Raw genomic sequence first — 57,671 nt, forward strand, 5'->3', positions numbered from 1 at the left:
TGGTCGACTGAGAAAACTTTTTCTCTCCCGACAATTAATCCACCCTGCTCCCCGCAAGCGGGGAGGGGAGACAAAGCGTAGCTTTGGCGGGGTGGGGTTCTTTCTTATTTTTGATTTATGCAAGAGGTCTATTGTAGAGACGGCGATTTATCGCGTCTTTGTGATGATTTATCGCATCTTTAGCAATCTAGAATTTTCATCAAAAAAGCTTAACCGAACCATATTGACAGTCGGCTGTGACGCTTGTGATGTTTGATAGCGAATAGGTACAGCTAAGGATTATGGAAATTTGATGCACACAAAAGTACTAATTGCATTAAATTTAACATCAGCAAAACTTATTGGTTGTATAAGCATAAATTATAAATATATAACTGAGAAGGTATTGCTTATTTGTAACGAACTTGTTATGTTTCTTTACATAAAGATACTAAAACAGCATCAATGCGTTAAAACACCGTTAATCAAGGCTTTTTAAATAACCATGCAGTTGAGGCTGCAATGTGCTTTGCCAAGTATCTAAACTCAGCGGCAACAGCATCACTATGCCTTTATTAGAATCTGTGTCTACAACAGGCTTTCTAGTGATGCCAAAACTACTGAGTGCCTTTATTAACAATTGAACGCATTTCTCTTCTGTCTTTGCACATTTTATTTTTCACATTTCGGTAGAACTGTAATTTTCTTTTTGGAATTTCTGCTATGTCTTTTACCATCCAGTCGGCTCAAAGTATTTTTCCCGGCACCCTAGTTGCTGACGTTGTTCCAACCGTCGTCGAATCATTCTCTAAGCTCAATGCTGAAGACCAACTAGCATTACTTTGGTTTGCTTATACCGAGATGGGTAGAAGTATTACAGTTGCGGCTCCTGGGGCAGCCAACATGATCCTTGCACAAGGCTTACTCGAACAAATTAAGCAGATGCCTTTTGAGGCTCAAACGCAAGTCATGTACGATTTGGCTAACCGTGCTGATACTCCTCTGTGCCGTTCTTATGCATCCTTCACCGTGAATATCAAGTTGGGCTTTTGGTATCAGTTAGGAGAATGGATGGCTCAGGGAATCGTTGCTCCAATCCCACCAGGTTACAAGCTTTCTTCTAAAGCTGCCGATGTGTTACAAGCCATCCGCAATGCCGATTCAGGTCAACAAATTACCATCCTACGCAATACCGTAATTAGCATGGGATTCGATCCGAATGCTCCTGGTAGTTATAAAAAAGTCTCAGAGCCGGTAGCTCCTCCCACTGCACCAGCATTTCGGACTAAAGTCACCATTGAAGGCATCAACAATCCTACGGTACTTGGCTATATCAACAACATGAATGCCAATGACTTTGATGCTGCGGTTTCTCTGTTTCGTTCCGAAGGTGCTTTGCAACCTCCCTTTGAAAGACCAATTGTTGGTCAAGACGCAATTCGCGCTTATATGCGTGAAGAATGCCAGGGATTGAAGATGCTCCCAGAGCGCGGCGTATCTGAACCTGTGGAAGATGGCTATACTCAAGTTAAAGTTACAGGCAAAGTCCAAACCCCTTGGTTCGGAGCCAGCGTGGGCATGAATATTGCATGGCGGTTTTTGATAGATCCCCAAGGCAAAATCTTCTTTGTAGCGATTGACTTGTTGGCTTCTCCTAAAGAACTGCTGAACTTAGTACGTAAATAGAGGGCTAGATTAGTTGCTGCTTAAGCGTGGATGAAGCGTAGCCCGTCGTAGACATCGCCACGCTTAAGCAAAAGACACTGATAACCTAATCAGCATTCAAGTTGCATAATCAGGGCGGGCAAGATGCCCACCCCACAAGATATTGAGAAAATTTTCATCTGCAAATTAGATGTGTTTTACGTTAGCGGCTTCTTTGATATCTTAATGTTGCGATCGCTATTGAAAACAACCGATTCCATCAGCGAGTTTTTAGGCTTTAAAGTCTTAAAATATACTAAACTAGAATCAGTAGCACTGACCTCTAGAATCTTTCTTGCTCAAGAGCATCTCAACTATTCCTTACTTGTTTATATTTAAATAACAATATATCTTTGGACAGAGTAATAATTTATTCATCTACCAAGAGTAATAGATTATCAATGACTTTTTTCAATTCCTCTGAGCCGCTCCTGCGTGAAAAACAGCAAGAGCTAGATTTTCAAGATATTCAAGGTCTAGTCTGTCTCAACTACCAAATTGGAAATTTCACTCTCTTTTCAAAGTTTTATACTCGCGTCGACCAAGCATTTATTCTCTGGGGACTAATTTCATCTGGAATTTTCGTAACTGCCCAGTTTCTACCCATTAGCTGGAGTAGCCAAGCGATTTTGTGGTCAGCGCTTACCTTATTGGGTGCAGTTGGCATGGTAAGTTTAACTTGGTTTTGGGCAACTGTAGAACAGCTACGCTGGGTTGTTTATAGCTGGGCGATTTTAATCTTAATGGGTTTAATCTTGACCGATCTGAGCATTTTTTTGGGATGGGGAGAGGTTTTGATCCGTTTGTGTCCACTGTGGTTAGGATTAAGTGCTATCGGCTATCTTTGCACCGGGATAGGAATGCGATCGCGCACATTTATTCTGATGGGGTTTATTCATTTGCTGGGAATTTTAGTTTTGCCATACTGCGGTGTCATGCAATTTCTCTCAACGGGGCTAATTATGACCGTTAGTTTACTGTTACTAGCAGAATTACAATGGGATATGCAATCTTCAAGTGATTACAACCAATTAACACCACAACAAAAGCAGTTTAACCAAGTACAGTCCCAACGGCGTCAAATGAGTAGCTAAAGTTATAAAGAATTAAAATCTTGCTTTAGACAAATTTGTATAAACAATATAGCTATATCTCTTGGCTAGGTAGTGTTTATACTTGAGAGAGAGAGTTTTTCACCCAACAGTTAGCTATTCTAGTTTGTGAGATCAAATAACACTGTATGGGTGTTATGCCGCTGTGACCCATCATCGGACATCCAAGGAGAGCGACCGCAGATGTTTGAACAGTGTAAATTAATCAAAACCTTGACGGTGTGGAGTTTTTGTCGCTTCCTCCACTTTATTATCACCTAGGGAAGGTTAAATTCTTCATCAGAGCGGTCTGAGGTGCTAAACGTCTTGTGTTTTTTACGTTACAAATTACTTTTGATACTCCAATATCCTTAATTCAAAATAAATTAGGGATATTGGAGTTTCACTGTTAATGTAACTATCTGTTAGTTGGCGTTTGTGTGTCAAAATATTCACGCCAACGACTAATTTGACTATCCCTAAAATCTACAACAATTACGTCATCAGCTTTATTACGACGACCTGTCGCCTTTTCTGTATCTTCGTAGTACCACTCTACTGCTGCCTGATTTGCTCCAATGATAATCCGTTGGATGTCTATTTTGACATCTGAATACTGTTGTTTAAAATTGGCAAGTCCTTCTCGAATTCTTTCTTGCCCCCGCCAGCATTGACCAGGTATGATTAGTTCTCCATCAACTGTAAACAATTGTGTAAGAGCATCGATATCTTGAGCAACCCATGCATCTTTAGCTTTTTCTATTAATATCTGGATATCTGGTTGGTTCATAGACTGACTGGCAAATAAAGGTGTGCTAAAAGTTAAGCTAACAAATATAGTTCCTAACACTAGCCATTGAGATAGCCAAAGCATCTAGATTTTTCTACCCTCTAAAGTATCAAGCTTATAGAGCATTAATAAAATTTAACCAGAAATTGTTTTGATTGCGATCGCTATCCATCATCTCATCATGCGATGTCTACGACGGGCTACGCCTACGCACCCCACACAGCACTACACTAGAAAGTAAGATGCTCACAATAGCCTATGAACGCCACAACGACCACTTTCCCTTCTACACTCAAATTGAAAATTGACTTGACTGATGAGCAATTTTTCCAAATGTGTCAAAAAAATAGTAATTATAGATTTGAGCGTACAGCATCAGGGGAAATATTAATTATGCCACCTACAGGTAGTGACACTGGCAGACGTAATGTTAAAATCACCACTCAATTAGATATTTGGAACTCTGAGACTAATTTAGGCGAAGTTTTTGACTCTTCAACTGGCTTCACCCTACCTAATGGTGCAGAACGTTCTCCCGATGCTTCTTGGGTGAAAATTGAGCGTTGGAATGCTTTAACCCCAGAACAACAAGAAAAATTTGCCCCAATTTGTCCTGATTTTGTCGTAGAGTTGCGTTCTCGTACTGATTCCTTGAAAGAATTGCAAGATAAAATGCAGGAGTATATCGAAAATGGCACTCAATTAGGCTGGTTAATTGATCGGAAAAATAAGCGAGTGGAAATTTATCGTCCAGGTAAAGATGTAGAAATATTAGACAATCCTGCTAGTTTATCAGGAGAAAATGTACTTCCTGGATTTGTGTTGTATTTACAGCCAATTATGTAATTTTATTGATTAGGATAGATATAGCGCATTTCAAAACGACTTTGTTCCCAAAGTGGGATTAAAGCTTGTTTAGCAGCACTTAACTGAGCTTGTGAAAAAGATATTCTACCCTTTTCCATAATCCAAATAAATATCCGAGTAATTAAATCTGCTTTGAAACTATTCTCGTATTCACTATTATTGATTCTTACTACTTGCCGATCTAAGCAATCTATAGCATATTTAAAAGTCAAGTTTTTCCAGTCTGTGGAATTGCTATAATTTTCTTCTGGGGAATTTTTCCACTCAACTCGCCGCAAATTTCCGAAAATATAGTCTATGCCTGTTATGGAAGAATCTGTGTTACGCACTAAATTTGTATAGGCTTGATAATATGGTTTCAATAGCGAAGCTGCAATATTTTCCACATAGATATGTAGCCAAGATTGGATGTCACGAAGATAAGGTACTAAATCTCTGATATTATCAATTTCTTTAATCAGCGCACGTTCATTTCTGTAATTTGTTATTTTTGCTAGCAATTCAGATTCAGATAATTGAGATTTTTGTGAGTAATAATTAATAACCTTGGGAATATATTTATCTAATAACCACTGTTTGGTATATCTAGCTGTCCAAGTTCCTCTTACTCCAATATCTTGCTGCCAGAAGCTAAATTTAGCAGTTTCTATAGATTGTAAATTAATATCATTTAGTTCGTAGAGTATGTTAACTTGAGTGCTAGGTAATAAAGATAAATCTCTGTCAAATTTTGGGAAGATAAATGTATGATCGCGAATTCCTCGACTCACTCGAATTGATATATTTTCTCTATGAAATAGATGCCATTCTGACTTACCTTTCTTATAATCAAATTCCTTAGCGAACTGCTGCATCAACTTCCATAATTCTTGTCTTACAGAAAAAAGAATAAAACCACGAACTTCTGAGAACTTTACGAATTCAAAATTCCATGTTTCTAAAGCATTCTCAAATTCAATTATTGAGTTTTTATATTTTTGGCAAACTTCATCGATACACAAACACAAGTCTGTTGCTTCTAATTTTGATAAAATAACTGTTGTTTGACCCAAATTTACTGTAAAATTATTTTTATCTAATTCTTTCAAAAAACGACGACAACCCCAATTTAGATGGGTATGTAATCCTGTCATTAATTGACCTAAAATATCTTGATGATTTAAGTGAATTTTTAAACCTTTAAAAAAGATACTACTAAATTCTATTTGACAATTACCTTCTCCAAAAGCTTTGGGTAAATTACAGGCGATCGCTACTTTTGGTTTAACAACAACTAAGTGGTAGCCTTCTAGTGTTATAGAAGGCTCAAAATCACATTTTTCTAAAAAATACTGTAAATCTGGATGGCGTATGATTAATTTTTCTATTAAGTTATATTTAGGATATGTCAAAATATCAGCTATGTTTTTATCGATATTTTTAACTACATCAAAATTGAGTTTATTATAAAAGTTTGAAGCGATATCGTTATTTTTTAAGGTATCTATATTTAGATCAAAAACTAATTCTTCTTTATTGTAATGTAGACGCTGAAAAACCTTGATTTCATATCCATTGGTGACAATAAAAAATAGTGTATTAAAATGATTACTATAAAATATACCTTGCTCAATAGCCTCAGTTAACTTAGTTTTTTGCGGTTCTATAGCTTCTACCAAAATCAGTGATGTATCTGTATTTTGTTTTTTAACATCATCTGTGGCAAAATAAACCTGAGCAATTTCTGGATTTTTGGTGCGTGTTTCTGATTGATATGTTTTCAAAGAGTATCCACGATGACATATCTCTGGATAGCAGAGATAGTGAAACATGGGCAAAATTAACTTTTCTTTTACGTCATCTTCATTATGTAAAACACGATGGTCAAAACCTTGTATCCATGTAATGAATTTTTTAATTGACTCTGGAATCGTCATCAGATAATCTACCTGCTTGTATAAATTTGCTATGCCTATTTTGTTCGTGTAATTAGCAATTTATCAAGTCAGTTTGGATTATGTCGTGATTGTAGATACTAGAATGGAAGCATTCGGCTGAAACTTAACCTTGGCAAAACCTACATCATTGAAGAAGAAGTCAGAATTCAGAAGTCAGGAGTCAGAATGAAGATGCTTGTATCTGGCTCCTGAATTTTGTTTTGATAAAAGTTACTGCCATTAGAATTAATGTATTCAAAACCTTTACCCTTTACCCTTTAACCGAACCGTATTGGTGTATAACAAGGATTTTGGGCAACGCATAATAAATTGCTGGAGATGTCTATTAGACAAGAAGGAGTTAGGAGCCAGAATATATAATTTTCCTGACTCTCTGAACTTCTGATGCCTAATATATTTATTTACTCTCTTTGGGTAGCGATCGCTAATTTAGCTCCCGGAACCTGACGTACCCGATCCATCACCGCCACCACCCGGCCATAATCAACTTTTTCATCAGCATTAATAATCACTAACACTTCTGGATTGGAACCAACTAAAGTCCGCACTTGCGCTGTCAAATCATCAACTGCAATTGGTTTACGGTTCAGGCTTACCTGTTCTTTTTCATCTACCGTAATGGTAATTTTAGTGGGAACTTGCTGTTGTTTCGCTGTGGCAGCCTTCGGTAAATTGACTGGCAAACCTTCCGAACGTGTTAAAAACAGAGTTGACATAATGAAAAATGTCAAAATTGCAAAAATCACGTCAATCATCGGCACGATGTTGATCTGTAATGGAAGTTCTGGTTCATCTGGTAGACGCATACGTTTTTTCTCCTCGTTCATAGCGACGGCGGTAAAGTAATTCTAGCTGTCCACCATACTCCTGAATTAGTGCAATTTGCCGTTGGTACAATCCCCGAAAGGTATTGGCAAACAGGAGTATGAATATAGCAACGATCAATCCTGATGCAGTTGATACCAGGGCTTCACTAATCCCAGATGTAACACTTGTCGTTTTACTACCTCCCACATCACCAAGATTTAGGGAAGCAAAAGAAGCTATCAATCCTAACACTGTACCGAGAAGACCTAACAGTGGAGCCAGACTAATAATTGTCTCGAAAATGTTTTGGAAACGTTTGAGTACAGGTATCTCAGCTTGCGATTCACTTTCTAAGGCCAAACGAAATTCCTCTGGATTTGGCTCTTCTAATTCTAAAGCCGCCAGAAAAATCCGAGCGAGTGGCAAATCTGCGTTTTTCTGAAGTTTATCCATTGCACCGACAATATTATCAAGACGGTAGAGATTCAAAACATCTCGCACTACCCGGTTTTGACGCTTATTAATCCGTACCCAAAACCTGATCCGCTCGAAGATCAGTGCCACACCCAATACTGAAAACGCCAACAGGGGCCACATGACCACACCGCCTGCTGCAAACAAATTCTGAATTCCCATGTAGTGCCTCTATAACTTCATCCACAATACAAAATCAGACTACCAGAATCTAGAGATAAGATGAAACTTATTCTCAACAGAATATAAAATATAATGATAATTTTTTCAAATGGAACGTTCATGATTTTTATTTACTCGTTCGTTTGTTTTACATAAATTAATTTAATTTAATTGCAATAAAAGTTAATTTTGTCCAAAAAACATGATATTGGTGGTCTAAAAAGATGTGTATCCTAGTCTAGGGTTCCGTAAAGCTATCCCAAATAATTTGAATTGTTTACTTGATATTTGTAACCTGGCATTCTAAGATAGCTAAATTAGTGAGAATAGGTAGCAATAGCTATGAGCTTTTCCGGCACTACTGTCGAGCAACGTTCCAAAGAAGTTGAGGCTCTCAAGTCTTTTCTGACTTACAGTCTAATAGGTTCACTGGCGCTGCATATCGGCGTACTGTCTTCTGGCATAAGTAATTATTTGACGAGAGTGCCCACACAACAAGATGATGCAATAGAGTTGGCGATCGTGGATGCTCCGACTGCGGAACCAGAAAAACCAATTGCAGAGATTCCAGAAGAAATAAAAAAAGAACCAGAAGTTGTCCAAAAACAGCCTATAGAAACTCCACCAGTAGAAAAATTTGAACAGATTACAGCAGTCCCTCAGAAGCCAGAGCCAATAAATACGCCGCCAAAAGCAATTCCTATCAAGCCAGAAGTTGCTGTGAAATCTGCACCTATTCCACGATCAGTACCAGAAGTACCTGTAAAATCTGCACCCATTCCACAATCAGCTGCGTCTGAAGATTCCAAAGCAAGTTCGGCAGGTGGCGGTGGTGGCGGTGGATCTGGTGTTGGTTTAGGCTCAGGTAGTGGTATTGCTGTAGGTACAAGCAGCGGTGCTGGCCTTGGCGGAGGTACTGGTACTGGTACTGGCGGTGGCATTGGCAGTGGCATCGGTGGTGGCATTGGTAGTGGAACTGGCACTGGCACTGGTAGCGGAATTGGTAGTGGAATTGGTAGCGGCACTGGTAGTGGTATAGGCAATGGAGTAGGAAACCGTCCGACAGTAGCAACAGCACCAACAACGCCAACACCTCCAAAAATTAACAGTTCAGGTAATGGTAATGGTCGTGCAGCTTGCCGCGAATGTAATGCCAAGTATCCAGAAGCCGCAAGACGGCGAGGAGTTGAGGGCAGAGTAGAAGTAGCTGTAGATACTGATGCAGAAGGCAATGTTACTAATGTGCGGATTGCTCGCTCTAGTGGAAACCGCGACTTGGATGAAGAAACCAAGAGACAAGCGCGTGACTGGAAATTAAAACCCGCAGAAGGTGGTAGACAAGGGGTATCTATAGCCACTGAATTTGCTCTACAAGGTTCACGGCGATATCGCCAAGTTCAAGAACGGAAAACACAAAGACAAGCACAAGAGAGAGAGAGAAGCCAGCAAACAACGGCTGCTAACTCTACAGAGGCAGCTCCAAAACGTAGGCGCAGAGAGTTGATACCTGCATCAAGACCAGCAATATCTGGCTTGAGTAGACGGTTGGAACCTCAAACAGGGGAAAATGCTGCGAGAAACTCATCATCTGAAGCTAGAACAACTCGTACTCAAGGAACTGCAAGAGAGTCCCTACGCCGCATCCGGCGCGAGCAAACGGCTACCGATTCATCACAAAAGCCACAAGCAACGACAAATCGGCGGCGGCGAAGAGATAACGCTAGCCAGAATAAATTGCGGGACTCTTTACGCCGTTTACGCCAACAACCTCAATCACAACCTGCTGCTCCCAGTCAGCAGTAGTTTGTCAAGTTGAAATTCATGGGTTAGTAATAAGCGCTTGAGCGCTTAACAAAGGACTAAAGTTCTGACTACAAACTTATTGACCCCGTGAAGTTGACTTGACATACTACTAGTAGAGGGATCAAACTTATTGGAATCATACTTTGATTAACAACGATCGCCGCCTCCTGTTTTTAGGAGGCGGTTGTTCTTTAGACAGAAATGGCTCCATTAAGCATTACCCATCTAGCATAAGGAAGAGGGGTTAGGAGTGCGGTAATTTTATGATGGGCTATTAGAGACACTGGCGATCGCTTGATTTGCCAATCAATAGTAGTGGAAGTAAATAATCCTGCACTTTCTCCTACCAACTTTTATGAGCGGGGCAATGTAAATCGCCTGCGCCTAAAGAATGGTAGTAGTGTTTGCTCATCACCACTTATATGCTGAGAGATATAGTCAATGGCTAACTCTCAAATTGCTCATCTGCACTTTATGTCTAGATGTGAAATTCACTGATTTGAATAAAACTTCTACATAAACACACACTGATGCGGTTTGATTTGCTTGAATAGCTATATTGATAGGACATTGATAACGTCGGCAATTCACAATTCCTGATTATGGCAAGTAAATTCATTGATGTTAGAGAATATACTGTCAGGGCGCACAAAAGACAGATTCATACTCGTGTTTTCCAGTTTGTCTGTAAAGAGTGTAACGATCTGACAAAACGCGAGACTTTCGGCCCTCGACCTTTATATTGTGAGAGATGTCGCCCTCCCCAACCGCCTAAGAAATCCCAGCCAGCATCTCACAAGGCAAAACCCAGAGCAATGTCTTATAAAAGTGACATCGATTTAAATTGATTAAACCCCTATGACTCAAAATGGACAATTAGAACCACCTCCGGGAACCTTTCTCTCACCACTGTTGGAATTACGAGACTATTATGCTCGCCTCACAGAAGAGTATGAACGCCTCTTTGTACAAGCGCGATCGCAGCTCGATCATGTAGAAGCATTGTTGTCCAACTGGTCTTTTTCTGATACCAACAAGCAGATATCAAGATTAACGGCGACTGATGAAACCTCAAATCTTTCTGGGGAAAGTTCTCTGCGGTTTTTATCACCTCTTGATGACATCGGCGAAATCAACTTGGTGGAATCTTTAGAGTCAGAACGAAAAGACTCAGGTCGAGTTGAGATAAATAATTCTTTTTCTGCTGCTGTTGATACAAAAGAGAGTCAACCTCAAACGACATCAACAGATCCAAAGATCGCCTTAGAGAACAACGATAGTTCAACGAAGGTAGTGGAAATTCCGATGCTACCTCAGTATCAGCACGCTATCTCGCGAATGGAAGCCATAAAACAGCTATTGCAAGAACAGATAGGTACTGTTTGTCATATCGATTTTATCGTGCGATCGCTTTATGGAGAGTTAGATTCCAATCTATTCAAAGTAGTTAAAGGTAGAGTGCAATCTTCCCTCACCCAAGGCAGAGAAAGGAATTACTGGGTAACTATTCCCGATGAGCCAGGTTGTTATACTCTGGATTTAAGTTTGGTAGCCCCAGGTAATCGCAATGGTGCCTCTAGGAGTATCAAAAACAAAAACAAGAAGCCTTTCGTTCCTCCGACAAAAACAGTACCGATGCTCAAAGCCTTTGAGGGTCAATTCTTAATTGATGCCCTCACCTCTCTGTTAAAACAAAATCCAGGTAAAGTTTTCAGTGTGGCTGAAGTCATCGCCGGAATTTATGGAGAACTAGATTCTCAGCAAACTAGAGAGATCAAAAATAAGGTGCTGAATGAACTATCTAGAGGCTATCGGACAGGTAGATTCGCTAGGGTTCCTAATCAAATCGGCTTCTATACTTGGGACTCAAATCTGATTTTGAAGGGGAGTTCTCGTTAAATTGGGCATTGGGATTAGGTGACAGGTAATAGGTGACAGGTGATAGGGAATAATCAGTAACCTGTACCCTGTAACCTGTAACCTGTAACCTGTAACCTGTACCCTGTACCCTATAACCTGTAACCTATTCCCTTCTTCACTACCCACTCCCCACCTATCCCAAAAACAGCTTGTATGCCGGATTCTTGTTTTCATCCCAATAGCGATAGCCCAGATGGTCGAGAAAGGCTTGCCAATCTTTCATCTCGTGGGGGGGAACCTGGATACCAACAACGATTCGTCCGTAGTCTGCACCATTGTTGCGGTAGTGAAAAAGACTAATATTCCAGTCGGGACTCATGGAAGTAACAAATTTCATCAATGCGCCGGGACGTTCGGGAAACTCAAAACGGTAGAGTAATTCGTTGTTAGCTAAGGGAGAGTGTCCACCCACCATGTGCCGCAGATGTAGTTTAGTTAGTTCGTCGTCTGTTAAATCAAGGGTTTCAAATCCATGAGCTTCAAAGGTTTCTACCATCTTGACAGCATCGGCACGATTTTGAATTTGCACGCCGACAAAAATATGGGCTGTTTTTTCATCGGCAATACGATAATTAAACTCGGTCAAGTTACGGTTGCCAATACATTCACAAAACTGGCGAATACTTCCCCGTTGCTCTGGAATTGTGACTGCAAAGATCGCTTCGCGGCGTTCGCCGAACTCTGCTCGTTCTGCCACAAAACGAAGGCGATCGAAATTCATGTTTGCACCACAGGCGACAGCAATTAAGGTTTGCCCCTCGATTTGTTCTCGTTCGGCGTAGGCTTTGGCAGCTGCGATCGCCAATGCACCAGCTGGTTCTAAAATGGATCGCGTATCCTCAAACACATCTTTAATCGCAGCGCAAGTATCGTCTGTATCCACCAAAATAATTTCATCTACATACTGCTGACATAAACGGAAGGTTTCTTCACCGACTTCCCGCACCGCCACGCCATCAGCAAATAACCCCACTTGTGACAAGCGCACCCGATGTCCGGCTTTAAGCGATTGAGACATGGCATCAGCATCAACTGGTTCAACACCAATAATCTTGATTTCGGGACGCAACCGTTTCACATAAGCCCCAATTCCAGAAATTAATCCGCCCCCTCCAATTGCCACAAAAATTGCATGGATGGGTTGCTGATGTTGCCGTAAAATTTCCATCCCAATTGTTCCCTGTCCAGCAATTACATGGGGATCGTCAAAGGGATGAATAAAAGTCAATCCTTTTTCTATTTCTAATTCACGCGCATAGCTATAAGCATCGTCATAAGTGTTTCCATGTAACACCACTGCTCCGCCCCTCATTCTCACCGCATCCACCTTGACTTGGGGTGTGGTTACTGGCATGACGATAATCGCTTTGGTTCCCAAACGATTGGCTGCTAGGGCGACTCCCTGAGCATGGTTCCCCGCAGACGCGGCAATTACACCCTGCGCCAATATATCTGGCGGCAGTTGCACCATCTTGTTATAAGCACCCCGCAGTTTAAAGGAAAATACTGACTGCATATCCTCACGTTTCAACAGGAGTTGATTATTCAGCCGCGCAGACAAATTTGGAGCATACTCCAGTGGTGTTTCCTGGGCAACATCATATACACGGGCAGTCAGAATTTGGATGAGGTAGTCGCAAAACATGGGCGTCAAGGTGTTAGCAAATGCTGGATGGAAACTAATTTTACGTTACAAGCGATCGCACTGGTTTTATTGATTTATTCTCTCTCGAAATTTTGATTGAACAAAATCTAAAAATTACCAATTAATATTCTTTGAAGATAAATTAAGTTCAGTTATGGAAACTTTTCGATCGCTGCAAATTTCATGCGATCGCTGGTAGGTTGATTTGAAACTAGTTTTGCCAACTATCTGAATACTTAGATCGACAGATTAAGTATAGTGTTACTTACGAACATAACTTCTCCATTTATGTTAAAGTATGCGTGGAAGATGAAATTCGGCTGTACAGTTTGTTTTTATATATACTTGTATTACAGACCTCTCCGGATCTAAATCTCTACACCCTCTGATTCTGGAGACATTCTATGTCAATTTACGTCGGCAATCTATCTTATGAGGTTAAAGAAGATGACCTCCGGCAAGTCTTTGCAGAATATGGAACTGTAAAAAATGTTCAATTGCCTGTCGACCGAGAAACAGGTCGGATGAGAGGTTTTGGGTTTGTGGAATTGGAATCAGACGCACAAGAACAAGCGGCGATTGATGCCCTTGATAACGCTGAATGGATGGGTCGAAGCTTAAAAGTTAATAAAGCCAAGCCCAAAACAGATGGCGGTTCCTCTGGTGGTAGACGAGGAGGCTATGGTGGCGGTGGCGGTGGTGGCGGCCGCTATTAAGGTCTAAAACCAAAAATTTAACTCTCAGGTCTTAAGGGCAGACAAGGAGTCTGCCTTTTTTGTGCTTCGGTTAAGGGATTTCAAAATAAAAAAATATTCAATTAACTCTTGTGGGGTGGGCATCTTGCCCGCCATATAAACTGGGCGGGCGAGACGCCCACCCCACAATACTGGATAATTTATTTCTTGGAGTTCCCTAAACGAAGAAAGCTAGAGAGCAGATGGTCACTGAGCGACTTGCCTTGACTTGTGCCGAGCGGAGCCGAGGTAGCGAAGTCGAAAGGAGTCGAAGTGATGCAGGAGGTTTTAGCGAAATAATTATTATGAAGCCATGCGTTAGGGTAGCTTACCGCAGGTATCGTTTTTGTAATAGGTATAGCAACCATGAACCCAGAAGCTAAACATATTGTTAACGAACTAAGGCATAAGTTCTACACTAACTTTGCTGCTGCGATGAGTATGCCGGTACTTGTAACTGGTACATCTTATAGTAGTAATTCACCGATCGCATCTTGGATGGATCGTAGGCAGAGACTAAACTATATAAATGTATACGCTTATACAGCACCCGATGAATTTGTCCCATTCCGCCCATTCATTCTGCGAGTGGCTATTAACAAGAGTGCTGGTAGAGTCACAGTGACCAGAAAAGGACAAGTCTGCCGAGGTCTGAATTTGTTGTGGGATTTCGAGTTAACTGTATTACCAAAAGAAATCTTAGACTTTCTTCCTTGGATAGTTAACTTAGTTGAGGCCCATGATAAAGGTTCACCCTTGTTGCTAGAATCACCACCCCATTCATTTGAATTAAATGTGTCAGAGGTGGGGTTATTTAATAACGCCTGGACTGAAAAAGCTTGGCTGTTGGCAAATCCAACCATATTCCCTAATAGTAGTCTGTCAAGTTGAAATTAATGAATCAAGACTACAGGGTGGTTATAACTATCTCAAATTTTCACGAATGATTTCGGACTGCTATATATGCCTGATAATTAATAAGGCAATCTACAAATAGCAAAGATGCAGACTCTCCAAAAACTCTCACTCCCAAGCATGGGCTGCGGTACTTGGGCTTGGGGCAACCAACTGCTTTGGGGATATGACGAAAGTATGGATGAGCAGTTGCAAGCCGTATTTAACCTTTGCGTAAGCAACGGTGTAACTTTATTTGATACAGGCGATTCTTACGGAACGGGGAGATTGAATGGTCGGAGTGAGTCACTTCTGGGACGATTCAACCGAGAATATGTAGGTTTAGGTAAAGAAAATATTTGTATTGCAACTAAGCTTGCTGCTTACCCGTGGAGATGGACGCGTCAATCAATGGTGAGAGCTTGTCAATCATCTGCCCAACGCCTGGGAAAAAATGTCGATTTGGTACAAATGCATTGGTCAACAGCAAACTATGCTCCTTGGCAAGAGGAAGGACTTTTAGATGGTCTTGCCGATTTGTATGAGCAAAGACTGGTCAAGGGCGTGGGATTATCCAATTATGGGCCGAAACGGCTGATGCGAGTGCAGAAAAAATTTGCCGAACGAGGCGTTCCGATTACAAGTTTGCAAGTTCAATATTCTCTGTTGTCTACATATCCTGTCACTCAACTCAAGCTCAAAGACCTTTGTGATGAGTTAGACATTAAATTGATTGCCTACAGCCCTCTAGCTTTGGGATTACTGACAGGAAAATACTCTGAGCAAGGCCCTTTGCCTAAAGGCATTCGAGGTCTGTTATTTAAGCAAATATTATCAGGAATGCGTAGAGGCGAGGCGGCTTCTGCTGGTAAATCGCTTTTGGAATGTTTGCAAGAGGTGGCACAGTTCAGAAACAAAACTATGTCACAGGTGGCAATTAATTGGTGCATCTGTAAAGGAACTATTCCCATCCCTGGAGCAAAGAGCGTAGAGCAAGCTAAGGAGAATCTTGGCGCGTTGGGTTGGCAATTAGACGCTGGTGAGATTGCAGAGTTGGATAAGGCGGCGGCAAATGCAGACAAAAAAATGGTACAAAATATCTTTCAAACTAAGTGATTCAAGGTTGCTGAATTAGAACAGTATTAAATGTAACGATAGACCCAGCAATATCAACTAAAATAACGATGTTTGTAACGAAAATCGTAGTGGTGGTAACTAAACTCGTTATTTTAGTAATTTAAAGCGTGATATTTAGTGGCGATGTTTAGTAACGGCAACTGGTTTCAATTTAAAAAACCGGCGTTGCTGAATCAAGGGATGATTCCTGTAGGGTGGGCGTCTCGCCCGCTCCGAAATACAAGGGACGGGCAAGATGCCCATCCCACAAAACTAGCAAAATCATCCCGCAAATATGCAACGCCGAACTTTTAATTGCAGGACTTGGAAGTGGAGAGACGATAGAAGTTAATGATGAATGGTGGCAGCAAAAACTGAGCGAGATGAAAGCATTGAATTTGTGCGAATTCTCTATGCAGGGCAAGATATAGAAAGGATTTTAGAACAGGAATGATATTGATTAGCGATCGCTTGTATGATTACTTTAGTGGAGCGATCGCTTAAATAAATCCCACAAATCATGGATCATTTTGAGTGTCTATCTCAGATACATTCAAACCTGTTAACTTCGCTACCTGTTCTACTGTCATCCCAGACTCAAATAAGTTGCGTGCAGTTTGTAATAACTGCAATTCTGCCTTGTCTGCCCTTTGACGTTCCTTTTCTTCAGGGGTTGGCAGCAATTCCCCTGCCACATTTGCCCAGCGTAACCAAGTAGCATCAATACCTTTATAAGTTCCCTGCCACAACTGCAATCCTAACCCTAAAGATTGACTCACTAACTGATTTTGAGCGTTCACTGTAATAGGTTGATAAGCTCCTTTTTCAATAGAAAAACCAGCCAAATCATTAGAGTTAAAAGGGTCATACCAGAAATATTCTGGCACACGCATTTGATTTTGATAAATCAGCTTTTTCTGATTTTTATCTGCTTGGGCTGTGCTGTCCGAAAGCAATTCAATAACTATATCTGGTGTTTTCCCCTCTTCCCAAACCACCCAACTGCGACGTTCTCCTTTTGGGACTCCCAACACAGCAAAAAAGTCTGGCCCTTTAAAGTCTTTGTTTCGCACCTGAGCCAGACTGTAGTAAACGAACATATTACCGCCGATAAACCCATCCTCTCGTTCTTCCAACCAAGGTATCAAAGCATCTATCAGCAAATCCATCTGGGCTTTGTGTCGTGCGCTTTCCATCGGAATACCGTCATCGTCTGGTAATTCTGCTTGGGTGGGTGGGAGTTGAATATCTGGTGCAGCTAGGGTAGTTTCTGACATAGCTTTTCACCTTTTGGGGAGGCGTGGCGGGTATTTTTATATTAAGCGATCGCAGAAACTTCAGTTAATTTGCTTTCGACAGTTTTGCAATTTGCCCAGTAAAGTATGCTTCTTCATGTTTGAGTTGTTGCGCCAGTTTTAACCCTTGTTGAAAAGCTGTTAATGCTTGAGGGAATTCTTTGCGTTCTAGATACAATTGCCCAATTTGGTCATAAGCTTGCATCATTCCGTAAAAGTTGGCAGCTTGCGCCTGTATCTGCACCAGAATTTCGCTAGCCTGCAAAGCCTCTTCTGTTTGTCCTTGGGAACGATACAGCGCAATTAACTTCTGCAAAGCATCACCAGCCCGAACATACTCCTTTAATTGCCAAGCAGTAGTATAAGCTTCTTGATAATTATTAAAAGCTTCTAGCAGTAAGTTAGGATCTTTCTTAGCTAGAGATTCGTAATCTGAAGCGATCGCTAGCTTTAATTCTGGTATTTCCGTAAGATTATTTTCATTGACGTAAATTTCTGCTAGTTTATTAAGTACATTCAATGACTGCTGTGGTTGGCTTGTCTGCTCGTAAATATAAGCCAGTTGTTGCAGATATGTTACCTCGTTTACACGATCGCCAAGAGATGTAGCGAAACTCAACAATTCCTCGTAGATTGGCGCAGCCTTGCGATAATCAAACCAACTCAAATGCAGTTCTCCAATTGTTTTGAGGGTTTCTAATAGCGCTGCTCGATCTTGTTGTTGTCGCACTACTAGCAAAACTTGGTTGTAAGCTTCTATAGCCAGTTTAGACGCTCGCACATTTTTGTAAGCTTCAGCTAGCGATCGCCACAATTCTAAATCTATTGGGACGTTTTTTTTCTGAGATTGGGCTTGCTTTTGAATCGCTTGCAATCGTTCCGTAATATATTGTACTTCTTGTCCGTCGTTTAGCTTCCAAGCGATCGCGCCAACTCGTGATAATGCTTGCACCTCTGCTAATGAACCTAAAAAGCGCCGCAAACGTAATTCTCGGTTCCAAATTTCAAACGCCGCAACCTGTTCACCTGCTTGCAGTTTCGCCGCTGCTTCTTGATTTAACGCATCCAACGCTGGTTCTAACTTTTGCCGTTCTTGGAGAGTTAACGGTTGTTTATCCTTGAGCGATCGCGGTAGCAGTGGATCGGGTGTGGTAATCTCTAAAGGGCTGGGAGGAAATTCATCCGGTGGTTTCGGCTGTTTACTCTTTGCCAGTGCGAAGGAATTGCTAAAGAGTATAGTGGCAGTAGCGATCGCAATTAAGTGCCTGAACATGGGTACTTTACTTTGCCTTGAGTGATTTGCATGAGATAATTAGCAATTATCCCCATGCCCTATTATTGACTAACTATTCTCCAGGTTTACAAGAAAAGCCTATCTGAGAGCTATGTGGCTTCAGCGTATAGATGAAAGGCAGTGTGCGCATTTTGCCAAAATAAATGCCTAACGAGTTCTTGTTATCAAGTACAAGATATAAGCAGTTTAGTTGTACTGAAGCAGCCAAATTTTCTCCAGTCAGAGCAGCTATCCTAGATATAATTTAAAAATTGCGATCGCAACCAGGATTTTTGAGTCAGGGGAGTGTCAAAATAATCCTAGATCATATTTAAGCAACTAGTCGATCGTTTTGTAATGACTCATTCTACTGATATCGCCACTTTAGCCCGCTGGATGGCAGCTGACTTTAGCAATCAAGAACAAGCTTTTGAAAATCCACCTTTTTATGCCCATATCCGCGTGTGTATCCGTCCCCTTCCTTTAGAGTTGTTCTCAGGGGTAAGTTTATTTCTCGAACAAGCTTATGATTTTATGCTCAATCAACCTTACCGAATGCGAGTAATGAAGTTGATTCCGGCAGAAAACCACATTGCGATTGAACACTACACCGTTAAAGAAGAACAAAAATTTTACGGTGCATCTCGTGAACCCGAACGCCTCAAAGAGTTGTCTGTTGACCAATTGGAAAAAATGTCAGGCTGCAACATGATTGTAGAGTGGACAGGTAAGAGCTTCAAAGGCAGAGTTGAACCTGGTAAAGGTTGCATAGTGATTCGTGACGGCAAAAATACTTATCTGGATAACGAATTTGAGATTGACGCTAAAGAATTTTTCAGCCTCGACAGGGGAAGAGATTTAGACACCGATGAACGTCTCTGGGGTTCTATCGCCGGCCCATTTCACTTTCTCCGCTGGGGTAGTTTTGCCGATGAAGTAAAGATATAACAAGCCAGGAGTGAAGAATTACAACTCTCTTTAATCAGCTAAGAGTTACTTGTCCTGCGATCAATCTGCAATCGAAATTTTCTAGCGATCGCCTAAAGACTACCAAAAACATCCAGTTAACCTACTATCTCTACCTCAGAATCCTATGCTATCATGGTTTAACTAGCGCCCGATGACTACTAAATGGCTACTAAGATACCTTAGCAACATTAAAGTAGTTCAGGGAATCCTGCTGTGGCGGCATAGCCAAGTGGTAAGGCAGAGGTCTGCAAAACCTCCACCCCCGGTTCAAATCCGGGTGCCGCCTTTAAAGAAATATAAGCACTACAGGGTTTTCAAGCCCTTTTTTATTGGGCGTTAAAGGCTTGCTTTCAAAGCCTTCAGAGATTTTTGGGGTTATTTTGGCTAGTTTGGGTAAAGAACTGGGGTAAAAATGGGGTAAAAATGTAAGGTAGAGGTTTTTACCCCAATAAGTATTTCTGGGGTAAAACTGGGGTAAAGTGGAAGGGTAAAGGTCTTTACCCCAGTTAATTACCCTTATGGAATCTCAAAAATCTCAAAGTATTGCCCGTCGGGGTTCAGTGCAGATTAAGAACTCTAACGGCAGTCTCCAATTGGTTTTTTCTCATCCTATTATTACGCCCACTGGAGAGCTAAAAACCAAGCGTTTCTATCTTTCAACAAGGCACGATGATACACCTTTTGGGAGACATCAAGCATCGGCTTTGGCGACAAAAATCCAGAGGGATATTGACTATGGAGAGTTTGATGCCAGTTTAGTTAAGTACAAACCAGCAGCGTCATTAAGCACCGTTACCCCAATTACCCCAACTACACCTTCACCTAAACCCCAACCAGACTTGGGAGAATTATGGGAAAAATACACTGAATTTAAAAAACCACAGGTTAGTCCTTCTACTTATGCAGTTGACTACCGCAAGTATCGCAATCACATTGCTAAGTTACCAACTAAAACTTTAGATGATGCGATCGCAATTCGAGATTATCTCATTGCAAATCTCAGTGCTAATGCCGCCAAACGTACTTTGACAAATATAAATGCTTGCTGTGATTGGGCACTTAAGAGTCAGCTGATTGAATCAAATCCATTCCAAAGTATGGCAAAAGATATTCAGATACCGAAGTCAGAATCGGCAGAATATGAAATTAATCCCTTCACTAAGGAAGAACGAGATAGCATAATTCAAGCATTTGAGGAGAGCAAACTCTACAACTACTATGCTCCTTTAGTAAAATTATTATTTTTTACTGGGTGCAGACCATCAGAAGCGATCGCTCTACAATGGAAGCATATCAGTGATAAATACATTACCTTTGAGCAAGCAATTACCATCAGTACTAAAGGGTTAGCTCTCAAAGATGGATTAAAAACTCAAAGCCAAAGGCGTTTTCCGATTAATAATCAGCAACGTGAAATTTTAGACTCTATCAAACCTGAGAACTGTAACCCAGATGATTTTATCTTTAGAAGCAAGAAAGGCGGCATAGTAGACTTTGGAGATTTTCTCAATCATGCCTGGAAAGGTTACAAAAATCACCGTGGTACACATATAGATGGAATCGTAACTCAACTTGTAAAACAGGGTGTAGTAAGCGAATATCGCAAACCTTACCAATGCAGACACACTTTTATTACTCTTTGCCTGGAAGCTGATATTGATGCGAAGGATGTAGGAAGGTGGGTTGGTAACTCTCCAGAAATTATTTACAAGCATTACGCAGGTAATAAACGTAACCTACAGGTGCCAGAACTATAAATTTGTTGAATCAAAATATAGGCGATCGCCTACAAAGCAATTGTGTTAATCAGAAAATACGGTAATCTGATAAAAGTAGCTTTTGCATCGAATGCTGCTACTTATGATCGCCTTGTCCATTAACTCTTAGCATTTGTGTAAATAACACAAAGACGCGATCGCGCTTTATTCGGTGTCTGCCTTTATACTGCCACCCAAATCAACGAAAGCTGCACTTTGCTCAAAAGAGATGTTATTGGCACTAGGGGTTCGTCCCAAGCTGATCATCAGGGCATACAACACTAAAGGTGGCAAAGATACCAGAGAAATTCAGGTTCACCCCAGGCTTATTGGTAACAAGTTAAGTAAGTGTTATATGTGATACAAAACCTATACCTGTGATGCTCCCAGAAGATTTAGATACCTACGTGCGTAGTCAGTCTAACCGTTCCGAGTGGTTGCGGCAGGTTATTGCTGAGGCTGTAGCTAAAGAAAAAGCTGAAGCTTCCCAGGAAGATTGATTGGGAATTTTACCAAGCGATCGCTGGTATATTTGTAATTGAGATAAAAGTAGCGATTAATGCCAGCTTGTCCACTTTTACCCCTAGTTAACCAATGGATCTGTATTTCCCTGACAAATCCATGCTCCCCAGTAAAAGGGATGTTCTAATGGTGTGTCTTTTTCTTGACAATCAATTCTAGTCTTGACTGATAACTCTTTGACCGCTAAAAGTTCCTTTAGCACTTCCAGACCCAAAGCTGATTCGCGCAATTGCTTAACTGTAATTGTACGTATATAATTCTGAGCAGAATGTAACGCCTCAGACCGACTCCTGCCAGACTGCAAGTGATCAAAAAAACGCTCCATCAGTAAGGCAGTTACTTTGTCAGGAACAGACCATAGGCTCATCACTAGAGTTTTTGTACCTGCCACTGCAAAAGCACGCCGCAACCCAAATACACCTTCGCCAATTTTAATATCACCTCTGGCAGTATCGCAGGCAGAAAGAACCGTCAATTCATTCGCCCACAAATCTAAACTGGCAATATCTTGGGCAAAAACAAAGCCTTTACCTGCTGCTTGAGGAAGTCTCCCACCAGCAAGCCAAGTATTAGCACCTGCTAACGCCAGCCCAGAACGCAACATAGGATTTTCTACCTTGGTTGTTCGCAGACCTTCCATGTTTAGTAGGTTGCGCCTGTTAGTGACTGGTTGCGCCTGGGAATCGCTTTGGAATAAGCCATGAGTTGCAATTAGCATGATACTAGGACACTCGCTACTTGTCAGGCGGGTTTCTAGTGCTTCTGCGCCTAAGTATAATTTGGCATCAGGCAGTTTTTTCGCCACACTTTCCCCCAAAAACCTTGTCCCTGGAGCGCGAAGGAAGCCTTTTTCTGTGAGATGATCGTTTAACTGAAGACTTCGGACATCGAGCATGAAATTTTTTTCCCAGTCCCCAGTTCCCGATCGCCAATCCCCAGTCCCCAATAAATCAAAATCAGGATCGGCAATGATTAATGGTGTCGAAATAAAACCTGTTGGTAGCTGAACTTTGCTACGGAGAATTTCTCGCCCGACACCCAGATAACTGATGGTATAGTCATCCATTAATAGACGTGAGCCTGTGGCATCAATCGGCAATATCTGAAACGGCACTAAGTTTAAATTCCCATCGGGTGCAATAATTAGATGGCTGCAATCTTTCACTAAGTCCCGGATGGGGTCGAACACTGCTTGACTCAGTTGCATCGCATCTGTGGGATTGTATGATTTGATGTGCAGCTTTGGTGCGTCACTACCTTTACCCCAAGCTAATGTCGGGTGGGTGTAGTCAGATGCTTGTAAGCGAAAGGCTTGAATCAGTTCATCGATGGATGCGCTTGCCCCTAAATCTACCATCTGTACGGCATCTAATTGTCCGGCTGTTAAAATAAATGCTAAATACCGAGCTGGATGCCATTGTGTTTCTCCATTGGCCGAAATTGCCTGAAAATCGAATACGTCAAAGCGGACAAACTCGACCAAAATAGAATCAGAAGGTAATGCTGCGACAATCGCCTGACGGTCGAAAGTTTGCTGTGATAGCTGAATTTCTGGAACTTGTGCTGCTAATTGTTTTTGTAAGTTGTTATGTCTGTTTTGCAGTTGTCTCAAATTATCTTGGTATGTAGCTAAGTCATCTGTTTTGGGAACTGCAAAAGTCAGATGGATAATTTGATTGCTCAAATCGCGCAGTTGACGGAATTTTTCTGTTAGATGCGGGTAACGGCCATTGTAAAATGCTTCATTTTGAGCCGCCAGCGCTGAGGCGGTTAAGGCTTTACGTTTGAGAACAAAATCTAAGGCTGCAAGTTTTGCTTTATCTGAGTCAGCAAGATGGTTGCAGACTAGGGAAAGAAATAAGTCAAAGTTATTGCGAATTTTCTGGAGGAAGGACAGGCGATCGCTTTCGGAACTAAAAGCGAATATATTACGAATAATCTTGTCATTGATGTTACTGGCTTCGATGCGATGAGATAAAGCTTCATCTGGGCGGTTAGTCGCAGCTAACACCGTTGCGAGATTATTTAAGCTAAATGCAACATCAGGATGTTCATCTCCCAACAGGCGTTTTCTCATTGCCAAAGTTTCTACATACTTCTGTTGTGCTTCTTCATAGCGCCCCAGAGAAAAGTATAACTCTCCCAGATTATTCAGACTATTAGCGATTTGTGGGTGTTCTTCTCCTAATAATGACTTTCTCAGTCTCAATGTTTCTAAATGGAGTTCTTCTGCTTCTTGATAACGCTCTTGAAAGTCATAAATAACCGCTAAGTTATTCATCGTACTTGCTACTTGTGGGTGTTCGTCACCAAAGGCACTTTTAACGATAGCTAAGGCTGACGAAAGTAATGATTCTGCTTCTTGATATTTAAATTGAGCATGATATAATGCTGCTAAATTATTAATAATTGCTGCTACGAATGGATGTCGTTCTCCTAAAATATTTTTGGTCATCGCCAAAGATTCTAGATGCAGTTGTTCAGATTCAGAATACCGTCCTTGTAACCGATAAATAACTGCTATTTGGTTGAAAGTCAAGGCAATATCAGGATGCTCGTTACCTAAGAGATTTTTTTGAATTTCTAGGGCTGATAAATATTTTTGTTCGGCTTGAGAATAATTTCCTTGTTCTTCATAAAGTCCTGCCAGATTGTTTAAAGCACCGGCAATTACGGGATGCTCTTTTCCTAATGAGCTTTCTAGTATTGGAAATACTTCTAAATATAGTTTTTCAGCTTCTAAGTATCGCCCTTGATATGTGTAAATTACTGCCAGGATTTTTAAGCTATCAACAATATCAAACTCCTCAGAACTGAACAGTTGTTTTCTCAAAGAATAAGCTTCCAGAGCCTTTTGTTCAGCTAATAAATAACGCCCTTGAATCAGATAAAGTTCTGCTAAATTATCCAAGCCGCTAGCAATATCAGGATGTTCAGCACCTAGCAAGCGTTTTCTCATCGCCAAGGCTTCTAGATATTTTTGCTCTGATTCTATATAACGCCCCTGTTCTTGATAAGTTCCACCCAGATTGCTGAAGGTAGATGCGATATATGGATGTTCTGAACCTAATATTTCTTTCCATCTGTCTAAAACATCTAAATGCAGTTGTTCTGCTTCGAGATAACGTCCTTGAACATCGTACAATCTGGCCAAATTATTCAGGCTAATAGTAATATCAGGATGTAACTCTTCAAACAAACGTTTTTTCATCGCCAAGGTTTCTAAGTGCATTTTTTCTGCTTCTTTATAGCGTCCAAGGGATGTGTAAATTGATGCTAGATTAGTCAAAGTTTGAGCAATATCTGGATGTTCATCGCCAAACAGACGTTTTCGCATTGCTAAAACTTCTAAATGTACTTGTTCAGCTTTGAGATATTTTCCTTGTTCTCGATAAATTTCTGCCAGATTATTTAAATTAGTCGCAATTTGAAAATGTTCGGCTCCAAAAATACTTTTCCAAAGTTCCAGGGATTCTAAAAAATATTTTTCGGCTTGTGAGTAATTACCTTGTGAATGATATAGTGCTGCCAGATTATTTAAAGATTGTGCAACATCAGGATGTTCTGAACCTAAGAGACTTTTTCTAATAGTTAACGCTTGTAAATACAAGGGATTGGCTTCTAAATAACATCCTTGTATCCGATATAATTCTGCTAAGTTATTCAAGCTATCACAATATTCTGAATGCTCTGTTAGCTGCTGGCTTGATCCTAAATTGACAGCTTGTTGGGCAATGATTATTGCTTGCTTTAAGTTTCCTTGTCCAGCAAGTTGCACAACCTGTAAGTTAAGTTGATTTAATTTTTTTAAGAGTTTTTTCATCTGCTAGTTCCAGATGTTTGTATATTTTTTAGTTTTGACTTTTCAATCAATCAATCAATTACTTATTTTACCTAAAATTGTTCATCATGAGTTTCCATCCCCGTGAGGGGTAAAGGAATTAAAACCCTACCCTTTTAGAAGCCTTGTCCAGAGAGGGTTACAGATACCCATTTTCGCGGGGGGTCTAATTTGCCTGTCAATAAGTATAGCTTATTGACAATTAGACACAGACTTAGGTATCTCAAACTCATACTCAGCAAGCTTTTCGCGGGGGTCAACGAAATCATAAGGGTTTCAGGGATCGCTCTACCCCCGCGAAAAACTTACGTATGAAAAGTAAAACTAAGCACTTTTACTTTTATTTTGAAACTTGATATTAAGTTTTCAAGGTTCTGTGGCTATGAGCAGTAGTATAACAAACTACTTGAAGTTTTGAACGCCTAAACTATTAACTTTTTTATCGTGCAATAACCATGTAATCTGTATACCAAAGTTGATAGTCTCCGCGTTCGGTCACATATTTTAGTAACTCTATAAGATGACTTGCTTCTAGTTTCAAAACCTCATCATTCTCTTGCCGTAACCAGTCTAATGCAGGTACTTCCTTGGTAAGGACTGCGATAATTTCCTCCTTACCTGGTTCGCCTTCTATTGGGAAAGACGTTATTGGCGAACCTTCTTGAGGCAGAGTTGTCTTACCTGTATTCAACTGCGGCTGGGGAGCAAAACACGAAGGACAAAAACACCAAAGTTGTCCAGATGTATCTTTTTGCAATAGTAGTAAATATCCAGGAGTCTCTAAGTTGACTTCAAAACGAATAAAACTACCTACCTGCACTGACTTTTCATAACGGCTCGGTAAATTCTTCCCCCAACCTAGTGTTTCCTCTTTTACTAAGACTAGCCCCATTTGTTCAGTAGGAGAGCTTAATAATTGAAGTTGTTGCCAAAGGTTATCAAGGGATGTGAGTTCTTGGGGTTCGGCTTCTTCACCAAATGCAGCAATATCTTGCCAGTCTAAGCCCAGAAAAACGCACATCTCTTGAAAATTTGTGCGATATATCGGTTTACTGTTGAGGAAATTATTAACAGTTGTGTAACCTAATCCTACCTCCATAGCAAAATCTGTTTGAGTTAAATTTCTGGCTTTTAAGGCTTTTCTTGCCAGCTTCACACCTTCATCTGATGCAACCAGAGTCCTGCTCATAATAAGTCAAAAGGTAAAAGAATTTTACATAAGTCATATACGAACTCATATACAAGAGTCAATAACTCATATATGGCACTGCAACAATTAAATCAAAGGTACTGCAAGGGATTCGACACTAAAACACATATTACATTTTTAGTCCGTTTTAACGGAGTTTCGCTACTCGCCCTTGGGATTTATCATCCCAAGTAGGTTGAAAGCGTGTCCATAATCTTTCTTTTACCTTTTACCTTTTTACTTTTTACTTTTGATTATGTTCACCAAAGAACACCTCAATTTCGCATGGCTACAAGTTCGTGCGGGAAGTAAAACTGCGGGGATTGATGGTATTTCTGTTGACTTATTCGAGTCAATGGCTACCGAACAATTACAGAAGCTCGAATATCAACTACACCACGAAACTTACACTCCAAGCCCTGCTAAAGGGTTTTACATACCCAAGAAAAACGGCAGTAAGCGCTTAATTGGTGTCCCTACCGTGCGGGATAGAATTATCCAGCGTTTACTACTCGATGAATTGTATTTTCCCTTAGAAGATACGTTTCTTGATTGCAGCTATGCCTATCGTCCTGGACACAGTATTCACCAAGCAGTACAACATTTATATGGATACTATCAGTATCAACCCAAATGGATTATCAAAGCCGATATTGCTGATTTTTTTGACAATCTTTCTTGGGCATTATTGTTAACTGCATTGGAGGAATTATCACTTGAACCAATAGTATTACAGTTACTAGAACAGCAGTTGAAGTCAGGAATTATCGTCGCTGGACAATATCGTAATTTTGGTAAAGGAGTATTACAAGGTGGGGGACTTTCTGGTGCTTTAGCAAATTTATACCTGACTAATTTTGATAGAAAATGTCTCAGTCAAGGTATTAATTTAGTGCGATACGGGGATGATTTTGTCATCGCCTGTAAGAGTTGGCAAGAAGCAAACCGTATCCTTGACAAAATTACTGCTTGGTTAGGAGAAGTTTATTTAACTCTACAACCAGAGAAGACACAGATTTTTACGCCCAATGATGAGTTTACTTTTTTAGGTTATCGCTTTGCTGGCGGTGAAGTTTATGCACCACCACCACCCAAACCTGTACTCCCTGGGGAATGGGTAATTAATGATTCAGGTACACCTTATTTTCGCAGGAAACCAAGACCAGCGAAACCAGTTTCTCATCCTCCTAAAGCTTGCAGTATTGACAAGCCGATCAATTTTCCGAGAGCATCAATTTCTCATTATTGGCAGGAAACCATGACTACTTTATATATAACCGACCAAGGTGCTTATTTGAGCGTAAAAAATCAACAATTTCAAGTTTATTATCAAGGTGAATTGCGGATTAAAGTTCCAGTTAGTCGAGTCAGTAATGTTGTGCTGTTTGGTTGTTGTAATGTATCACATGGTGCAGTGAGTATGGCGTTGCGGCGACGGATTTCAATGATGTATTTGTCGCAAAAAGGTCGGTATTTTGGCAGGTTGCAAACAGAAGGTGATGCTAAAGTTGAATATTTGATGTTACAGGTTGAGCGTTGTCAAAATCCAGAGTTTACCAGAAAGCAAGCTGAAGCGATAGTTCGGGCAAAGTTGCATAATTCACGTATATTATTGATGCGGTTAAACCGTCGTCAAAAATCTAAAAATGTAGATGAAACAATCATCAAAAAGGCATCTAATGAATTAGAAATTTTGATGAGCAAACTACCTTTTGCAGATAATCTGGATATGCTGCGGGGATATGAAGGAAGGGCGGCGACAATTTATTTTCAAGCACTGGGAAGTTTATTTTCTGGTTCGTTTACGTTTGAAAAGCGCACCAAGCGTCCACCCACTGACCCCATTAATAGTATGCTCAGTTTGGGGTACACTCTATTAAGCCAAAATGTTTATTCGTTCATCCAATCTGTAGGATTGCATACTCATTTTGGGAATTTACACGTTCCCCGTGACAATCATCCAGCACTAGTTTCTGATTTGATGGAAGAATGGAGGGCTGGTTTGGTCGATTCTTTAGCAGTTTATTTAGTCAATTCAGAAGTTTTTACAATTGATGATTTTACGTTACCCGACGAACGAGAAGGTGTGTATTTTCAAGCTCACGCACTCAAGAAGTTTCTGAAACATTGGGAAGAGAAATTGCAATCAGAAATGACGCACCCTCATACTGGACAAAAAGTAGCATACCGTCGCGCTCTTGAGTTGCAGGTACGGGAATATATCTCATGCTTGAAGGGTGAAGTGGAAGTTTACCGACCGATGATTTGGGAGAAATAAACTGTTCCACAAATAACCTTGCACAACCAGGGCGGTAGTAGAGAAAACTTATATTAAGTTCGTGTTTGATGCTGTGAAAAGTCAGAGTACTTTGTGATACTATCTGAAACAACAGACAGAACCTTGAAAACTTAATCTAACGTTTCCAAGTGAATCTCAAAGTACTTGTTTTTACTTTGTGTACGTAAATTTTTCGCGGGGGTCAGGCGATCGCCAAAAGCCTTATTCTTTCGTTGACCCCCGCGAAAAGCTTTCTGAGTAAGCTTTTGAGAAGGGTCTACTAGGACTAAATTCTCAATAAATGTAGCTTATTGACAAGTAAATTAGACCCCCCGCGAAAATGGGTATCTGTAACCCTGTCTGCATAAGGCTTCTAAATGGGCAGGGTTTTAATTCCTTTACCCCTCACGGGGATGGAAACTTTTAAAACAGCGCGAGAATTTATCGGATCGGGGTTTTAATTCCTTTACCCCTCACGGGGATGGAAACGAAGTATTACAGTTACAACGCGTTCGCCGTAAACTGGTTTTAATTCCTTTACCCCTCACGGGGATGGAAACGTTCCTAACTGTTTTAAGTCTAGCAGTTCTTTGATGGATTGATGTTTTAATTCCTTTACCCCTCACGGGGATGGAAACCTCTTTGTTTGAGAGGATGGAGTGCGATCGCATAATAGAAAGCAGGACAAGATGGTTATAATCTAAGCTAGAAGCAAACGAGGTCAGGTAATAATGGCTGTACCTACAGAAATTCGTAAAAGAGCGATCGCTTTACTCGAACAATTACCAAGAGAATCTTTAGTAAAGGCTGTCGAATTTTTAGAAGCCCTTTCTCACGAAGCTTTACAGGTATCAGAAACACCAAACCCTCAAATCAGCGAAGCTGCTTTGCTTCAAATTATTCAACACCGTCTGTCTCCCGAAGAACAAGATAGATTGGCTTATCTGCGTCAACAAAATGAGATTGGAGTAATTACAGACACAGAGCATCAAGAGCTACTAATGTATGTTGAACGCGTCGAGCAACAAGATGCTGAACGTGCAGAAGCATTGATAAAACTAGCTCAACTTCGTCAGACTGATTTGAAAGTGCTGATTAACGAGTTCTTGCCTAAACACAGCAACATCGCCTAATGTCAGAGCGAACCCCAGAACCAATGAGGCGTATTGTTGCTGCTCGTGCCCGCAGTTACTGTGAGTATTGTCGTTGTTGGGAGCAATTTGCCACCGAGAGTTTTACCGTTGAGCATATAAAACCCCGACAAGCAGGTGGAGAAACAGTTTTAGAAAATCTTGCTTGGAGTTGCTTTGGCTGCAATGGTCATAAACATACCAAAACACAGGCAAGAGATCCAGAAACGGGACGTAACATTCCAAATTCAACACCATTATTTAAAGGTGTTTCATCAACAAAATCAACGTATCTGTATTCCCATTCGTAATCTCAGCCAGTTCATCATCTTTGGTAATATCACTTTACCAAAACAAGTCATTCAAATCGTTCATTCACATCAGATTCCCGTCTTATATCTAACCCAAACTGGTGAATATTTAGGACGGGTAGAAAATCCATCTCAACTACAAGCAAAATATCTTACCTATCAACGTAGACGCGCACGCGATACTGAATTTAACCGCGCTACAGCAGAAAGTATTACCTGGGTAAAATTGCACAATCAGCATACTTTTTTGCAAAGCTGGACTCGCCACCACGCTAATCACACAACTCAACGCGCATTAAATTACCTGACGCTATTGATGGACAACTTACCAATAGCACCAGGAATTGACGAACTGCACGAATACAGCGAAGAAGCTGATAATATTTATTACTGCGCTGTTGCTTCTCTACTCACCTTCTACAACGAATGTCCGCGTACAACTGCAAAGCGCATTAGCCAACTAATAAACCTGGGAAATCAACTGCTGCATCAATATATTTACACACTGCTGAACACCGCAGGACTTAATCCAGACTACGCAATTTTACACTGCAATGGTAATCACGAACTGCCCTTAGCATGGGACTTTACCGCAGAATTTCGCGCACCTATTGTCGATGACTTGGTGTTAAATTTTGTCCGCAACTTGACTAACACCAATGGTAATGGAAATGGGAACGGGAAAAGCCAGTCACGCAATCTTTTGCAAAAGTTTCTCCAATATTGGGAAGCAAAATTGCGAACTTTTGTACTGCATCCTTACGCTGGAGAAGTAAGTTATCGTCAATGTATCGACTTACAAGTACGAGAATATCTTGCATCTTTACTGGGAGATGTAGAATTTTACCGTCCCTTAGCGTTGAAGTTTCGTCCAGCAAGTGAAGTAAAAAGTAAAAACTTAAAAGGCAAAAGAGAAGAGGAAGAAGTAAAAAGTCAAAGGTTAAAAGTCAAAAGTTAAAAGAGAATCCATGTGAAGGAATTTCGGTAGTAATCTACACATTTCTTCTTTCTTCTTTCTTTTTACTTTTTACTTCCTCTGATGTTTTATTTAGTTTGCTACGACATCGTGAGCGATACCCGTCGCAATAAAGTGGCAAAACTTCTAGAAGCTTATGGTTTGCGGGTGCAAAAATCGGTTTTCGAGTGCGTGTTGGATGAAAAGCAGTATGACAACCTATCCAAATACCTCTTCCGACTCGTTAACAAACGGGAAGACCAAGTTAGATTCTACCCCATGTCTGCACACAATCGTTGCAAGGTCGCAGTTTTAGGAACGCAACCTGAGTTTGTAGTAGACGACGCTGCGTTTATAGTTTAGATCGCGCAACATCTGACAAAGTATTATCCACACAAATTATCACAAAATGAACGCTTGGAAAAAAGCACGCGCTCCACCAAACAAGTAAAAAGTTAAAAGTCAAAAGTCAAAAGAAATACTGAATAAGACAAGACATAAGGGCAGTAATTCGTTACATATTCTTGATTGCTTTCTCTCTTTCTTTTTCCTTTTAGCTTTTTACTTTTTACTGATTTTGTTCCGTTTGATTTTCGCTGAAAAAGCCCAAAAACAACTTGATTCATTATTTCCAAAAGACCGCAAGCAATACGATAAAGCTTTTGAATGTTTCGCTAATAAGGGGGCTACATATCGCAGCTTAAGAACCCATCGATATCGTTGCAAAGATGGCGAACTCTGGAGTTCTTCTGCATCAATGGCGAAACGGTTTTACTGGTGTTATATGGAGGATATGAGCATCATCATTACCCATTTAGATTCACACTAATCAAGGTCAGGAGTCAGAATTCAGGAGAACATTTGATTAATGAATATATCAATTATACTAGACTCCTGATAAATTCTGACTTTTGACAATTCCTTGAAATTGCTGTTTTTAAGTGTATTTTGTCTGGCAAATTTTAACTTGTTTATCATGTCTAATATTCGTCGAATCACCACACGCGAACGACATCTGATTTTACTCTATAGCAATTGGGAGTTTAGCATGACACCAACACAATTTTATGCTAAATGGGCTGTAAGTTATGAACTAATTGCCTTAATATGTTCCCGTTCGGATTCAACAGTTCGAGGCTGGTTTAGAAATGGTTCTAATCGACGCTATCCCACCCATAATGATTTACTCCATCTGGCTTTGATGGATTTTTTTCTCGAACATTTCGAGGAGATTCCCGAACAGGTTTTGGACTGGTTGCACCTTAACCATCTTGAATCATAGCCGATAAAAGTTCACAAATTAAGTAATTTGTCAATAGCATCTTGCTCTGTCTTAGCAAATACTCATAGCCTACGGTAATGATAGTCATTTCAAAGCTGAGTTTTTGAGTATTTCACAGCATTTGTAAGGTGGTTATTATGACCTATTTTCAGCAACTGCATCCGTGGTGCATTATTCGCGTTTTATCTAACGAACAACTGTTGGATAATGCTGGCGTGAATTCTGGTGTTCAACAGTCTAATCTTGTTGCACGGTTTCGCCGCCGTAATGATGCAGTTGCTTATTTACAAGTGTTGCAACATTCAATCAAAAATATCAAATTCTTGATTATTTTTGATGTGCAAGGAGTGCAAAAATTACCTGATAATGAAGCTTTGAGTTGATTGACTTTATCTAAACACCTGCGTCTTTGTTAATATCAGTTATCCTGATTATTGCTAGAAATTATATTCTCCCAAGTCCTTTGACCGGGACAGTCGAGGGTAATTGTGATAAAGCAAGACTTGGTTAGCTGGTATGACAATAATATTATTTATCCCTAGCGATCGCTCAAACAGTTTGCTGGGGATTTTATTTTGTCTCTGATTTGACCCCATATTGCAGTAGCACGATTCACAGTTTTATCCCCTCCTGGGGATGAAAACAAGATAAAATATAGAAACTGTGGCTCAAATGATACTATGCCTCGACGCTCTCAAAAAAAGCCAAATATCCCTCCATCTGCGCTGATATGGCCGCCGGACACAGAGTTAATCGACTTAGAATTTGAGTTAGTCCCTGCAAAAGATTGTGACCTCTTCCCTCAGTACACTATTGGACTACACGCCTGGTTTCTCCAACAAGTGCGTTCCACAGACTCAGAACTTTCTGCTTACCTCCATGATGGAGAGTCAGAGAAACCGTTTACTATCTCAGCTTTAAATGGAGAGATTACCAGTAGCGGTAGACAAATACAATTATCTGCAAACACCTCCTATCGTTGGTATGTCACAGCTTTATCTAATCGAGTGCAACAGTGGATGGCGCAATGGGTAGAAAATTTGCCAGAGGTGCTGGAATTAAAAAATGCCCCTTTGCAGATTCGTTCTGTCAAAATTGCCCATCCTCCTACGACTTATATGCAACTGCTAGAATCTGAGCTTAATGAAACTTTCGCTCTAAAATTTCTCAGTCCTACAAGTTTTCGCCGTAAAGGTCATCACTTTCCCTTACCAGTACCAGTAAATGTATTTCATAGCTACCTGCGGCGCTGGAATGACTTTTCGGGGATGTCTGTTGACCAGGATGATTTTCTGGCTTGGGTAGATGATTATATATTGATTACTCGTTGCCAACTAACAACCGCGAAGGTATTGGCGGGGAAGAAAGGCGCAGTCACAGGATTCACTGGGGCGATTGAGTTGAGTTTAGCTAAAAATGCAGCCAAACAGCCAGAATTTGGGCAGTTATTTTCTGCTTTAGGAAAACTTGCACCTTACTGCGGTACTGGTCACAAAACTACCTTTGGCTTGGGACAAACACGTTTGGGTTGGTCATCTCAAGTTGTCCAAGATATACCTGATGTGCAAACTGTCTTGGCGAAACGCATTGAAGATTTAACACAGATTTTTAAAGCACGACGCAAACGGACGGGTGGCGATCGCGCAGATGAAATAGCCTCAAAATGGGCGACAATCTTAGCACGGCGGGAAATGGGCGAGTCATTGCAGGTGGTGGCAGAAGATTTAGAGATGCCTTATGAAACGGTGAAGACTTATGTCAAGTTGGCACGACGCGCTTTGAAGAGTCAGGAGTAGTTTGGTATACTCTTGTTTAAGATAATCGGAACCTTGAAAAATTAATATTGCGTTTCTTGGTGAAAGTTAAAGTGTTGGTTTTTACCCCATACACGTAAATTTTTCGCGGGGGTATGCCAATTCTTGAAACCCTTATGATTTCGTTGACCCCCGCGAATCGCTTACTGAGTAAGACTTTGAGATGCCTGTATTAGTGGTTGATTGTCATTAAAATTGCTTATTGACAGCAAAATTAGACCCCCCGCTAAAATGGCAATTTCAAACCCAGTCATAGTAAGTGTTCTAGAAGGGTAGCGTTTTAAAATCATTACCCCTCACGGGGATGGAAACTCGGGAGTTAAATTTTCTACAGAAAAACTTCCGCTTAGTTTTAAAATCATTACCCCTCACGGGGATGGAAACTCCTTCCCCTTGTTTGGAGAAGTGCTTGAAAAGGGCGGCGGTTTTAAAATCATTACCCCTCACGGGGATGGAAACCCGCTTCGGGATTGGTAGTACCAGCTGCAAGGTTTATGGGAGTTTTCAAATCATTACCCCTCACGGGGATGGAAATACATTCGGGATTTAGTTAAAGTTGGAGTGGATTGTGCGATCGCTTTTAGTTAGAGTTGGATTGATGGAGTAATGCGATCGCACATGATTAAATAAATAATTGCTATAAACAAAATATCTATGGATTGGCTGCCCTCAATTGATTTACCTCACCTGTGGGATTTGGTGATTTCCCAAACTCCAACTCCTATCCCTACATCTTCACCGCTATCAGCCCCGACGAAAAACTTCAATGACATTGAATTATTAAAAAGCCAGTTAGAATTTCTCAAAGCTACAAACGGTCAACTAGGTGAAAGCTTTAACAGGTTTGTTGCAGCGATGCAATTTACCTTAGTAATGCGGCGATATATCTGAACCTTCTCATTGTTAGATAGCGATCGCCAAATTCCCAGGTTATTGCCTACCTGAATAATCTCCTCAACAGTCTTGTCCTCAAGGTGCTTAGACTGAAAAAAATTAGTTTCCTCTTCAATCTGGCGTTGTAGTTCTGCTTTAAGATCCTCTGCACCAGGGTTAAATCCAGGAAACTGCTCTAAGAACGCCAGTTGTGCTTCTAGCTTCTGCAAACGCTCAGTTTTAAAGGGAACTACATCAGTTATCTTATTATTCTCCTGACTAAGATGATGAGATTTCTCCAGTTCCCTTCAAAACCTGTACAAGCAGCAGAAGGAGCAGAATATTCAGTTGCAGCAACGATTGGATGAGATGGAATCGCTACGGCAGTTGGAGGCTGAGAATCAACAACTCAAGCAGCGCATTCAAGATTTGGAAAACGCCGTACAGGAACGCCCTCAAGAGCAGTGGGGGAATACCATGACGCAGCAGGCAAGCAAAGCGTTGAATAAGCAGGTAAAGCTTGCACTAGAGAAAACTATTGATTTGCGATCGCTAGCTGTTGAACCACCAAAAGAAAATGCCCAAGAATGTCTGCGCCTAATGGGGATGGCGTTGAAGAATCTCGCCAGCGCCATGAACAATACCCAAGCCCTGGAAGCTGCGGCGATAATTCTGGGGAGTGAGGCGACACCACAAGCAATCGCATATCGAGCCGAGCAATTGTCAATGTTGCCCCAGGCAGTTAGTGACATTAGAGCAGTGGTAGCTAAACCGGGTTGTAGCTGGGAAGAGTTTTGGAATGTTGCCCAAGAATACGAGGTGATTAAACAGGACTACTGGGTAGAATTAACCAGCGAGGAAACAAAATTAATTACTGCCCTAGAAATCGCTTCTTCTCAACCTGACACAATTGGCGTTGGTTGTATTGTTGCTCATGCTGATCCATACCGCACTTTGTATGTGGAACGAGGCGAAGTGATTCAGGATTTGGGAGAAGAACTAACTAGTGGTTGCATGGGATCACTGGCAGAACGAATCCAAGAAAGAGACTGTCTTGAAGACATTTTTTCCGCCGCGCCCGTTGCTGAAAATGAATTTTCTTCAACTCAAGCGATCCCAAATCAAAAAATAGAACCGAGTCGTCCCTCTGCTGAGTTGAAGGTTGAAAACTCGGTTTCTCGTGATGAAGACAAAGCAAATCATGAAGGTGATTGTTCTGCCACAGATGCCCCCAGTGCTGAAAAATGGTCACATGAAGCGATTGTTGCAAGGGTAAATGCACGACCAGAGCGAATGCAGAAACTGAAAATGGCGGGAAATTCGGGGCAGAATCTGGGGTTTGATTTCTTGTACGAGTGTTGGGATGATCCGGCGTTGCAGATTGTGATCAAGAAATTGTTAGTAAAGTATCCGCAGTGGAAGATTGCGATAGTGGATAGGGAGTTGGTTAATTGGGAGGGGTAACGCGATGGCTACGTTTCGCCCGCTTTAAGTCTGAATGACTTGTGTGCTGATGTAGCGATCGCTCTACGACAGCCTATTGAACGTATCTCCCTAGAAATGGTATTTCGCAGTTTATATTTTTTTCACCGCGCACTTTTACTTAACTCTAAGTTACAACTTATCCCTTGGCTTGTCGAACATTATGACAGATTAATAGTGCTGACCTACCCTGCAAATACACGTATGCAGCTAGATTATAATTAGATTATTATATAACCGAAAAATTACTGTGTTTTTTGAAGTTTTTATATATGTAAATGGTTGATTTCAGAAAAAATACGGTAACAATAACCAAAGCGATCGCGGTATTTTAATTTTAATAAATCTTATATTATTCAGATTAAAAAACTCAGAAAAGATGACGAACACAGAATATAGAAGCTCAAGCTAATAATCGATCTAGCCTAAAACTAGTACGGTAAAACTCTGACAAATGCCAAACATAGTTCTCCTTGAGAATATGAGAGCCATTCTCTAGGTGTATACGCATCTATAAGAGGTCTGAGGTTAAAAACCTCTTCTTTCGCACTTCAGGCTTTAGTGAAGATTTGTGCAATGTGTAGGTTTTATAATGGAATTTTTAAATAATTTTTTCTCTACTAGCCAATTTATTCCCCACGGACATTGCTACCTCTGGAAACCAGGATTGGTGTGGTTGCATCTGATTTCAGATGTGTTAACTGGACTTGCTTATTATTCAATTCCAGTGATGTTGGTTTATTTTGTTCGTAAACGGCGAGATATGCCTTTCGGCTGGATATTCCTAATGTTTGGTACATTCATAGTTGCTTGTGGCACAACTCATTTAATGGATATATGGACGCTTTGGTATCCTACCTATTGGCTATCAGGGTTAATCAAAGCTATCACCGCTTTTGTCTCCGTATTAACGGCTATAGAGCTTGTGCCATTAATGCCACAGGTGCTAGCTCTACCGAGTCCTGCCCAACTTGAGGCTGCAAACTACCAACTAGCAAAAGAAATTGCTGAACGCATAAGGACTGAGGAGGTGTTGAGGGAAAGCGAACAACGCTGGCAATTAGCTTTGCGAGGCAATAATGATGGAATTTGGGACTGGAATGTTAAAACCAATGAAGTTTTCTTCTCGGCTCGCTGGAAAGAAATGCTCGGTTACGAAAACCACGAAATTTCTAACTATTTGGATGAATGCTTGACACGAGTGCATCCGAACGATGTTGAGTGGGTGAAACAAGCGGTTCAAGATCACTTTGCTCAGAAAACACCGTTTTACATTACTGAGTATCGAGCTTTATGTAAAGATGGTACCTATAAATGGATTTTAGATCGAGGGCAAGCACTGTGGGATGAAGATGGTAATGTAGTACGAATGGCAGGTTCACATACTGACATTACCGATCGCAAGCAAGCAGAGGAGAGACTAAATAGCCTACTTAACCAATTAGAAAGCATGGTTGAGGAAAGAACAGCAGAGTTAACAAGAATCAACGAATCATTACAGACAGAAATTACTGAACGCCAGCGAATAGAAGAAGCATTGCGAGAGAGCGAACAGCGATTTCGGGCTGCATTCCATCAAGCTGCTGTTGGCATTGCCCATGTCGCAATCGATGGAAGCTGGTTGTTAGTTAATCAGAAGCTTTGCGATATTCTTGGTTACACACTCGAAGAACTACAGTTGTTAACTTTCCAAGATATTACTCACCCGGACGATCTTAATACTAACCTGAAATATGTTGAGCAGATTTTAGCAGATAATATTCAAACTTACTCGATGGAAAAGCGCTATTTCCGTAAAGATAATTCCATAGTTTGGGTTAATCTCACTGTGTCTTTAATGCGTGAATCTAGTGGTGAGCCAAAATATTTTATTTCTGTGGTCGAAGACATTAGCGAACGGAAAGCCGCGCAGCGCGAACGCAAGCAGTGGGAGGAGCAAATTAAAGCATCACTATTAGAAAAAGAGGTGTTATTAAAAGAAATTTACCATCGAGTCAAAAATAATTTACAGGTTATTTCCAGTCTGCTCAATCTACAATCTGCCTATATCAAAGATAAAGACGATTTGACAATATTTCAACAAAGCCAGCAGCGGATTGCATCAATGGCTCTCGTTCACGAAAAATTGTATCAATCTCAAGACTTAGCAAGGATTAATTTTGGTGAATATATTCGAGATTTGGTAGCAAGCTTATTTACTGTTTATGAAGTCAATGAAGATGCGATCGCTTTGACAATAAGTACCGAAAATTGTATTTTTCTCGGTTTAGATACAGCAATTCCTTGTAGCCTAATTATCCATGAACTTGTATCTAATTCATTAAAATATGCATTTCCTAAAGATAGTAAGGGTGCAATTAATATTGAAATAAAGAAAATACTTAATAATAATTTAATGCTGATAGTTAGTGATAACGGGATTGGCTTACCACCAAACTTTGATTTTAAAAACATCGCATCATTAGGATGGGAGTTGGTAGATGCTTTAACCCATCAGTTAGCAGGAAAAATCAATATTACAGGCTCTACTGGAGTAGAGTGTCAGGTGACATTTCCTTTACCATAAATAGACAATCAATAAAAGATGACAAACGCAAAAATTTTAGTTGTGGAAGATGAAGCTATTGTTGCCAAAGACTTACAATATCGGCTTAAGAAATTTGGTTACACAGTGCCTGCTATTGCTTCTTCAGGAGAAGAAGCGATCAATATAGCAATAGAAATATCTCCAGATTTAGTACTGATGGATATCAAGCTTAAAGGCTCAATGGATGGAATCGAAGCTGCTGAAGAAATCTATAAGCGTTTGGATATTCCAGTAATTTATTTGACTGCTTATGCAGATGAGAATACATTGGAACGAGCTAAGATAACTGAGCCGTTTGGCTACCTACTGAAACCTTTTAAAGAAAGAGAACTACAAACAAATATTGAAATAACTTTGACTAAGCATGGTTTGGAAAGGCAATTAAAAGTTAATAAAAAATGGCTAGATGCACTTTTAAAAAGTATCAGCGATGGTGTGATTGCTAGTGACTTACAAGATTTAATCACTTTTATGAATCCGGTTGCGGAAAATCTGACTGGATGGAAACAGGAAGAAGCTTGTGGTAGAAATTCCTCAGAGATATTTAATATTGCTAATGGCGAAACTCGTAATCCTATTGAAAGTCCGATTATCAAAGTTCTTCAAGATGGTATTATCGTTCATCTTCCCGCAGAAACAATTCTGATTAATAAAGATGGTGCAGAAATACCAATTGATGACAGTGCTGCACCGATTAAAGATGAAAAAGATAATATTACAGGTGCTGTATTGGTGTTTCGAGATATTACTGAGCGCAAACGAGCGATTGAGGCGCGTCAAAAGCAAATTGAGCAAGAACAACTTGTGGTGCAATGGGAAGAGATAAATCAACTCAAAAATGACTTTTTGAATTTAGTTTCTCACGAACTGCGATCGCCTCTGAGTAATATTAAGATGATGATTCAAATGATACAACTATCTAATAGTACTGAGGATGCTCAACGCTATCTAAAATTAATGGAAAGCGAGTGCGATCGCGAACTAGAATTAGTTAACGATCTACTAGACTTACAACGGCTAGAAAGCTCATCCTATCCAGTTATTACACCTGATGCGTTGCTTTTACAACAGTGGTTACTTTGGATTATCGAGCCGTTTCAAATTCGTGTTCAACAACATCAGCAAACTCTACAACCGAATCTCCCTGCAAATCTCCCGCCGCTATTGTCAGATGGCATTAGTTTAGAACGCATCATAGTAGAATTGCTCAATAATGCCTGTAAATACACACCTGCGGGTGGTGAAATTGTCTTAAGTGTAAGTCACAATTCCTCGGAAGCACCTGCAAAAACAATTATTACTGTCAGTAATTCAGCAGAAATTGCGGTGACAGAGTTACCACGGATATTTGATAAATTTTATCGTCTCCCTAATAGAGATATTTGGAATCAAGGTGGTTCGGGTTTAGGTTTATCTATAGTCCAGAAATTAGTCGAACAATTGCAAGGAAACATTGAAGTAGAAAGTGGCAATGGATGGACTACATTCACTCTTACACTAACTGATTTATAGTACTCGATAAATTAAAAATTGGGTGTTGCATATTTGCGGGATAATTTTGCTAGTTTTGTGGGATGGGCATCTTGCCCGTCCCTTGTATTTCAGGTCTCTCGTGTCGCCCACCCTACAATGATATGAGATAATTAAACCAAATTATTAAATATCGAAAAATGTCATTAACTATATCTTCCACACCTCAAGGTTTTAGTGCATTTATCACTAATTTGGGAATACGAGATACAACTGATGATTTTGTATTTATTAAATCATCAGTTCCTTGTGTTGCAGATGGAGTATTCACTCAAAGTCTTTTTGCTGGGCCAAGTGTTACTATTAGCCGCGATAATTTAAAAGATTCACAAGCACAAGGAATTGTCATTATATCTAAAAATGCAAATGTAGCTAATGGTTCTATTGGCATCGCTGATGCCCAAGATGTTCTGCAATTAGTCGCAACTGAAACTGGAATTGCTGCAAATAATATTGTGATAGCTTCTACAGGTGTAATTGGCAGATGTTACCCTATTGAAAAAATCCGGGCTGGTTTATTGGGATTTGGCAAAAAATTGACTGATGCTGATTTTCATGCCGCCGCTCGTGGTATTATGACCACTGATACAGTAGCGAAACTAGCTACACGGCAAATAGGAAATGCCAAGCTAGTAGGAATTGCCAAAGGTGTTGGCATGATTGAGCCTAATATGGCTACCCTCCTAACTTTCTTTTTTACTGACGCTGCAATTTCTGCAAATAGCCTTCGTTCTATTTTTCGCTCTACTATAGATAAAACCTTTAATTGCTTGAGTGTAGACACTGACACTTCTACTAGTGACTCTGCTGTGATTCTTGCTAATGGAATAGCCGGTGAAGTTTCAGAACCAGATTTTGCTAGGGCATTGCAAGAAGTTGCACAAGAATTAGTGCTGAAAATTGCACGAGATGCAGAAGGTGCTACTAAGATAATTGAGGTAACTGTAGATTCAGCGATTAACTATGCACAAGCTAAAACAGTAGCTAAAGCAATCGTAAATTCCCCATTAGTAAAAACTGCTGTTTATGGAGCAGATCCGAATTGGGGACGAGTTGCTATGGCTATAGGCAAATGTGAAAATGAACAGCAGATAAATCCAGATAAAGTTATTATTAGTTTTGATAATGTGAAAGTTTATCCTAGTAGCTTAACTGAGGGAAATCTAGAACAGTTACGGCAAATTATGTCTAAAGATAAAGTAGATATTCATGTTAGCCTTAATATTGGCGATGCCTCTGCAACTGTATGGGGTTGCGATCTTTCAGAGGGTTATATAGAAATTAATGGTAAATACTCAACTTGATTAGAGGATGTTTTAAAAGTATTGGGTGAATCGAATTTGCTACTACACAAACAAAGTCCACTTGCGTGGACTAAGAAAAATTAAGAGTTTTTAACCTGCATAGGCAGGTTTTGTCTGTGTAGCCGCGACTTCTAGTCGCCAGGGCTAGAGGGCTTTTGATTCATTGCGCTAGGTGTTGAAGAAAGAGCTTAGTGTCTCGTAGATAAGGGCCAATTATTGCCCTTTTAAGCTTAAGTTGACTTTTTCGCTCGAATTTTGTCAAAGATTGTACCTTCATCAAAGAATTTTGCCTGAATCTCGTCCCATCCTCCTAAATCTTCAGCTTTGAAGATAGTTTTAATTTGGGGAAAATTGGCTTCTGTTTCTTTGGCGATCGCAAGGTTTACGGGACGAAATCCCAATTTGGCAAACTCTCGTTGTGAGTCTGGGGTGTAGAGAAATTTGATAAATGCTTCTGCAACCGAGCGAGTACCATGTTTATCAACATTTTTATCGACAACAGCAACAGGATTATCGATGGAGATATTAAGATCGGGTACAATATATGGAAGTTTTTTACCATTTTTGTCCGATACAATCATCTCTTTTTCATAGTTGAGTAAAACGTCACCCTGACCATCTTTGAAGAACAGTTCGCTGGCATTCCGCGCAGTTTTGGGTAACACAGGTGCATTATTATAGACTTTGGAAATAAAGTCTATTGCTTGATTGTCATTTTCGCCAGTATTGATCGCCGAACCCCAGAGATTAAGGAAGTTCCAACGAGCCGCACCAGAAGTTTTGGGGTTAGCTGTAACTATCTTGACACCATCTTTTGCCAAATCTGCCCAAGTTTTGATATTTTTGGGATTACCTTCACGAATAGCGATCGCATCTACAGATTTGGTAACAATTGCATTATTAGGCGCTTCTTTTTCCCAACCTGGTTGAATAAAACCCGCTTCAACAAGTTTATTAATGTCAAGGGCAAGTGACAAATGTACCACATCAGCTTCCTTACCCTCAATAACCGCTGCAAGAGTTTGGGAAGCTGACGCATCATAGCTTTGATTGAAAATGACGTTTTGGTTGTGTTCTTTCTTCCATTGTTTGATAAATTTGGGAATTATCTGCTCGTATGCCGCACTAGTAACTGAGTAAGAAACAAAGGTTAGGGTTACATTAGGCTGAGAAGCTGCGCTAGCATTACCAGTGTAATTGACATTACGTAAAGAGCAAGCAGCTAACAGGATACTCAAACTAATTCCAGCCAAAAATAGAGAGACAATGCTCCACAAAGAATGTCTATAGAACCAACTTTGTATTGGTTGTATGTACCACTGTTTTATAAACTGCAAAGGTTTAACAATACAAGTGGAAACTAATTGAGTCAAATATCTCCTGAGTTGAGGAGTAGGTTGCCACTGGTTCATCAAATTTTTCCTTTGAATCTGTAGTATTTTAAACGAGATCGTGTAAAAAATTATTATAAAACGGTGGTCAAAGAAAAATATTTTTTATAAACCTAAATTTAAACTGGCCAGCGTCTCGTCGTGCATCTGTAACGCCTTGCCAACGAGCTAACCAAAATATCACTATTAAAACCCAGGATACTATTACTATTTCATTAGACCTCTTGCAAAAATATATTTTTGCACTCTTAGGGAAAAGGGAAAAGGTTAAAGGGAAAGGATTTTGAGTTTTTTTCCCCTTTTCCCCTTCCCCTTTACCCCGACTTTTGCAAGAAGTCTATTGACTAGCGATCGCTATTTTGCAGATTATCCAACCATCTCCGAGAAATATTTGCGAGGAAAGTATCAAACAAGACTGTGCAGGTAAGTCGAGGGTATTGAGTTCTAGTTTAAAAAAGTAGAAATATGACGAATGGGAAATCTAGCTTATTACAAAAAGGGGAGCCAAGGCTGCCTTTGGCAGCACTGACTCCCCACTCTATAAAATTATTATCATTCTTTTACAATGAGTATTTTATTTATTAGAAAGACACCGGACTAATTGCGGAGGCAAAAACGGCTCCACTACCAATAACTACTGTATCTCCTTCCAGACGAAAACTTACTACGTCTGTTGAAGAGAGTTTCCTAGATAATGTTGGTTGAAATTGGCTTCTTGAAGAACTATATAAAATATATTCTCCTTGATAATCACCGCTTTCTTGAGGTTGTAAAACTTGACGTTCCGGCTGTACAAACTGTCCAAAAGTATAAAAACTTTTTGTACTTCCTGAATCATTGTTAACTGTAAAGCCTCCAATAACTTCATAGGCTTCATCGGAGCTTAATTCAGATAAATAATTTTCCTCAAGGTCATTCAACCTAATAGAAAAAGAATTTTTTCCTATTTTAGGATTTGTTTTTAGCATGATGATTTTCCAAAAATAATTCAGCTTAATAGTTAGTCTCTTAAACTATCATCATTTTGTCAAGCATGTTAATGCTATTTAATGACTCTGAAAAGAGAATAATCAAGGCGACTAGAAGTCGCAGCTACACAGTAAAAGCCCGTTTACGCTGACTAATAAATTTTATTTGAGGAGAGTAATAAAATAGGGTCGGTAGAGTGCATGATGCGGCTTTTGAAGTAACAGATGTGATACTTTTAATGATCTTTCATTCTGGTGAAGCTGTCACCTTGGTTAATATTGGTTAACTCTTCCAAAGTACAAATCGACCAACTGAAGGTATTATTAATTTGCAGCAATTTCTTCAAATCGCCTCATTAATACCATTTAGCACTAAAGCCCAAACTCCAAATCTATTCACTCACAGTAACTTATCTGGCGTAATTGGCAGATCGCGAATCCGCTTACCTGTGGCATGATAAACTGCATTAGATATGGCGGCGGCTACCCCAACAATCGGAAGTTCCCCTAAGCTTTTGGTTCCTAATGCATTTACATAAGGATCGTGTTCCTCAACAAATTGCACTTCCATATTGGGGATATCTGCATGAACGGGAATTAGGTAATCGGAAAGATTAGCACCAACTATTCTGCCCTGATTAGCATCCATGACAGTTTTCTCCATCAGCGCCATACCAATTCCCCAGGTAATTCCGCCGATAACTTGACTCCGCGCTGTCTTGAAGTTGAGAATTCGCCCTGCATCATAAACGCCTACGCAACGTCTAACTTTGATTTCTCCTAACAATTCATCAACTGCAACTTCAACAAATATTGCCCCAAATGAGTGTTTGGCATATTCTTTGCTCTCTGGGTTGAGTGAGGATTGCTCTGTAACTTCTAAACTTTCTAATCCATGACGGCGGAGAATATCAGTGTAACTGTCTCGCTTCGATGGGTCTTGTTTTGAAAATATTTGCCCTGACTCAACGGTAATATCTTTTGCTTGCAATCCATAAAGCAAAGAATTTGCATCTCCGATCGCCATTTTAATCATCTTATCCCGTGCAGCGATCGCAGTTTGATGCACCGCCGGGGAAACACTCCCAACGGTAATTGAGTTCCCTGTAATTGGGGCTTTCGGAAAATTAGTATCACCTAATTCAAACTGCACTGGTAATCCCAATACTTCAGCAGCTACCTGCGTCATCACTGTATAAGTACCAGTCCCGATGTCTTGAGTACCGCTTTGTACTTTCACTTCTCCAGTGGCAAAAATTTCTACCTTGACTGATGCAGTTCTAGCATTGGTGGGAAATGTCGCACTTGCCATTCCCCAACCAATCAGGAAATAATTGTCTCGCATGGAACGGGGAACTGGATTGCGTTGTGCCCATCCAAAAATTTCTGCCCCTTTTTGATAACATTCTTTCAGGGATTTACTTGACCAAGGTAATCCTTTGTGAGGATCGATATCTGCATGATTTCTCAGTCTTAGTTCAATTGGATCGATATTTAAGGTGTATGCCAATTCATCCATTGCCGTTTCTAAGGCAAACATTCCCGGCGCTTCTCCTGGCCCTCGCATAAAGGTTGGTGTGCCGCTGTTGATGCGTCCCAAACGGTATTTAATTTCCAAATTGGCACAGGCGTACATCATCGTTGTTGCTGCACCCACAGGTTCGGCAAAGTCATCAAACACGGAAGTTAAAGAAGTCCCAATTTGCTCGATCAAGGTTAGTTTACCTTCCTTGGTTGCACCTAACGTTAGCTGCTGGTGAGTTTCAGAACGGTGGCCGCAAGCTGTGTACATTTGCGATCGCGTTAACACTACTTTTACAGGGCGTTTTACTTGACGAGCTGCGATCGCTGCTAAAATCGTATGCGATCGCAGCAGCGCCTTACAACCAAATCCGCCGCCTAAATATTTGGAGATGACGCGGACATTTTCTTCGGGAATATTCAAAATAGATGCGATTCGGTTTTGGGTTGCAGAAACGCCTTGAGTGGTTTCATAGAGCGTCAAGTTATCCCCCTCCCACATTGCGATCGTTGCAGAAGGTTCTAGGGGATTATGATGTTCTATTGGCGTAGTATAAACTTGCTCTACCAAGACATCTGCCTGTACTTTCCCCGATTCAACATCTCCTCTGGTGATTTTAGCTGGTATCGTGCCAAAAAATATTGATTCGGGTTCAAATATCTCTGTATGTGCCATTGTGACTGTCGGGATGGCTTCTTCGTAGATAATTTTTATCCTAGAGGCAGCAGTTTCGGCTTGTTCTAAAGTTTGGGCAATTACAATCCCCAGATGTTGACCATCGTAGTAGATATTATGGTCTTTTTCAGTTGACTGAGGTTGTGGAGGGCCAAAGAAGGGTATTTTTACCAGAGATGGGGTTTGTTGGTAAGTAATGATATCTATTACACCAGGGGCAACTGCGGCTGCCGTTATGTCTATTTGGATAATTTTACCGCTGGCGATCGCGCTTTGAAAAATCACTCCATAAGTTAAATTTTCGATTGGCACATCGGCTGTGTAAGGTGCTTCTCCCGTTACTTTCAGCCTACCATCAACGCGATCGAGTGGTTTCCCAATAATTTTATTCATAATTTTTCTGCCACAACTGAGAGTGCGCGGATCAAAGCGCGTTTGACTAATTCAATTTTGAATTCATTGTGTGTTTGCGGTTTTGCTTCTTTGACGGCTGCTGCTGCTGCGGCTGTAAAGATATCTTCGTTAGTTGCTTTCCCTTTGAGAAATTCCTCAGCATCCCTTGCACGCCAAGGTTTAGGTGCTACTCCCCCAAAAGCGATACGTGCTGATTTTATCGTGTCTTGTTCTATATCTAAAGCAACAGCTACGGAAACGAGAGCAAATTCGTAAGAAGCACGATCTCTTACTTTTAAATAATGGGACTTATATGCAAAATCTGCAACTTCAATAGCAACAATTAATTCTCCAGGCTGTAATAGAGTTTCTTTGGCTGGTGTCTCACCTGGTAAAAGATAAAAATCATGAATTGAAATTCGCTGTGATTGTTCTATTCCTTGGATGCAAATCACTGCATCTAATGCCGTCAAAGCTACAGCTAAATCGGAAGGATGAACGGCAATACAATGTTCGCTTGCTCCGAAAATGGAATGCATTCGATTGTAACCTGTAATTGCCGAACAACCAATACCGGGAGTGCGTTTATTACAAGGAAAAACCGGATCGCGAAAATAACCACAGCGGACTCGTTGCAGTAAATTCCCACCCACTGTTGCCATATTTCGCAGTTGCGGCGAAGCGCTTTGTAATAAAGCTTGGCTAATTACGGGATAACATTCCTGAATTTGGGGATGAAAAGCCACATCACTCATTCGAGAAATCGCACCAATACGGATTCCATTCGGTTGAGATTCAATATCTGCTAAGGGCAAACTATTAATATCAATTAATATATTCGCTGTTTGAACTCCATCCTTCATTAACCCCAGTAAATCTGTGCCACCAGCAATAAATGCAGCAGTTTTATCTTGCTCAACTGTGGCGATCGCCACTTCTTCTGAGGTGACTTTAGCATAACTAAATGGCTGCATCTTCTTTTTCCTCTAGCACATCTCGAATCGCCGCAATAATATTTGGATATGCTCCACAACGGCAAAGGTTTCCACTCATGTTTTCTCGAATTTCTGCTTCAGATTTTGGTAATTCTTCTAATATCATCCCTACGGCTGAGATAATTTGACCTGATGTACAGTAGCCACATTGAAAAGCATCATGGGAAATAAAGGCTGTTTGCATAGGATGGAGTTTACCATCTTGTGCTAATCCCTCAATTGTGGTAATTTCAGCACCGATGTGCATGATTGCTAGAGTCATACAAGAGTTAATTCGCCGATTATTAACTAATACAGTACATGCACCACATTCACCGCGATCGCAAGCTTTTTTAGTGCCCATCAAACCCAGCTTTTCTCGAAGTGCATCTAGTAATGTAACACGAGGTTCTATCTTCAAGGAGTAAGATGTATTATTAACATTCAGTGATAATTCTACTTCCTCTGAACCGAATATTTTTACTTCCTGAGTAAGTGAATCTGAAGTTCTTGAAGCTAAGGAATTTTCTTCCATGTCTCATGTAGATAATAATTACATCATTTACTATACTACCGTTCAAAAGTCTGCGGTTGTTCTAGCTTTACTTCCTGATATTTAAAATCCGATAAGATAACGGCAAGAATGGATGGCAAAAGGCACCTTCTTGAAAAAATGATAGAGCGGATCTGGGAATACTAAATGCTAAGGTCTTAAAAATTCAAAAGAATTATGATTAGCAGTGTAGTCACCATTCCCGGCTATCAAGTCAGCGAAGAACTCTACAACGGTTCTAGAACCCTAGTTTATCGAGCAGTTCGAGAGACTGACCAACAGCCTGTGGTCATTAAGCTGCTGAAAAATCCATATCCCAGCTTCATTGAGCTTTTGTCATTTCGCAATCAATACACCATTGCCAAAAATCTCAACTTACCTGGAATCATTCAAACCTACAGTTTGGAAACATACCAGAATGGCTATGCATTGATAATGGAAGACTTTGGGGGAATTTCCCTAAAGCAATGGGGAACTGTGCCAACCCTGATGGAATTTTTGCACTTAGCGATCGCCCTGTGCAATATATTAGATATTCTCATCCGTCATCGAATTATTCACAAAGATATTAAACCTGCCAATATTCTGATTAATCCAGAAACTCGCGATATCAGACTCATTGACTTTAGTATTGCATCTCTGCTACCACGAGAAACCCAAAGCCTGAAAAGCCCCAATGTGTTGGAAGGGACACTCGGCTATTTGTCACCGGAGCAAACTGGACGCATGAATCGCGGTATAGACTACCGCACTGATTTCTATTCTCTAGGCGTAACTTTTTACGAGTTACTGACGGGACAATTACCTTTTCAATTAAACGACCCAATGGAGTTAGTGCATTGCCATATTGCCAAACTTCCACCATCCCTTCGGGAAGTTAAAAGTCAAAAGTCAAAAGTCAAAAGTGAAGAGATTCCGGAAGTGTTGTCAGATATTGTGATGAAATTGATGGCAAAAAATGCTGAAGACCGCTATCAGAGTGCATTCGGGCTGAAATCTGATTTAAAAATTTGTTTGTCTCAACTTCAGGAAACAGGCAAAATTGAAAGTTTCCCCATTGGGCAACGGGATGTTAGCGATCGCTTCATTATCCCTGAAAAACTCTATGGTCGGGAAGAAGAAGTCAAAACTTTGCTAGCAGCATTTGACCGTGTTACTAATCATCAGATGGTTACTGAGCGTAGCCGAAGTACAGAACTGATGTTAGTCGCAGGGTTTTCTGGTATTGGGAAAACAGCAATTATTAACGAAGTTCATAAGCCGATTGCCCAACAACGGGGCTATTTCATCAAAGGTAAGTTTGACCAATTTAATCGGAATATTCCTTTTTCTGCCTTTGTACAGATGTTTCGAGATTTAATGGGACAATTGAGCCGTGAAAATGATACTCAATTATCAGCTTGGAAAACCAAAATATTAGCAGCGCTGGGTGATAATGGGCAAGTTATTATTGAGGTAATTCCAGAACTAGAACAAATTATCGGTCAACAGCTACCATCACCTAATTTATCTGGAACTGCGGCACAGAATCGCTTTAATTTACTCTTTCAAAATTTTATCCAAGTATTCACTACCAAAGAACATCCTTTGGTGATTTTCTTGGATGATTTGCAATGGGCAGATTCAGCATCTTTGAAGTTAATGCAGTTGCTAGTGGATGATTCAGTGAGGGGATATTTATTATTGATTGGAGCTTACCGAAATCATGAGGTTTCTACTGCTCATCCTTTGATGTTGGCACTAGAAGAGATTGCTAAAGCCAAAGTCACAATTAATATTATTACACTAGCACCTTTGAGTACAGCCAGCTTAAATCAACTAGTTGCCGATACCCTCAGTTGTTCGCAAGAAGTCGCACAAGCACTAACTCAACTGGTATATCAAAAGACCAAAGGGAATCCATTTTTTAGTACGCAATTTCTCAAAGCACTGCATGAAGATGGACTAATCCAGTTTGATTTCGATCGGGGAATTTGGCAGTGTGATATTCCTCAAGTGAAAGCGTTAGCTCTAACAGATGATGTTGTTGAATTCATGGCATTGCAGTTGCAAAAGTTGCCAACAGCGACCCAGGATGTTTTGAAATTAGCGGCGTGTATTGGTAACGAATTTGACTTAGCAACCTTAGCGATGGCTACGCCCGCCGTTGGCATCGCACGAGGCGCAAGCTCAAATAATTTGCCCACAACATCAGAAGCCGAAACTGCAACAGCCCTATGGAAAGCTTTACAAGAGGGGTTAATTCTACCTCAAACTGAAGTTTATAAGTTTTATATAGGTCAAAAGATTCAAACAATTGCAGAGCAAAATTCACAAGTAGTTACTTATAAGTTTTCCCACGATCGCGTCCAACAAGCTGCTTATTCCCTGATACCTGACGATGAGAAACAGTCTACTCACTTAAGGCTGGGGCAACTACTATTAAATAATATTTCTCCGAGCGAGCAACAAGATAAAATTTTTCAAATTGTTAGTCAATTAAACATAGGGTTGGGATTACTTACTCAACAGAACGAACGTAATCAACTAGCTGAATTAAATCTGGTAGCTGGACGAAAAGCCAAGGCTTCTACTGCTTACACTGCTGCGGTTCAGTATTTAAAACTAGGAATAGAATTGTTAGCAGCAGACAGTTGGCAAAATCAGTATGCTTTGACGCTAGCGCTGTATGAGGAAGCCGCAGAAGCAGAATATTTAAACACCCACTTTGAACAAGCTATCAGTCTAGCAGACCCGATCTTGCAAGAAACTACACATCTGTTAGACAGAATTAAGACTTATGAGCTAAAAGTTCAAATTTATATTGCTCAAGATCAGCAAGTTCAAGCTATTGAAACAGGGTTAAAAGCATTAGAGCAGTTAAAAATTCCGTTGATATTACCTGATGTAGAGAAGGAGAATTCTTTAAAGCGACTACCAGAGTTGACAAGTTTAGCTAATATTCCAGAAATGAGCAATCCTGAATCTCTGGCTGCACTGCGGTTGCTGATTAGTATTACTCCTGCTGTTCATCATGTCAAACCGGAGATGTTTCCGTCAGTAGCGCTGACAATGCACCATCTTTGTCTTGAGCAGGGACATTCATCTTTGGCTGCTTTTGTCTATGGAATCTATGGCTTATTTCTGTGTGCTGTAATCAAAGATGTAGACACTGCTTATCACTCAGGTCAAATATCTCTAGAGTTACTAGAGCAATACCATGCCAAAGAACTTAGCTCCAAAATTTATATGCTCTTTGGTGCTTTTATCTGTGCTTGCAAGGAGCATGGTCGAAATACACTCAAATTGTTACGAGAAGGTATGCAGTGTGGCGTAGAGGTCGGAGATATCGAATACGCTAGCTATTCAATGATGGCTGAGTGTATGCATTTATTCCTGATTGGAGAACCTCTAAATTCTGTTGAGAAAAGGCAAGCGAAATATATTGATTTACTTTTAAACTTCAAACAAAAGCATTGTCTTGATTATGCCCAGATTTGGAGGCAACTCACTTTAAACTTCTTCGGACAAACTTCTGACCACTTTCACCTGACTGGTACTGATTTTGATGAGACGGAAATGCTACTGCATTTTCATAAAACTCATAATCATCAATCACTATTTGCCATCTATGTAGCTAAAACAATTGTACTTTATAACTTTGAAAAGTATGAACAGGCTGTAACTAATGCAGAGCAAGCCACTAAGTTTGTAGATGGAGCCTTTGGCCCACTACTTGTTGCCGGACATAACTTTTATTACTCTTTGCCCTTACTTGCAGGTTATTCTGAGTGCGATAAAAGCCAACAGGAACGTTGCTTAAATCAAGTAGGTATCAACCAAAAACTCATGCGCTACTGGGCTGATAATGCTCCTGCTAATTACCAGCACAAATATGATTTAGTTGAAGCGGAAACAGCGCGAGTGATGGGAGATACACTCAAAGCAATGGAGTATTACGATCGCGCCATTGCAGCAGCTAAAGAAAACGGCTACCTCAACGAAGAAGCACTTAGCAATGAGTTGGCTGCCAAATTCTACCTCAACTGGGGTAAAGAAAAGGTGGCTCAAGCCTACATCCAAGAAGCCTACTACTGCTACGCTCGTTGGGATGCCAAAGCTAAAATCGATGATTTGGAAACACGTTATCCGCAATTACTCCAACCGATTTTGCAACAAAAGCAATTCATTATCCAGCCTTTAGAAACCCTCGCTATACCTGCCCGGACGATTCATCAACCAATGCAAACATCTAGCTCCAGTAGCACTTCTATCTCTGAAGCCTTGGATTTTGCCACTATCCTCAAAGCCTCCCAGAGTCTTTCTAGGGAGATTCAATTAGACAAATTGCTCATTAACTTGCTCAATGCAATTATCACCAATGCTGGAGCCAGTAAATGTGTGCTGATGTTGATGCAAGAGAATGATTTGCAAGTAGAAGCGATCGCTCAACTAGGACAAGAACCCAGCATTGGACTAGCACTGCCAATAGATCGGAGTTTTGATATTCCTGTCAGCCTGATTTACATTGTCAAACGCAGTCTACAATCCCTTGTCATCGCTGATGCCAGAATAGAGGCTGTTCTGGTGGCTGATTTCTACATCACGAAGCACCAGCCCAAAAGCCTACTGTGTAATCCCATCGTGCATCAGGGTAAACTGCTGGGAATTTTATATCTGGAAAATAATCTGGCTGCGGAAGCATTTACACCAGATCGATTGGAAATTGTCAAGCTCTTATCATCCCAAGCTGCCATTTCGATCGAAAATGCTAATCTCTACAATACTCTCGAACAGAAAGTTAGCGATCGCACTCAACAACTTTCCCAAGCCTTAGAAGAACTCAAAACGACTCAAGATCAACTTGTGGAATCCAAGAAAATGGCTGCTTTAGGTAGCCTTGTCGCAGGGGTTGCTCATGAAGTTAATACTCCTGTTGGGACTAGCATCACACTGGTATCAACCCTGATTGATAAAACTACCGCTCTCATCACCACAGTTGAGCAGGGACAGCTGAAACGGGCAGATTTAACCAACTACCTGAAAATTGCTAAAGAATGTGGAGACATTATTTTGACAAACCTTAATAGTGCCGCAGAGTTGGTGCAAAGTTTCAAACAGGTTGCTGTCGATCAAACCAACCTAGAGCGACGCACTATTAGGGTTAAACTTTATCTGGAAGAAACGCTTTTTAGTTTGGCACCAAATTTAAGAAAAACACCACATACGGTAACTATAACTGGCGATGATACTGTAACCATTAACACTTATCCAGGAGCATTAGCACAAGTTGTCACCAATTTGGTGATGAACTCTCTCATGCACGCATATCAGCCCGAAGAAGCTGGGGAAATGCACTTTCATGTTTTACAGCAAGCCGATCGAGTCATTATTCAGTACTGTGATGATGGCTGTGGTGTTCCTGAAGAGTATCACAGCCGCATTTTTGAACCCTTTTTCACCACAGCAAGGCATCGCGGTGGAACAGGATTAGGATTGCATATTGTCTACAATCTAGTCACCCAAAAATTGCGCGGAAGAATCAATGTGCAAAGCGAAGTGGGTAAGGGAACTCTATTTATAGTAACCCTTCCACTTGAGCCACAGGTTACTCCATGAACGCCAGAATTAGGGACGATCGAATATGCCCAGTGAAAATCAAGGGGTTTCCAACTCAGAAACTGATGCTTTTTTTGTCTTTGCAGACAACGATGATACATTTATCTTTGCAGATGACAATGGCGGACAAGCAAGCAATGATAGCGGTTCCCAAGCGGTTTCAAACTCTCCACCAGCACCTGTAGCAGTATGGAAAGTCTTGATCGTGGATGACGATGTATTAGTCCATCGAGCCACAATTCTAGCACTCGAAGATTGCACTTTTGAAAGCAAACCTCTGACGTTTCTCCATGCCCACTCTGCTACAGAAGCAAAATACTTAATCCAAACGCATCCAGATACGGCGTTAATTTTGCTGGATGTCGTTATGGAAACAGATGATGCTGGATTGCAAGTGGTTCAGTATATTCGGGCAGAATTGCACAATCAAAAAGTACGAATTATATTACGTACAGGTCAGCCTGGAGAAGCGCCGGAAGCGTCGGTTATTTTGGATTACGATATTAACGACTATCGGCTTAAAACAGAACTGACACGGCAAAAGCTGATTACAGTGGTGATTTCTTCCCTTCGTTCCTACGGTAATATCCTCAAAATAGAGAACCAAAATTCTGAACTTACCCTCGCCCTAGACCATCTTCAACAAACTCAAGCTCAACTAATTCAAGCAGAAAAAATGTCGTCTTTGGGACAAATGGTTGCAGGCGTTGCTCATGAAATTAACAATCCGACAAACTTCATTTATGGCAACCTATTTCACACAGAAACTTATGTGCAGGCTCTATTAAAACTCATCAAAACTTATCAAGAACATTATCCCACTCCAGTGGATGCGATCCAAACTATAACAGAGTCTATTGATTTACCGTTTTTGATGGAGGATTTACCTAAACTATTCGACTCAATGCAAGCTGGAACTGAGCGTATTAAACATATTGTTGAATCACTGCGTAACTTCTCCCGCTTAGATGAAGCGGGAATTAAACCAGTAGACATTCACTCCGGCATTGAAAGCACTCTGTTAATTTTACAACACCGACTCCAAGCTAATGATAAGCATCCAGAGATCGCGGTGATTAAGGAATATGGTCAACTGCCTTTAGTTAACTGCTATGTCGGTGCCCTCAATCAGGTATTTATGAATATCTTGAGTAATGCAATTGATACTTTGGAAATGGGGGCTGGCGACTGGGGAATAACAAGTGAAACATCTTCCCTCCCGACAATTCACATTCGCACCGAAATTCAGGATGCTGATAGAGTTTTGATTCGCATCACTGACAATGGTCTAGGCATGAATGAACCAATACTTAAGAGAATATTTAATCCTTTTTTTACCACTAAGCCTGTGGGCAGTGGTACAGGTTTGGGATTATCGATTAGCTACTCGATTGTAGTGGAACAGCATGGAGGTAATTTAACCTGCTCTTCTGCGCCAGGCAAAGGTACAGAGTTTGTCATCGATATTTTTATTTAAAGTTGGTTTTTGTTACTATCAGCATCCGCAAAACCGATGACAATCCATTAGAACACGAATTCAAGGTTGATTCTTAAGGAAGATGACTAAAAAACTACTTAGGAGTCAAAGTAATGACTGTGGATCTAGCTGAAAGGTAAAGTTGACTTCAGATATGCAAGAAGTGTATATATTCGTGGGAATATTCTGAATTCTGACTTAATAATATGAACGCAAATTTCACTCAGAAATTCTCCCAACCCATAGTAGAGAAAGTTGCTATTGTCGGTGCTGGCCCAGGTGGTTTGGCTGCTGCGATCGCACTGAGAAGCCAAGGGATAGAGGTTCAAGTATACGAAAAAGCCCAAGAATTTCGTCCGGCGGGAACTGGACTCGGACTAGCTCCCAATGGCTTGCATTCTCTAGATGCGATCGCGCCGGGAATTGTCGAAACCCTCAAAAGTTCGGGATGCGAAGTTCACCACACAGTTTTAAAGAGTATTCAGGGAGAAACAATCCGAACTAACGCAACTAAATATTTAGAGCAATACGGACAACCTTTGTTAACTATTTGGTGGTATCGTCTACAGCAAGTCTTAGCATCGAGATTGCCGTCTGACATAATTCACCTCAATCATCGCTGCATCGGCTTTCAGCAAGATGCAAACGGTGTGAAAATTCATTTTGATGGCGAAAAATCGGTAGATGCAGATTTGCTGATTGGGGCTGATGGCGTTAACTCTGTCATCAGAGAAACTTTATTTGGCGAAGGTAAGCCTAATTATATCGGTAGTATGTGTTGGCGTGCCGTCATTAAGTATCGCCACGAGCTATTTAATGATTATGAACTAGTTTTTGTCAAAGGCAATCAACAGTTTATGTACCTTCTGAATGTGGGCGGCGGCTATACCAGTTGGATTAGTCGGAAGTTCTCACCTGAGTACTCCCTTTCGCACAGTGCTGATGAAGTGAAGTCTCGTATTCTCCATGAATTAGCCGACTGGGATGAATCCTTTCGGGTGGTGGTAGAAGCGACACCAGCCGAGGAAATTTGGGAAGGGCCGATTTGCGTAGGCGTAGCCCGCCGTAGGCATCGCCCACCGTTAACTCAATGGAGTCAAGGCAGAGTCACTCTCTTAGGCGATGCCGCTCATCCAATGGCACCTGCAATGGGACAAGGAGCCAATACCACTTTTGAAGATGCATACCAACTACGAGAGTGTTTTTCTGATTCAGCTAATCTGCAAGAAGCTCTGACTAGCTACGAACAGTGTCGCATCGAGCGGACAAAACTCATTCAAGCTCGTAGTGCCTTGGGTGAAATGCGGTACTACGATATTAACACCGTGGCATCTAACGGCCAAACGCAAGAGCGGCAAATGAGTATGAATGATGATTTTCACAAATGGGTGTACGACTTTAAGCCATCTGTAAAAAGTTAAATTCTAGTGTGGTATTAGCAATACTCCGAACAATTTTGAGTTGAGGGAATCGACAAGAAAGCTATCGAACCATTATGGTGCTGACGAAATGATAAGTCTTTAGCCGGACATCGATATGAGACACCATGCATTTCTGGAAAAGACATTGTGGCATGTGTAGTAAGAAAGCAAGTATCACTTGATGCTCAATTTAGCTCAAGGGGGTCTAATGATCGATCGCTTTTTGAATCTAATTTTTATCGATTCCTTCGCTGTAGTAATTAACCTGACATTTGGTACATTACTTCGCACTAAAATCTGCAATTATTCATGGGATGGAGTTGTAAATGATGAGCTTTCAACACCAGAAAGCAGCGCTAGTTCTTCTAAATCTCCATCATCCTT

The 57,671-nt window shown here is 40.7% G+C and carries 46 protein-coding genes and 1 tRNA gene (1 of these 47 running past the window's edge); 31 read left to right on the forward strand and 16 right to left on the reverse strand.

The window, feature by feature from the left end:
• From ACM0OX_RS00005 to ACM0OX_RS00020, 4 genes are all read left to right on the forward strand, one after another.
• The coding region (locus tag ACM0OX_RS00005; RefSeq protein ID WP_414512020.1) for a hypothetical protein at nt 1-256 on the forward strand (256 nt) is incomplete at its 5' end.
• A 446-nt stretch (nt 257-702) separates the two neighbouring features.
• On the forward strand, nt 703-1,665 hold the full coding sequence (locus ACM0OX_RS00010; protein WP_289798613.1) for an orange carotenoid protein N-terminal domain-containing protein: 963 nt from the start codon (nt 703-705) through the stop codon (nt 1,663-1,665).
• Nucleotides 1,666-1,788: 123 nt separating this feature from the next.
• Nucleotides 1,789-2,022 (forward strand): hypothetical protein, encoded by a 234-nt coding sequence (locus ACM0OX_RS00015; RefSeq protein WP_414512023.1) that lies wholly within the window; start codon nt 1,789-1,791, stop codon nt 2,020-2,022.
• A 62-nt stretch (nt 2,023-2,084) separates the two neighbouring features.
• Nucleotides 2,085-2,777, forward strand: coding sequence for a hypothetical protein (locus ACM0OX_RS00020; protein WP_414512025.1), 693 nt, complete (start codon nt 2,085-2,087; stop codon nt 2,775-2,777).
• A 415-nt stretch (nt 2,778-3,192) separates the two neighbouring features.
• Here the strand turns inward: ACM0OX_RS00020 and ACM0OX_RS00025 are convergent, their stop codons facing one another.
• The gene (locus ACM0OX_RS00025; RefSeq protein ID WP_414512027.1) at nt 3,193-3,648 is read right to left on the reverse strand and encodes a nuclear transport factor 2 family protein; all 456 of its coding nucleotides are present in this window, start codon (nt 3,646-3,648) and stop codon (nt 3,193-3,195) included.
• 174 nt (nt 3,649-3,822) lie between these two features.
• Here ACM0OX_RS00025 and ACM0OX_RS00030 point away from each other — a divergent pair, with 174 nt between their 5' ends.
• Nucleotides 3,823-4,410 (forward strand): Uma2 family endonuclease, encoded by a 588-nt coding sequence (locus ACM0OX_RS00030; protein WP_414512029.1) that lies wholly within the window; start codon nt 3,823-3,825, stop codon nt 4,408-4,410.
• Between the two features lie 2 nt (nt 4,411-4,412).
• Here ACM0OX_RS00030 and ACM0OX_RS00035 read toward each other — a convergent pair whose 3' ends face one another.
• The 3 genes from ACM0OX_RS00035 to ACM0OX_RS00045 form a co-directional block, all read right to left on the reverse strand.
• Nucleotides 4,413-6,347: a hypothetical protein gene (locus ACM0OX_RS00035; protein ID WP_414512031.1), complete on the reverse strand. Its 1,935-nt coding sequence runs from the start codon at nt 6,345-6,347 to the stop codon at nt 4,413-4,415.
• 422 nt (nt 6,348-6,769) lie between these two features.
• Nucleotides 6,770-7,174 (reverse strand): ExbD/TolR family protein, encoded by a 405-nt coding sequence (locus tag ACM0OX_RS00040; protein ID WP_094352241.1) that lies wholly within the window; start codon nt 7,172-7,174, stop codon nt 6,770-6,772.
• Complete coding sequence (locus ACM0OX_RS00045; RefSeq protein WP_414512032.1) at nt 7,158-7,811, reverse strand: MotA/TolQ/ExbB proton channel family protein; 654 nt, start codon at nt 7,809-7,811, stop codon at nt 7,158-7,160. The genes ACM0OX_RS00040 and ACM0OX_RS00045 overlap by 17 nt, the downstream gene beginning before the upstream one ends.
• 342 nt (nt 7,812-8,153) lie before the next feature.
• On the opposite strand from ACM0OX_RS00045, the gene ACM0OX_RS00050 reads away from it, so the two are divergent.
• Nucleotides 8,154-9,614: a TonB family protein gene (locus ACM0OX_RS00050; RefSeq protein WP_414512034.1), complete on the forward strand. Its 1,461-nt coding sequence runs from the start codon at nt 8,154-8,156 to the stop codon at nt 9,612-9,614.
• Nucleotides 9,615-9,805: 191 nt separating this feature from the next.
• Here ACM0OX_RS00050 and ACM0OX_RS00055 read toward each other — a convergent pair whose 3' ends face one another.
• Nucleotides 9,806-9,964: a hypothetical protein gene (locus ACM0OX_RS00055; RefSeq protein WP_414512035.1), complete on the reverse strand. Its 159-nt coding sequence runs from the start codon at nt 9,962-9,964 to the stop codon at nt 9,806-9,808.
• A gap of 252 nt (nt 9,965-10,216) precedes the next feature.
• Here ACM0OX_RS00055 and ACM0OX_RS00060 point away from each other — a divergent pair, with 252 nt between their 5' ends.
• On the forward strand, nt 10,217-10,462 hold the full coding sequence (locus ACM0OX_RS00060; protein WP_099099597.1) for a hypothetical protein: 246 nt from the start codon (nt 10,217-10,219) through the stop codon (nt 10,460-10,462).
• Nucleotides 10,463-10,472: 10 nt separating this feature from the next.
• A complete protein-coding gene (locus tag ACM0OX_RS00065; RefSeq protein ID WP_414512037.1) occupies nt 10,473-11,513 on the forward strand; it encodes a hypothetical protein in 1,041 nt (346 codons plus the stop codon).
• 154 nt (nt 11,514-11,667) lie between these two features.
• On the opposite strand, the gene ilvA is transcribed toward ACM0OX_RS00065, so the two are convergent.
• On the reverse strand, nt 11,668-13,179 hold the full coding sequence (gene ilvA / locus ACM0OX_RS00070; protein ID WP_414512039.1) for a threonine ammonia-lyase, biosynthetic: 1,512 nt from the start codon (nt 13,177-13,179) through the stop codon (nt 11,668-11,670).
• A gap of 404 nt (nt 13,180-13,583) precedes the next feature.
• On the opposite strand from ilvA, the gene ACM0OX_RS00075 reads away from it, so the two are divergent.
• The 3 genes from ACM0OX_RS00075 to ACM0OX_RS00085 all read left to right on the forward strand — a co-directional run bounded on the left by ACM0OX_RS00075 (nt 13,584) and on the right by ACM0OX_RS00085 (nt 15,923).
• Nucleotides 13,584-13,895: an RNA recognition motif domain-containing protein gene (locus ACM0OX_RS00075; protein ID WP_289798627.1), complete on the forward strand. Its 312-nt coding sequence runs from the start codon at nt 13,584-13,586 to the stop codon at nt 13,893-13,895.
• 384 nt (nt 13,896-14,279) lie between these two features.
• Entirely contained in the window at nt 14,280-14,804 is a 525-nt protein-coding gene (locus tag ACM0OX_RS00080) for a hypothetical protein (protein WP_414512041.1), read from the forward strand.
• A gap of 111 nt (nt 14,805-14,915) precedes the next feature.
• Nucleotides 14,916-15,923, forward strand: a complete 1,008-nt coding sequence (locus ACM0OX_RS00085) for an aldo/keto reductase (RefSeq protein ID WP_414512042.1) — start codon at nt 14,916-14,918, stop codon at nt 15,921-15,923.
• A 518-nt stretch (nt 15,924-16,441) separates the two neighbouring features.
• Here the strand turns inward: ACM0OX_RS00085 and ACM0OX_RS00090 are convergent.
• Together ACM0OX_RS00090 and ACM0OX_RS00095 are read right to left on the reverse strand one after the other, a co-directional pair.
• Entirely contained in the window at nt 16,442-17,200 is a 759-nt protein-coding gene (locus ACM0OX_RS00090; RefSeq protein WP_414512044.1) for a Uma2 family endonuclease, read from the reverse strand.
• 64 nt (nt 17,201-17,264) lie between these two features.
• Nucleotides 17,265-18,491 (reverse strand): tetratricopeptide repeat protein, encoded by a 1,227-nt coding sequence (locus ACM0OX_RS00095; RefSeq protein WP_414512045.1) that lies wholly within the window; start codon nt 18,489-18,491, stop codon nt 17,265-17,267.
• 357 nt (nt 18,492-18,848) lie between these two features.
• On the opposite strand from ACM0OX_RS00095, the gene ACM0OX_RS00100 reads away from it, so the two are divergent.
• The 3 genes from ACM0OX_RS00100 (at nt 18,849) to ACM0OX_RS00110 (ending at nt 21,217) form a co-directional block, all read left to right on the forward strand.
• Entirely contained in the window at nt 18,849-19,439 is a 591-nt protein-coding gene (locus ACM0OX_RS00100) for a chromophore lyase CpcT/CpeT (RefSeq protein WP_414512047.1), read from the forward strand.
• Between the two features lie 236 nt (nt 19,440-19,675).
• Nucleotides 19,676-19,746, forward strand: a tRNA-Cys gene (locus tag ACM0OX_RS00105).
• A gap of 232 nt (nt 19,747-19,978) precedes the next feature.
• The gene (locus ACM0OX_RS00110; RefSeq protein WP_414512049.1) at nt 19,979-21,217 is read left to right on the forward strand and encodes a tyrosine-type recombinase/integrase; all 1,239 of its coding nucleotides are present in this window, start codon (nt 19,979-19,981) and stop codon (nt 21,215-21,217) included.
• A gap of 583 nt (nt 21,218-21,800) precedes the next feature.
• Here ACM0OX_RS00110 and ACM0OX_RS00115 read toward each other — a convergent pair.
• Nucleotides 21,801-25,562, reverse strand: a complete 3,762-nt coding sequence (locus tag ACM0OX_RS00115; protein WP_414512050.1) for a tetratricopeptide repeat protein — start codon at nt 25,560-25,562, stop codon at nt 21,801-21,803.
• A gap of 457 nt (nt 25,563-26,019) precedes the next feature.
• Nucleotides 26,020-26,769, reverse strand: coding sequence for a DUF4384 domain-containing protein (locus tag ACM0OX_RS00120; protein WP_414512052.1), 750 nt, complete (start codon nt 26,767-26,769; stop codon nt 26,020-26,022).
• 256 nt (nt 26,770-27,025) lie between these two features.
• On the opposite strand from ACM0OX_RS00120, the gene cas1 (ACM0OX_RS00125) reads away from it, so the two are divergent.
• The 9 genes from cas1 (ACM0OX_RS00125) (at nt 27,026) to cas6 (ending at nt 34,521) form a co-directional block, all read left to right on the forward strand.
• Nucleotides 27,026-29,047, forward strand: a complete 2,022-nt coding sequence (gene cas1 / locus ACM0OX_RS00125) for a CRISPR-associated endonuclease Cas1 (RefSeq protein WP_414512054.1) — start codon at nt 27,026-27,028, stop codon at nt 29,045-29,047.
• 731 nt (nt 29,048-29,778) lie between these two features.
• Complete coding sequence (locus ACM0OX_RS00130) at nt 29,779-30,180, forward strand: hypothetical protein (protein ID WP_414512055.1); 402 nt, start codon at nt 29,779-29,781, stop codon at nt 30,178-30,180.
• Nucleotides 30,180-30,488: an HNH endonuclease gene (locus tag ACM0OX_RS00135; RefSeq protein WP_414512057.1), complete on the forward strand. Its 309-nt coding sequence runs from the start codon at nt 30,180-30,182 to the stop codon at nt 30,486-30,488. The genes ACM0OX_RS00130 and ACM0OX_RS00135 overlap by 1 nt, the downstream gene beginning before the upstream one ends.
• Nucleotides 30,445-31,446 carry a CRISPR-associated endonuclease Cas1 gene (gene cas1 / locus ACM0OX_RS00140; RefSeq protein ID WP_414512059.1) on the forward strand — a complete coding sequence of 334 codons (1,002 nt, stop codon included), beginning with the start codon at nt 30,445-30,447 and terminating at the stop codon, nt 31,444-31,446. The genes ACM0OX_RS00135 and cas1 (ACM0OX_RS00140) overlap by 44 nt, the downstream gene beginning before the upstream one ends.
• An 81-nt stretch (nt 31,447-31,527) precedes the next feature.
• A complete protein-coding gene (gene cas2 / locus ACM0OX_RS00145) occupies nt 31,528-31,806 on the forward strand; it encodes a CRISPR-associated endonuclease Cas2 (protein ID WP_414512061.1) in 279 nt (92 codons plus the stop codon).
• A 211-nt stretch (nt 31,807-32,017) separates the two neighbouring features.
• Nucleotides 32,018-32,272, forward strand: a complete 255-nt coding sequence (locus tag ACM0OX_RS00150; RefSeq protein ID WP_414512268.1) for a hypothetical protein — start codon at nt 32,018-32,020, stop codon at nt 32,270-32,272.
• A 147-nt stretch (nt 32,273-32,419) separates the two neighbouring features.
• Nucleotides 32,420-32,725, forward strand: coding sequence for a hypothetical protein (locus ACM0OX_RS00155; protein ID WP_181927114.1), 306 nt, complete (start codon nt 32,420-32,422; stop codon nt 32,723-32,725).
• 137 nt (nt 32,726-32,862) lie between these two features.
• Nucleotides 32,863-33,108 (forward strand): hypothetical protein, encoded by a 246-nt coding sequence (locus ACM0OX_RS00160; protein WP_414512063.1) that lies wholly within the window; start codon nt 32,863-32,865, stop codon nt 33,106-33,108.
• A gap of 297 nt (nt 33,109-33,405) precedes the next feature.
• Nucleotides 33,406-34,521, forward strand: a complete 1,116-nt coding sequence (gene cas6, locus ACM0OX_RS00165; RefSeq protein ID WP_414512065.1) for a CRISPR-associated endoribonuclease Cas6 — start codon at nt 33,406-33,408, stop codon at nt 34,519-34,521.
• 836 nt (nt 34,522-35,357) lie between these two features.
• Here the strand turns inward: cas6 and ACM0OX_RS00170 are convergent.
• Nucleotides 35,358-35,642, reverse strand: a complete 285-nt coding sequence (locus ACM0OX_RS00170) for a hypothetical protein (RefSeq protein ID WP_414512066.1) — start codon at nt 35,640-35,642, stop codon at nt 35,358-35,360.
• A 118-nt stretch (nt 35,643-35,760) separates the two neighbouring features.
• Between ACM0OX_RS00170 and ACM0OX_RS00175 the strand changes: the two genes are divergently transcribed.
• The 4 genes from ACM0OX_RS00175 (at nt 35,761) to argJ (ending at nt 42,315) form a co-directional block, all read left to right on the forward strand.
• Nucleotides 35,761-36,876 carry a hypothetical protein gene (locus ACM0OX_RS00175; protein ID WP_414512068.1) on the forward strand — a complete coding sequence of 372 codons (1,116 nt, stop codon included), beginning with the start codon at nt 35,761-35,763 and terminating at the stop codon, nt 36,874-36,876.
• A 610-nt stretch (nt 36,877-37,486) separates the two neighbouring features.
• Entirely contained in the window at nt 37,487-39,460 is a 1,974-nt protein-coding gene (locus tag ACM0OX_RS00180) for a PAS domain S-box protein (protein WP_414512069.1), read from the forward strand.
• A gap of 18 nt (nt 39,461-39,478) precedes the next feature.
• Nucleotides 39,479-40,993 carry a response regulator gene (locus ACM0OX_RS00185; RefSeq protein WP_414512071.1) on the forward strand — a complete coding sequence of 505 codons (1,515 nt, stop codon included), beginning with the start codon at nt 39,479-39,481 and terminating at the stop codon, nt 40,991-40,993.
• A gap of 158 nt (nt 40,994-41,151) precedes the next feature.
• Nucleotides 41,152-42,315: a bifunctional glutamate N-acetyltransferase/amino-acid acetyltransferase ArgJ gene (argJ, locus tag ACM0OX_RS00190; RefSeq protein ID WP_414512073.1), complete on the forward strand. Its 1,164-nt coding sequence runs from the start codon at nt 41,152-41,154 to the stop codon at nt 42,313-42,315.
• Between the two features lie 230 nt (nt 42,316-42,545).
• Here argJ and ACM0OX_RS00195 read toward each other — a convergent pair whose 3' ends face one another.
• From ACM0OX_RS00195 to ACM0OX_RS00215, 5 genes are all read right to left on the reverse strand, one after another.
• Nucleotides 42,546-43,727: a sulfate ABC transporter substrate-binding protein gene (locus tag ACM0OX_RS00195; RefSeq protein WP_414512075.1), complete on the reverse strand. Its 1,182-nt coding sequence runs from the start codon at nt 43,725-43,727 to the stop codon at nt 42,546-42,548.
• Between the two features lie 560 nt (nt 43,728-44,287).
• Entirely contained in the window at nt 44,288-44,674 is a 387-nt protein-coding gene (locus tag ACM0OX_RS00200; protein WP_414512077.1) for a hypothetical protein, read from the reverse strand.
• 400 nt (nt 44,675-45,074) lie between these two features.
• Nucleotides 45,075-47,264 (reverse strand): xanthine dehydrogenase family protein molybdopterin-binding subunit, encoded by a 2,190-nt coding sequence (locus tag ACM0OX_RS00205; protein ID WP_414512079.1) that lies wholly within the window; start codon nt 47,262-47,264, stop codon nt 45,075-45,077.
• Entirely contained in the window at nt 47,261-48,238 is a 978-nt protein-coding gene (locus ACM0OX_RS00210) for an FAD binding domain-containing protein (protein ID WP_414512081.1), read from the reverse strand. The genes ACM0OX_RS00205 and ACM0OX_RS00210 overlap by 4 nt, the downstream gene beginning before the upstream one ends.
• Nucleotides 48,225-48,773 carry a (2Fe-2S)-binding protein gene (locus ACM0OX_RS00215; RefSeq protein WP_414512082.1) on the reverse strand — a complete coding sequence of 183 codons (549 nt, stop codon included), beginning with the start codon at nt 48,771-48,773 and terminating at the stop codon, nt 48,225-48,227. The genes ACM0OX_RS00210 and ACM0OX_RS00215 overlap by 14 nt, the downstream gene beginning before the upstream one ends.
• A gap of 195 nt (nt 48,774-48,968) precedes the next feature.
• On the opposite strand from ACM0OX_RS00215, the gene ACM0OX_RS00220 reads away from it, so the two are divergent.
• The 4 genes from ACM0OX_RS00220 to ACM0OX_RS00235 form a co-directional block, all read left to right on the forward strand.
• Nucleotides 48,969-54,389 (forward strand): AAA family ATPase, encoded by a 5,421-nt coding sequence (locus ACM0OX_RS00220; RefSeq protein ID WP_414512084.1) that lies wholly within the window; start codon nt 48,969-48,971, stop codon nt 54,387-54,389.
• 25 nt (nt 54,390-54,414) lie between these two features.
• A complete protein-coding gene (locus ACM0OX_RS00225) occupies nt 54,415-55,866 on the forward strand; it encodes an ATP-binding protein (protein WP_414512085.1) in 1,452 nt (483 codons plus the stop codon).
• Between the two features lie 206 nt (nt 55,867-56,072).
• A complete protein-coding gene (locus ACM0OX_RS00230; protein WP_414512087.1) occupies nt 56,073-57,287 on the forward strand; it encodes an FAD-dependent oxidoreductase in 1,215 nt (404 codons plus the stop codon).
• Nucleotides 57,288-57,468: 181 nt separating this feature from the next.
• Nucleotides 57,469-57,671: the 5' portion of a hypothetical protein gene (locus ACM0OX_RS00235; RefSeq protein WP_414512089.1), read on the forward strand. 31 nt of this gene lie beyond the right edge of the window; 203 of the gene's 234 nt are visible here — the first part of the coding sequence; it begins with the start codon at nt 57,469-57,471; its stop codon lies off the right edge, out of view.

Origin of the sequence: Nostoc sp. PCC 9305 (assembly GCF_963920915.1) — a bacterium.
In the GTDB taxonomy this organism is placed as follows: Bacteria; Cyanobacteriota; Cyanobacteriia; order Cyanobacteriales; family Nostocaceae; genus Nostoc.

Coding starts and splice junctions, on each gene's coding strand:
- ACM0OX_RS00010 (WP_289798613.1), top strand. CDS start 703: ATGTCTTTTACCATCCAGTCGGCTCAAAGTATTTTTCCCGGCACCCTA.
- ACM0OX_RS00015 (WP_414512023.1), top strand. CDS start 1,789: ATGCCCACCCCACAAGATATTGAGAAAATTTTCATCTGCAAATTAGAT.
- ACM0OX_RS00020 (WP_414512025.1), top strand. CDS start 2,085: ATGACTTTTTTCAATTCCTCTGAGCCGCTCCTGCGTGAAAAACAGCAA.
- ACM0OX_RS00025 (WP_414512027.1), bottom strand. CDS start 3,648: ATGCTTTGGCTATCTCAATGGCTAGTGTTAGGAACTATATTTGTTAGC.
- ACM0OX_RS00030 (WP_414512029.1), top strand. CDS start 3,823: ATGAACGCCACAACGACCACTTTCCCTTCTACACTCAAATTGAAAATT.
- ACM0OX_RS00035 (WP_414512031.1), bottom strand. CDS start 6,347: ATGACGATTCCAGAGTCAATTAAAAAATTCATTACATGGATACAAGGT.
- ACM0OX_RS00040 (WP_094352241.1), bottom strand. CDS start 7,174: ATGCGTCTACCAGATGAACCAGAACTTCCATTACAGATCAACATCGTG.
- ACM0OX_RS00045 (WP_414512032.1), bottom strand. CDS start 7,811: ATGGGAATTCAGAATTTGTTTGCAGCAGGCGGTGTGGTCATGTGGCCC.
- ACM0OX_RS00050 (WP_414512034.1), top strand. CDS start 8,154: ATGAGCTTTTCCGGCACTACTGTCGAGCAACGTTCCAAAGAAGTTGAG.
- ACM0OX_RS00060 (WP_099099597.1), top strand. CDS start 10,217: ATGGCAAGTAAATTCATTGATGTTAGAGAATATACTGTCAGGGCGCAC.
- ACM0OX_RS00065 (WP_414512037.1), top strand. CDS start 10,473: ATGACTCAAAATGGACAATTAGAACCACCTCCGGGAACCTTTCTCTCA.
- ilvA (WP_414512039.1), bottom strand. CDS start 13,179: ATGTTTTGCGACTACCTCATCCAAATTCTGACTGCCCGTGTATATGAT.
- ACM0OX_RS00075 (WP_289798627.1), top strand. CDS start 13,584: ATGTCAATTTACGTCGGCAATCTATCTTATGAGGTTAAAGAAGATGAC.
- ACM0OX_RS00080 (WP_414512041.1), top strand. CDS start 14,280: ATGAACCCAGAAGCTAAACATATTGTTAACGAACTAAGGCATAAGTTC.
- ACM0OX_RS00085 (WP_414512042.1), top strand. CDS start 14,916: ATGCAGACTCTCCAAAAACTCTCACTCCCAAGCATGGGCTGCGGTACT.
- ACM0OX_RS00090 (WP_414512044.1), bottom strand. CDS start 17,200: ATGTCAGAAACTACCCTAGCTGCACCAGATATTCAACTCCCACCCACC.
- ACM0OX_RS00095 (WP_414512045.1), bottom strand. CDS start 18,491: ATGTTCAGGCACTTAATTGCGATCGCTACTGCCACTATACTCTTTAGC.
- ACM0OX_RS00100 (WP_414512047.1), top strand. CDS start 18,849: ATGACTCATTCTACTGATATCGCCACTTTAGCCCGCTGGATGGCAGCT.
- ACM0OX_RS00110 (WP_414512049.1), top strand. CDS start 19,979: ATGGAATCTCAAAAATCTCAAAGTATTGCCCGTCGGGGTTCAGTGCAG.
- ACM0OX_RS00115 (WP_414512050.1), bottom strand. CDS start 25,562: ATGAAAAAACTCTTAAAAAAATTAAATCAACTTAACTTACAGGTTGTG.
- ACM0OX_RS00120 (WP_414512052.1), bottom strand. CDS start 26,769: ATGAGCAGGACTCTGGTTGCATCAGATGAAGGTGTGAAGCTGGCAAGA.
- cas1 (WP_414512054.1), top strand. CDS start 27,026: ATGTTCACCAAAGAACACCTCAATTTCGCATGGCTACAAGTTCGTGCG.
- ACM0OX_RS00130 (WP_414512055.1), top strand. CDS start 29,779: ATGGCTGTACCTACAGAAATTCGTAAAAGAGCGATCGCTTTACTCGAA.
- ACM0OX_RS00135 (WP_414512057.1), top strand. CDS start 30,180: ATGTCAGAGCGAACCCCAGAACCAATGAGGCGTATTGTTGCTGCTCGT.
- cas2 (WP_414512061.1), top strand. CDS start 31,528: ATGTTTTATTTAGTTTGCTACGACATCGTGAGCGATACCCGTCGCAAT.
- ACM0OX_RS00155 (WP_181927114.1), top strand. CDS start 32,420: ATGTCTAATATTCGTCGAATCACCACACGCGAACGACATCTGATTTTA.
- ACM0OX_RS00160 (WP_414512063.1), top strand. CDS start 32,863: ATGACCTATTTTCAGCAACTGCATCCGTGGTGCATTATTCGCGTTTTA.
- cas6 (WP_414512065.1), top strand. CDS start 33,406: ATGCCTCGACGCTCTCAAAAAAAGCCAAATATCCCTCCATCTGCGCTG.
- ACM0OX_RS00180 (WP_414512069.1), top strand. CDS start 37,487: ATGGAATTTTTAAATAATTTTTTCTCTACTAGCCAATTTATTCCCCAC.
- ACM0OX_RS00185 (WP_414512071.1), top strand. CDS start 39,479: ATGACAAACGCAAAAATTTTAGTTGTGGAAGATGAAGCTATTGTTGCC.
- argJ (WP_414512073.1), top strand. CDS start 41,152: ATGTCATTAACTATATCTTCCACACCTCAAGGTTTTAGTGCATTTATC.
- ACM0OX_RS00195 (WP_414512075.1), bottom strand. CDS start 43,727: ATGAACCAGTGGCAACCTACTCCTCAACTCAGGAGATATTTGACTCAA.
- ACM0OX_RS00200 (WP_414512077.1), bottom strand. CDS start 44,674: ATGCTAAAAACAAATCCTAAAATAGGAAAAAATTCTTTTTCTATTAGG.
- ACM0OX_RS00205 (WP_414512079.1), bottom strand. CDS start 47,264: ATGAATAAAATTATTGGGAAACCACTCGATCGCGTTGATGGTAGGCTG.
- ACM0OX_RS00210 (WP_414512081.1), bottom strand. CDS start 48,238: ATGCAGCCATTTAGTTATGCTAAAGTCACCTCAGAAGAAGTGGCGATC.
- ACM0OX_RS00215 (WP_414512082.1), bottom strand. CDS start 48,773: ATGGAAGAAAATTCCTTAGCTTCAAGAACTTCAGATTCACTTACTCAG.
- ACM0OX_RS00220 (WP_414512084.1), top strand. CDS start 48,969: ATGATTAGCAGTGTAGTCACCATTCCCGGCTATCAAGTCAGCGAAGAA.
- ACM0OX_RS00225 (WP_414512085.1), top strand. CDS start 54,415: ATGCCCAGTGAAAATCAAGGGGTTTCCAACTCAGAAACTGATGCTTTT.
- ACM0OX_RS00230 (WP_414512087.1), top strand. CDS start 56,073: ATGAACGCAAATTTCACTCAGAAATTCTCCCAACCCATAGTAGAGAAA.